At 61.4% G+C, this 55,927-nt stretch carries 57 protein-coding genes and 1 other RNA gene (2 of these 58 cut by a window edge); 23 read left to right on the plus strand and 35 right to left on the minus strand.

The features are described from left to right. Positions 1-255 carry the final stretch of a TetR/AcrR family transcriptional regulator gene (locus HU715_RS24075; RefSeq protein WP_186707570.1) on the plus strand. 381 nt of this gene lie to the left of the window's left edge, so the window shows 255 of its 636 coding nt (coding positions 382-636); its start codon lies beyond the left edge, outside the window; it ends in the stop codon at positions 253-255. 235 nt (positions 256-490) lie between these two features. Here HU715_RS24075 and HU715_RS24080 read toward each other — a convergent pair whose 3' ends face one another. From HU715_RS24080 to HU715_RS24110, 7 genes are all read right to left on the minus strand, one after another. Continuing rightward, positions 491-706, minus strand: coding sequence for a TOBE domain-containing protein (locus tag HU715_RS24080; protein ID WP_003177394.1), 216 nt, complete (start codon positions 704-706; stop codon positions 491-493). A gap of 25 nt (positions 707-731) precedes the next feature. Continuing rightward, positions 732-1,538: an aliphatic sulfonates ABC transporter ATP-binding protein gene (gene ssuB / locus HU715_RS24085; RefSeq protein WP_186707571.1), complete on the minus strand. Its 807-nt coding sequence runs from the start codon at positions 1,536-1,538 to the stop codon at positions 732-734. Next, the gene (ssuC, locus tag HU715_RS24090; protein ID WP_186707572.1) at positions 1,535-2,317 is read right to left on the minus strand and encodes an aliphatic sulfonate ABC transporter permease SsuC; all 783 of its coding nucleotides are present in this window, start codon (positions 2,315-2,317) and stop codon (positions 1,535-1,537) included. The genes ssuB and ssuC overlap by 4 nt, the downstream gene beginning before the upstream one ends. Positions 2,318-2,324: 7 nt before the next feature. Next, positions 2,325-3,473, minus strand: a complete 1,149-nt coding sequence (gene ssuD / locus HU715_RS24095) for an FMNH2-dependent alkanesulfonate monooxygenase (RefSeq protein WP_186707573.1) — start codon at positions 3,471-3,473, stop codon at positions 2,325-2,327. Between the two features lie 24 nt (positions 3,474-3,497). Next, positions 3,498-4,463: a sulfonate ABC transporter substrate-binding protein gene (locus HU715_RS24100; RefSeq protein ID WP_186707574.1), complete on the minus strand. Its 966-nt coding sequence runs from the start codon at positions 4,461-4,463 to the stop codon at positions 3,498-3,500. Between the two features lie 89 nt (positions 4,464-4,552). Then, the gene (gene ssuE / locus HU715_RS24105) at positions 4,553-5,146 is read right to left on the minus strand and encodes an NADPH-dependent FMN reductase (RefSeq protein ID WP_186707575.1); all 594 of its coding nucleotides are present in this window, start codon (positions 5,144-5,146) and stop codon (positions 4,553-4,555) included. 325 nt (positions 5,147-5,471) lie between these two features. After that, on the minus strand, positions 5,472-6,110 hold the full coding sequence (locus tag HU715_RS24110; protein WP_046063206.1) for a peroxiredoxin: 639 nt from the start codon (positions 6,108-6,110) through the stop codon (positions 5,472-5,474). A gap of 334 nt (positions 6,111-6,444) precedes the next feature. Here HU715_RS24110 and mntA point away from each other — a divergent pair, with 334 nt between their 5' ends. Together mntA and hepT are read left to right on the plus strand one after the other, a co-directional pair. Next, positions 6,445-6,840, plus strand: coding sequence for a type VII toxin-antitoxin system MntA family adenylyltransferase antitoxin (mntA, locus tag HU715_RS24115; RefSeq protein WP_122567472.1), 396 nt, complete (start codon positions 6,445-6,447; stop codon positions 6,838-6,840). Next, a complete protein-coding gene (gene hepT / locus HU715_RS24120) occupies positions 6,830-7,258 on the plus strand; it encodes a type VII toxin-antitoxin system HepT family RNase toxin (RefSeq protein WP_186707576.1) in 429 nt (142 codons plus the stop codon). Before mntA ends, hepT begins: the two co-directional genes overlap by 11 nt. 90 nt (positions 7,259-7,348) lie before the next feature. Here the strand turns inward: hepT and HU715_RS24125 are convergent, their stop codons facing one another. The 3 genes from HU715_RS24125 to argE form a co-directional block, all read right to left on the minus strand. After that, positions 7,349-8,671: an OprD family porin gene (locus HU715_RS24125; protein ID WP_186707577.1), complete on the minus strand. Its 1,323-nt coding sequence runs from the start codon at positions 8,669-8,671 to the stop codon at positions 7,349-7,351. Positions 8,672-9,131: 460 nt separating this feature from the next. After that, positions 9,132-10,430, minus strand: a complete 1,299-nt coding sequence (argA, locus tag HU715_RS24130) for an amino-acid N-acetyltransferase (RefSeq protein WP_053126389.1) — start codon at positions 10,428-10,430, stop codon at positions 9,132-9,134. A gap of 137 nt (positions 10,431-10,567) precedes the next feature. Further along, entirely contained in the window at positions 10,568-11,725 is a 1,158-nt protein-coding gene (gene argE / locus HU715_RS24135) for an acetylornithine deacetylase (protein ID WP_186707578.1), read from the minus strand. Positions 11,726-11,872: 147 nt separating this feature from the next. Between argE and HU715_RS24140 the strand changes: the two genes are divergently transcribed. Further along, positions 11,873-13,240 (plus strand): CYTH domain-containing protein, encoded by a 1,368-nt coding sequence (locus tag HU715_RS24140; RefSeq protein ID WP_186707579.1) that lies wholly within the window; start codon positions 11,873-11,875, stop codon positions 13,238-13,240. A gap of 152 nt (positions 13,241-13,392) precedes the next feature. Here the strand turns inward: HU715_RS24140 and HU715_RS24145 are convergent, their stop codons facing one another. Next, a complete protein-coding gene (locus tag HU715_RS24145) occupies positions 13,393-13,863 on the minus strand; it encodes an Lrp/AsnC family transcriptional regulator (protein WP_186707580.1) in 471 nt (156 codons plus the stop codon). 125 nt (positions 13,864-13,988) lie between these two features. Between HU715_RS24145 and HU715_RS24150 the strand changes: the two genes are divergently transcribed. From HU715_RS24150 to HU715_RS24170, 5 genes are all read left to right on the plus strand, one after another. Continuing rightward, entirely contained in the window at positions 13,989-14,327 is a 339-nt protein-coding gene (locus HU715_RS24150) for an ACT-like domain-containing protein (protein ID WP_186707581.1), read from the plus strand. Between the two features lie 145 nt (positions 14,328-14,472). After that, positions 14,473-16,257 carry a type IV pilus assembly ATPase TfpB gene (tfpB, locus tag HU715_RS24155; protein ID WP_186707582.1) on the plus strand — a complete coding sequence of 595 codons (1,785 nt, stop codon included), beginning with the start codon at positions 14,473-14,475 and terminating at the stop codon, positions 16,255-16,257. 198 nt (positions 16,258-16,455) lie between these two features. After that, positions 16,456-17,376, plus strand: coding sequence for an SPFH domain-containing protein (locus HU715_RS24160; RefSeq protein ID WP_186707583.1), 921 nt, complete (start codon positions 16,456-16,458; stop codon positions 17,374-17,376). Positions 17,377-17,385: 9 nt separating this feature from the next. After that, positions 17,386-17,835, plus strand: coding sequence for an NfeD family protein (locus HU715_RS24165; protein ID WP_186707584.1), 450 nt, complete (start codon positions 17,386-17,388; stop codon positions 17,833-17,835). A gap of 65 nt (positions 17,836-17,900) precedes the next feature. Further along, the gene (locus HU715_RS24170; protein WP_186707601.1) at positions 17,901-18,221 is read left to right on the plus strand and encodes a DUF2388 domain-containing protein; all 321 of its coding nucleotides are present in this window, start codon (positions 17,901-17,903) and stop codon (positions 18,219-18,221) included. Positions 18,222-18,401: 180 nt separating this feature from the next. Here the strand turns inward: HU715_RS24170 and gcvH are convergent, their stop codons facing one another. The 8 genes from gcvH to HU715_RS24210 all read right to left on the minus strand — a co-directional run bounded on the left by gcvH (position 18,402) and on the right by HU715_RS24210 (position 27,549). After that, the gene (gene gcvH, locus HU715_RS24175) at positions 18,402-18,785 is read right to left on the minus strand and encodes a glycine cleavage system protein GcvH (RefSeq protein ID WP_186707585.1); all 384 of its coding nucleotides are present in this window, start codon (positions 18,783-18,785) and stop codon (positions 18,402-18,404) included. A 52-nt stretch (positions 18,786-18,837) separates the two neighbouring features. Continuing rightward, on the minus strand, positions 18,838-19,920 hold the full coding sequence (gcvT, locus tag HU715_RS24180; RefSeq protein ID WP_186707586.1) for a glycine cleavage system aminomethyltransferase GcvT: 1,083 nt from the start codon (positions 19,918-19,920) through the stop codon (positions 18,838-18,840). A gap of 156 nt (positions 19,921-20,076) precedes the next feature. Next, entirely contained in the window at positions 20,077-21,693 is a 1,617-nt protein-coding gene (locus HU715_RS24185; protein ID WP_186707587.1) for an ABC transporter permease, read from the minus strand. Positions 21,694-21,920: 227 nt separating this feature from the next. Further along, positions 21,921-22,925, minus strand: a complete 1,005-nt coding sequence (locus HU715_RS24190; protein ID WP_186707588.1) for an extracellular solute-binding protein — start codon at positions 22,923-22,925, stop codon at positions 21,921-21,923. Positions 22,926-23,165: 240 nt separating this feature from the next. Beyond that, a complete protein-coding gene (locus HU715_RS24195) occupies positions 23,166-24,383 on the minus strand; it encodes a 2-octaprenyl-3-methyl-6-methoxy-1,4-benzoquinol hydroxylase (RefSeq protein ID WP_186707602.1) in 1,218 nt (405 codons plus the stop codon). Positions 24,384-24,450: 67 nt separating this feature from the next. Beyond that, entirely contained in the window at positions 24,451-25,638 is a 1,188-nt protein-coding gene (ubiH, locus tag HU715_RS24200; RefSeq protein ID WP_186707589.1) for a 2-octaprenyl-6-methoxyphenyl hydroxylase, read from the minus strand. Beyond that, the gene (pepP, locus tag HU715_RS24205; RefSeq protein WP_186707590.1) at positions 25,635-26,969 is read right to left on the minus strand and encodes a Xaa-Pro aminopeptidase; all 1,335 of its coding nucleotides are present in this window, start codon (positions 26,967-26,969) and stop codon (positions 25,635-25,637) included. Before pepP ends, ubiH begins: the two co-directional genes overlap by 4 nt. Positions 26,970-26,994: 25 nt before the next feature. Next, positions 26,995-27,549, minus strand: coding sequence for a YecA/YgfB family protein (locus HU715_RS24210; RefSeq protein WP_058542287.1), 555 nt, complete (start codon positions 27,547-27,549; stop codon positions 26,995-26,997). Between the two features lie 130 nt (positions 27,550-27,679). On the opposite strand from HU715_RS24210, the gene HU715_RS24215 reads away from it, so the two are divergent. The 4 genes from HU715_RS24215 to HU715_RS24230 all read left to right on the plus strand — a co-directional run bounded on the left by HU715_RS24215 (position 27,680) and on the right by HU715_RS24230 (position 29,133). Beyond that, positions 27,680-27,889, plus strand: a complete 210-nt coding sequence (locus tag HU715_RS24215) for a TIGR02449 family protein (protein ID WP_003177365.1) — start codon at positions 27,680-27,682, stop codon at positions 27,887-27,889. Beyond that, positions 27,886-28,203, plus strand: a complete 318-nt coding sequence (locus HU715_RS24220) for a cell division protein ZapA (protein WP_053126417.1) — start codon at positions 27,886-27,888, stop codon at positions 28,201-28,203. Before HU715_RS24215 ends, HU715_RS24220 begins: the two co-directional genes overlap by 4 nt. Positions 28,204-28,233: 30 nt before the next feature. Beyond that, a non-coding RNA gene (ssrS, locus tag HU715_RS24225) (6S RNA) lies at positions 28,234-28,413 on the plus strand. Between the two features lie 114 nt (positions 28,414-28,527). Continuing rightward, the gene (locus HU715_RS24230; RefSeq protein ID WP_186707591.1) at positions 28,528-29,133 is read left to right on the plus strand and encodes a 5-formyltetrahydrofolate cyclo-ligase; all 606 of its coding nucleotides are present in this window, start codon (positions 28,528-28,530) and stop codon (positions 29,131-29,133) included. Between the two features lie 35 nt (positions 29,134-29,168). Here HU715_RS24230 and HU715_RS24235 read toward each other — a convergent pair whose 3' ends face one another. Further along, entirely contained in the window at positions 29,169-29,315 is a 147-nt protein-coding gene (locus HU715_RS24235; protein WP_162893876.1) for a hypothetical protein, read from the minus strand. Positions 29,316-29,509: 194 nt separating this feature from the next. Between HU715_RS24235 and HU715_RS24240 the strand changes: the two genes are divergently transcribed. After that, positions 29,510-29,962: an EVE domain-containing protein gene (locus tag HU715_RS24240; protein ID WP_186707592.1), complete on the plus strand. Its 453-nt coding sequence runs from the start codon at positions 29,510-29,512 to the stop codon at positions 29,960-29,962. A 142-nt stretch (positions 29,963-30,104) separates the two neighbouring features. Here the strand turns inward: HU715_RS24240 and HU715_RS24245 are convergent, their stop codons facing one another. After that, complete coding sequence (locus HU715_RS24245; RefSeq protein WP_186707593.1) at positions 30,105-30,521, minus strand: flagellar basal body-associated FliL family protein; 417 nt, start codon at positions 30,519-30,521, stop codon at positions 30,105-30,107. A 150-nt stretch (positions 30,522-30,671) separates the two neighbouring features. Between HU715_RS24245 and HU715_RS24250 the strand changes: the two genes are divergently transcribed. Next, positions 30,672-31,649 (plus strand): NADPH:quinone oxidoreductase family protein, encoded by a 978-nt coding sequence (locus tag HU715_RS24250; protein WP_186707594.1) that lies wholly within the window; start codon positions 30,672-30,674, stop codon positions 31,647-31,649. Between the two features lie 49 nt (positions 31,650-31,698). On the opposite strand, the gene HU715_RS24255 is transcribed toward HU715_RS24250, so the two are convergent. Then, positions 31,699-32,304: an energy transducer TonB gene (locus HU715_RS24255; RefSeq protein WP_186707595.1), complete on the minus strand. Its 606-nt coding sequence runs from the start codon at positions 32,302-32,304 to the stop codon at positions 31,699-31,701. A 323-nt stretch (positions 32,305-32,627) separates the two neighbouring features. On the opposite strand from HU715_RS24255, the gene glpT reads away from it, so the two are divergent. Further along, positions 32,628-33,977 carry a glycerol-3-phosphate transporter gene (gene glpT / locus HU715_RS24260; RefSeq protein WP_186707596.1) on the plus strand — a complete coding sequence of 450 codons (1,350 nt, stop codon included), beginning with the start codon at positions 32,628-32,630 and terminating at the stop codon, positions 33,975-33,977. Here the strand turns inward: glpT and HU715_RS24265 are convergent. After that, positions 33,953-34,621, minus strand: a complete 669-nt coding sequence (locus HU715_RS24265; RefSeq protein WP_186707597.1) for a gamma-glutamylcyclotransferase — start codon at positions 34,619-34,621, stop codon at positions 33,953-33,955. The two genes, glpT and HU715_RS24265, sit on opposite strands and share 25 nt — an antisense overlap. A 443-nt stretch (positions 34,622-35,064) precedes the next feature. Between HU715_RS24265 and HU715_RS24270 the strand changes: the two genes are divergently transcribed. Then, a complete protein-coding gene (locus HU715_RS24270; RefSeq protein WP_217884307.1) occupies positions 35,065-36,396 on the plus strand; it encodes an IS110 family RNA-guided transposase in 1,332 nt (443 codons plus the stop codon). A gap of 157 nt (positions 36,397-36,553) precedes the next feature. On the opposite strand, the gene HU715_RS24275 is transcribed toward HU715_RS24270, so the two are convergent. The 5 genes from HU715_RS24275 to HU715_RS24295 form a co-directional block, all read right to left on the minus strand. Further along, positions 36,554-37,522: a CDP-6-deoxy-delta-3,4-glucoseen reductase gene (locus HU715_RS24275; RefSeq protein WP_186706824.1), complete on the minus strand. Its 969-nt coding sequence runs from the start codon at positions 37,520-37,522 to the stop codon at positions 36,554-36,556. After that, positions 37,522-38,988: a 4-hydroxy-3-polyprenylbenzoate decarboxylase gene (ubiD, locus tag HU715_RS24280; protein WP_186706826.1), complete on the minus strand. Its 1,467-nt coding sequence runs from the start codon at positions 38,986-38,988 to the stop codon at positions 37,522-37,524. The genes HU715_RS24275 and ubiD overlap by 1 nt, the downstream gene beginning before the upstream one ends. Before the next feature lie 124 nt (positions 38,989-39,112). After that, positions 39,113-40,372: a transcription termination factor Rho gene (rho, locus tag HU715_RS24285; RefSeq protein WP_003206716.1), complete on the minus strand. Its 1,260-nt coding sequence runs from the start codon at positions 40,370-40,372 to the stop codon at positions 39,113-39,115. Between the two features lie 241 nt (positions 40,373-40,613). After that, a complete protein-coding gene (gene trxA, locus HU715_RS24290; protein WP_003206727.1) occupies positions 40,614-40,943 on the minus strand; it encodes a thioredoxin TrxA in 330 nt (109 codons plus the stop codon). Positions 40,944-41,064: 121 nt separating this feature from the next. Continuing rightward, the gene (locus HU715_RS24295) at positions 41,065-41,772 is read right to left on the minus strand and encodes a FadR/GntR family transcriptional regulator (RefSeq protein WP_186706828.1); all 708 of its coding nucleotides are present in this window, start codon (positions 41,770-41,772) and stop codon (positions 41,065-41,067) included. 254 nt (positions 41,773-42,026) lie between these two features. On the opposite strand from HU715_RS24295, the gene HU715_RS24300 reads away from it, so the two are divergent. The 4 genes from HU715_RS24300 to HU715_RS24315 are packed head-to-tail and all read left to right on the plus strand — an operon-like array spanning position 42,027 to position 44,873. Then, positions 42,027-42,812, plus strand: a complete 786-nt coding sequence (locus HU715_RS24300) for a transporter substrate-binding domain-containing protein (protein WP_135847706.1) — start codon at positions 42,027-42,029, stop codon at positions 42,810-42,812. A gap of 21 nt (positions 42,813-42,833) precedes the next feature. Continuing rightward, the gene (locus HU715_RS24305; protein WP_053126440.1) at positions 42,834-43,502 is read left to right on the plus strand and encodes an amino acid ABC transporter permease; all 669 of its coding nucleotides are present in this window, start codon (positions 42,834-42,836) and stop codon (positions 43,500-43,502) included. After that, a complete protein-coding gene (locus HU715_RS24310; protein WP_186706829.1) occupies positions 43,499-44,149 on the plus strand; it encodes an amino acid ABC transporter permease in 651 nt (216 codons plus the stop codon). The genes HU715_RS24305 and HU715_RS24310 overlap by 4 nt, the downstream gene beginning before the upstream one ends. Further along, entirely contained in the window at positions 44,136-44,873 is a 738-nt protein-coding gene (locus tag HU715_RS24315) for an amino acid ABC transporter ATP-binding protein (protein WP_186706830.1), read from the plus strand. Before HU715_RS24310 ends, HU715_RS24315 begins: the two co-directional genes overlap by 14 nt. A 3-nt stretch (positions 44,874-44,876) precedes the next feature. On the opposite strand, the gene HU715_RS24320 is transcribed toward HU715_RS24315, so the two are convergent. The 4 genes from HU715_RS24320 to HU715_RS24335 all read right to left on the minus strand — a co-directional run bounded on the left by HU715_RS24320 (position 44,877) and on the right by HU715_RS24335 (position 49,524). Next, positions 44,877-45,377, minus strand: coding sequence for a DUF1120 domain-containing protein (locus tag HU715_RS24320; RefSeq protein ID WP_186706831.1), 501 nt, complete (start codon positions 45,375-45,377; stop codon positions 44,877-44,879). Next, positions 45,352-47,871, minus strand: a complete 2,520-nt coding sequence (locus HU715_RS24325; RefSeq protein ID WP_189656230.1) for a fimbria/pilus outer membrane usher protein — start codon at positions 47,869-47,871, stop codon at positions 45,352-45,354. The genes HU715_RS24320 and HU715_RS24325 overlap by 26 nt, the downstream gene beginning before the upstream one ends. A 101-nt stretch (positions 47,872-47,972) precedes the next feature. After that, a complete protein-coding gene (locus tag HU715_RS24330; protein WP_186706909.1) occupies positions 47,973-48,671 on the minus strand; it encodes a fimbria/pilus chaperone family protein in 699 nt (232 codons plus the stop codon). 196 nt (positions 48,672-48,867) lie between these two features. After that, the gene (locus HU715_RS24335) at positions 48,868-49,524 is read right to left on the minus strand and encodes a DUF1120 domain-containing protein (protein WP_186706832.1); all 657 of its coding nucleotides are present in this window, start codon (positions 49,522-49,524) and stop codon (positions 48,868-48,870) included. Positions 49,525-49,902: 378 nt separating this feature from the next. Here HU715_RS24335 and ppx point away from each other — a divergent pair, with 378 nt between their 5' ends. After that, positions 49,903-51,405, plus strand: coding sequence for an exopolyphosphatase (ppx, locus tag HU715_RS24340; RefSeq protein ID WP_186706833.1), 1,503 nt, complete (start codon positions 49,903-49,905; stop codon positions 51,403-51,405). Between the two features lie 179 nt (positions 51,406-51,584). Here the strand turns inward: ppx and ppk1 are convergent, their stop codons facing one another. Further along, positions 51,585-53,801, minus strand: a complete 2,217-nt coding sequence (gene ppk1 / locus HU715_RS24345) for a polyphosphate kinase 1 (protein ID WP_186706834.1) — start codon at positions 53,799-53,801, stop codon at positions 51,585-51,587. A 17-nt stretch (positions 53,802-53,818) separates the two neighbouring features. After that, positions 53,819-54,832: a porphobilinogen synthase gene (gene hemB, locus HU715_RS24350; protein WP_072405986.1), complete on the minus strand. Its 1,014-nt coding sequence runs from the start codon at positions 54,830-54,832 to the stop codon at positions 53,819-53,821. A 204-nt stretch (positions 54,833-55,036) separates the two neighbouring features. On the opposite strand from hemB, the gene HU715_RS24355 reads away from it, so the two are divergent. Next, entirely contained in the window at positions 55,037-55,660 is a 624-nt protein-coding gene (locus HU715_RS24355; RefSeq protein ID WP_186706835.1) for a DedA family protein, read from the plus strand. On the opposite strand, the gene HU715_RS24360 is transcribed toward HU715_RS24355, so the two are convergent. Beyond that, a protein-coding gene (locus tag HU715_RS24360; RefSeq protein WP_186706836.1) for a sterol desaturase family protein crosses the window boundary here: on the minus strand, positions 55,641-55,927 show its final stretch. It continues 961 nt past the right edge of the window; only the last 287 of its 1,248 coding nucleotides appear in the window; its start codon lies beyond the right edge, outside the window; its stop codon occupies positions 55,641-55,643. The two genes, HU715_RS24355 and HU715_RS24360, sit on opposite strands and share 20 nt — an antisense overlap.

Consider the following 55,927-nt stretch of genomic DNA (forward strand, 5'->3'; position numbering starts at 1 on the left):
GCCGACCGCCAGCACGACCTCGAGCTGAGCGATTTGATGCACAAGGTCTTCGCTCACCATTTCGCCCTGCCGCCCCTGCCCGACGACGTCGATGTGTTCGCCCTGGCCATGGAACTGGGCGACCGCGTCTACGCCCGCTCGGTCCAACAACACGGCCAGATCACCCCACGCATGGCCGAAGAAGGCATGCGGGTATTCGATGCGTACCTGGGGCTGTATTTGCCGCCGTATCTGCCCAAGCGCGAAGCATCCTGATCCACGTGGCGAGGGGATTTATCCCCGCTGGGCTGCGCAGCGGCCCCCAAACCAGCTAACTCGATGTGCCAGGAAGATGAGTACACTGCTTTAGGGCTGCTGCGCAGCCCAGCGGGGATAAATCCCCTCGCCACAAAGCCCCCTCCTCACCTCAACAAAGTGCATGCGTGCGCAGCCCAAAAACCCAAAAGCCCCGAAGGGCTCTCGCCGTCCGGGGCCGTGGGTCAAGCATCGTTCACAACTTGGCGATAGACACCTCGGTGGATTTGACGAAGGCAATCACTTCGCTGCCGATCGCCAGTTCCAACTCCTTGACCGAACGGGTGGTGATGACCGACGTGACGATGCCGGAGGCGGTCTGCACGTCGATTTCCGACAGCACGTCGCCTTCGACGATTTCCTTGATGGTGCCTTTGAACTGGTTGCGTACGTTGATGGCTTTGATGGTCATGGTGTCGATTCCTGTCTGGATGAAGTTATTGCGCCCAACGCAATTGCGTAGGCAAGGGTGAAACGGGTTCGGGTTCCGGCGGTTGGCCGGGCAAGGACAGCACACGGTTGAGGACTTCGATTTCCAGGCTCGCCAGGCGATGAGAGCCGCGAACCCGTGGGCGTGGCAGGTCGATGGGCAGGTCGAGGCCGACCTGGCCGTCCTCGATCAGGATCACCCGGTCGGCAATCGCCACCGCTTCGCTGACGTCGTGAGTCACCAGCAACACCGTGAAACCGTGCTGCTGCCAGAGGTTTTCGATCAGTTGCTGCATCTCGATACGGGTCAGGGCGTCCAATGCGCCCAAGGGTTCGTCGAGCAACAACAGCCGTGGCTGATGAATCAGCGCGCGGGCGAGGGCCACCCGTTGTTTCTGGCCGCCGGACAATGCCGCCGGCCACTCCTGGGCACGGTCGGCCAAGCCGACGGCTTCCAGTGCCTGCAAGGCCTGCGGACGCCAGTTGCCGTTGAGCCCGAGGCCAACGTTGTCGATGACTTTTTTCCACGGCAGCAGACGCGCTTCCTGGAACATCAACCGCGTGTCCTGTTGCGCCGCACTCAAGGCCGCCGAGCCCGCCAGCAGTTGGCCATCGGTGGGTTGATCGAGCCCGGCCAGCAACCGCAGCAAGGTACTTTTGCCACAACCGCTGCGACCGACCACGGCCACGAACTGCCCGGCCGGGATATGCAGGTCGATGTCGCGCAATACCTGGCGCGTGCCAAAGGTTTTTTGCAGGTTGCGCACCGCCAGCGGGATGCCACGCAGCAGGCGCGGAGGTTGTTGGGCGGTCATGCGGCACCTCCCTTGTTCACTTGGTACGCCGGATGCCAGCGCAGCCAGACCCGCTCAAGCCCACGGGCGGCCAGGTCGGCCAATTTGCCCAGCACCGCGTACAAGAGAATCGCCAGCACCACCACATCGGTTTGCAGGAACTCACGGGCGTTCATCGCCAAGTAGCCGATGCCGGCGCTGGCCGAAATGGTTTCCGCCACGATCAACGTCAACCACATGAAGCCCAGGGCAAAGCGCACGCCCACCAGGATCGAAGGCAAGGCGCCCGGCAGGATCACCTGGCGAAACAGGCTGAAGCCGGACAAGCCGTAGCTGCGGGACATTTCCACCAGCGCCGGGTCGACGTTGCGGATGCCGTGGTAGGTGTTGAGGTAGATCGGAAACAACGTGCCCAGGGCTACCAGGAAAATTTTCGCCGACTCATCGATACCGAACCACAGGATCACCAGGGGAATCAGCGCCAGGTGCGGGACGTTGCGCACCATCTGCACGGAGCTGTCCAACAGGCGCTCGCCCCATTTCGACAGGCCGGTGATGAAGCCCAGGGCCAGGCCAATGCCGCCGCCGATCAGGAAACCGACCGCCGCCCGCCAACCACTGATCGCCAGGTGCGTCCAGATCTCACCGCTGCGCACCAGGTTGACGCCGGCTTCGATCACGGCCACGGGTGCCGGCAGGATCCGCGTGGACAACCAACCGGCCGACACCGACAGTTGCCAGACCGCCAGCAACAGCAGCGGCACCGCCCAGGGCGCGAGGTTGTGGATGATTTTATTCATGGCCGCCTCAGCTCTGGGACGCGGCTTTGGGCAGGATGTCGTTGGCCACCATTTCACCGAACGGGCTCACATAGCCCTGGCTTTTCGGCAACTCCGGGCGCTCCACATCCAAGTGCGGAAACAACAGTTCCGCCACGCGATAGGACTCTTCCAGGTGGGGATAACCGGAGAAGATAAAGGTGTCGATGCCAAGGTCGGCATACTCCTTGACCCGCGCCGCCACGGTCGGGCCATCGCCCACCAGCGCCGTGCCGGCACCGCCGCGTACCAGGCCGACACCGGCCCAGAGGTTGGGGCTGACTTCCAGCTTGTCGCGACTGCCGCCGTGCAGGGCGGCCATGCGTTGCTGGCCCACCGAATCGAAGCGCGCCAGGGAGGCCTGGGCCCGGGCGATGGTGTCGTCGTCCAGGTGAGAAATCAGCCGGTCGGCCGCTCGCCAGGCTTCGGCGTTGGTTTCCCGCACGATCACATGCAGGCGGATGCCGAAGCGCACGGTACGTCCGAGCTTCGCAGCCTTGGCCCGCACCTGCTCGATTTTTTGCGCGACGGCTGCGGGCGGCTCGCCCCAGGTCAGCACCATTTCCACTTGTTCGGCCGCCAGGTCCTGGGCAGCTTCCGACGAGCCGCCAAAATACAGCGGCGGACGCGGTTGCTGGATCGGCGGATAGAGCAGCTTGGCGCCCTTCACGCTGATGTGCTCACCGTCGTAATCCACGGTCTCGCCTTCCAGCACCCGGCGCCAGATGCGGGTGAATTCCACCGAGGCCTGGTAGCGTTGTTCGTGGTCGAGGAACAGCCCATCGCCGGCCAGTTCATCCGGGTCGCCGCCGGTCACCAGGTTGAACAGCGCCCGCCCGCCGGACAACCGGTCGAGGGTCGCGGCCTGACGCGCCGCCACCGTTGGGGAAATAATCCCGGGGCGCAGGGCCACGAGGAATTTCAGGCGCTGGGTCACGGGAATCAACGAAGCGGCCACCAGCCAGGAGTCCTCGCAGGAACGTCCGGTGGGGATCAGCACGCCGCCGAAACCCAATCGATCCGCCGCCTGGGCGACCTGCTGCAAGTAACCGTGATCGACGGCGCGGGCGCCTTCGGCAGTGCCAAGGTAATGGCCGTCGCCATGGGTAGGCAGGAACCAGAAAATATTGAGGCTCATGGAGTGGTCTCCTAAGGGGTCGAATTACTGCGCGTTCGCAACGGCCGCCGGCGGCGTCCAGATCACGTCCTTGATGCTCAAGGGCTTGGGAATCAGTTTGAGCTGGTAGAAGCTGTCGGCGATTTTCTGCTGCGCCGCCACCACCTCCGGCGTGAGGAACAGCGCCCCGTAGCCTTGGCGTTTCACCGACGTCAGGGTGATGTCCGCCGGCAGGCCGAGCAGCGGCGAGACCTGTTTGGTCACGTCTTCAGGATTGGCCTTGGACCACTCCCCCACTGCCCGCACTTCTTCCACCAGGGCGGTAATGACTTGGGGATTTTTTTGCGCATAGGGCTTGGTGGCGAGGTAGAACTGGTGGTTATCGACGATGCCTTTGCCGTCACGCAGGGTGCGAGCCTGCAACTGTTGTTCGGCGGCCGCCTGGTACGGGTCCCAGATCACCCAGGCGTCTACGCTGCCCCGTTCGAACGCGGCACGGGCATCGGCTGGCGGCAGGAAAACCGTCTGGATATCGGAATACTTGAGACCCGCGTCTTCCAACGCCCGCACCAGCAGGTAGTGGACGTTGGAGCCTTTGTTCAGCACGACCTTCTTGCCCTTGAGGTCTTGCACCGATTGGATGGCCGAGCCTTTCGGCACCAGGATGGCCTCGCTGGTGGGCGCCGGCGGCTCGTAAGCAACGTAAAGCAGGTCGGCGCCCGCGGCCTGGGCAAACACTGGCGGCGTTTCACCGGTCACGCCGAAGTCGATGGAACCGACGTTCAAGCCTTCCAGCAGCTGCGGACCTCCGGGGAATTCGGTCCATTGCACGTCCACGCCTTGGGCGGCGAGGCGCTTCTCCAACGAGCCCTTGGCCTTGAGCAGCACCAAGGTGCCGTATTTCTGATAACCGATCCGCAAGGTCTCGGCTTGAGCTTGGGTGATGACGCCGAGGGACACAGCCGCAGCAAACAGAGCGACCAGCCCGCGACGCAAAATGACAGTGCGCATGGCGCCTCTCCTTTTTGCTGTGGGTTTTGGCTGCACCTGCTGGGCCGTTGGCGGCTGAGTAAGGTGAGTTGAATCAGGGGTGTTCGGGTTCAAATGCTCCAGCGAGCACTCAACAAACGTTCGTTCAATACACTGGGGTCCAACGGCCGGGGCCGACGGGCCATGGCGCTGTAAAACTGTTCCAGCGCCTCGTCCAGGCGCTGCTGCAGGGCCGGCGCCAATTGCGCCTGGGCGCTGCCTTCGCCATAAGCGATCTGACTGTCTTCGGCAAAAATCCCATGGAGCATTTCCTGGGCCTTGAGCGCCGACAACACTGGTTTAAGGGCGTAATCCACCGCCAGCATGTGGGCGATGCTGCCACCGGTAGCCATGGGCAACACCACTTTGTGAGCCAGGGCCCGCTCAGGCAGCAGGTCCAGCACGGTCTTCAGCGCACCGGAAAAAGACGCCTTGTACACCGGCGTGGCGATCACCAGGCCATCAGCGTTTTCGATCTGCTGGAGCAGGTCGACGACCTTCGGGCTGTCGAAACGGGCATGGAGCAGATCTTCGGCCGGGAAATCGCGCACCTGATAGCTCACCACCTCCACACCTTGCTGTTGCAACCAACGTTGCGAGCGTTCCAGCAGCACCCCGGAGCGGGAGCGTTGGCTGGGACTGCCACCGAGTGAGACGACCAACATGCCTACCCTTCCTTAACTGTCACGTGCGATTCGCGGCGGGCGATCTCGCTGCATGGGCAAACCATAACAGGGGATTTATATATCTTTAAATCATATTTATTCATTTGGTTATGCATTTAAGAGATATACAATTCAATTTCCTTGGCGCAATAAAAAAGGCCGTCGAAACGGCCAAAACCTGTTTATGGAAGTATCTAATCCGAGTCCCGCGCAGACCGAAAGTCAGCCTTCGCGAGCAAGCCCGCTCCCACATTGGAATGCGTACTCCTGTGGGAGCGGGCTTGCTCGCGAAGGCGATTGCAGCCATTACAGAAAATCCAAAGCCCTACTTGTTAGGCTGCGGTGTGAGGCGCAGGTAAGGTTTCACGGCACGATAGCCCTTGGGGAAACGCTGCTTGAGTTCTTCTTCATCCTTGAGCGACGGCACGATCACCACTTCATCGCCGTCCTGCCAGTTGGCCGGGGTGGCGACCTTGTAGTTGTCGGTCAGTTGCAGGGAATCGATCACCCGCAGGATCTCGTTGAAATTGCGCCCAGTGCTGGCGGGATAGGTGATGGTCAGGCGAATCTTCTTGTTCGGGTCGATCACGAACAATGAGCGCACGGTCAAGGTGTCGCTGGCGTTGGGGTGGATGAGGTCGTACAGATCAGAGACCTTGCGGTCGGCATCGGCCAGGATCGGAAAGTTGACCACGGCGTTCTGGGTCTCGTTGATGTCCTCGATCCACTTGTGGTGCGAGTCCACCGGGTCCACCGAGAGGGCAATGGCCTTGACCCCACGCTGGGCGAACTCGTCCTTGAGCTTGGCCGTAAGGCCCAATTCGGTGGTGCATACCGGCGTGAAATCCGCCGGGTGGGAAAACAGTACACCCCAACTGTCACCGAGCCATTCGTGGAAGCGAATCTTGCCGGCGCTGGAATCCTGTTCGAAGTCGGGGGCGATGTCGCCGAGTCTGAGGCTCATGGTGCGGCTCCTGGATGAATTGTTGTGAGCCCAAACTTTGCACCGGTTTCGATTGCTTTAAAAAGAATGAATATCCATTTATCTAGATCATTAGTGAATATAAAAAACTGTTCACTGGCGCCATTTCGCATACCGGCACAAGATCGTCAGCGAGGTTCGAGAAGGCCTCGAGTTGCTGAAAAGAGGAGAAATTCGAGGAAGGCTACAGGGGTGGGCCCTACTCGAAAACGCAAAGCCCTGCCCGGCGTATTGCCGGGCGGGGCTTTTTTTGTTTTGTACCCACACTACGGAAATTATTGACGCGATTTCAGGACGAGCGGCTAGGATAGGCAGCATGAACACTCAAGCCTTGCTGACTCATCTGCAAAACCACCTGCCAGGACTGCTGGCGGTTTACCTGTTCGGCAGCCATGCACAGGGCACCGCCGGGCCTGACAGTGATGTCGATTTGGCTGTGCTTTTATCCGGCGAAGTCGATCCTGTGTCGTTATGGCAGCTTTCAGGTGATCTGGCGGATATCGCGGGCAGCCCCGTGGACCTGATCGATCTACGCGGGGCAACGACCGTCATGCAGTACCAGATCGTGACCCGAGGTCAGAGGCTCTGGGCCAGAGATGTACAGGCTGGGTTGTTCGAGTGTTTTATTCTCAGCGAAAAAACCGCTCTCGATGAGGCTCGGGCAGGGTTGCTCAAGGATATTCAGGAAGAAGGCAGCGTGTATGGCCGATGACATACTGATCAATAAAGCAGCGAGTATCGAGCGTTGCGTCGCCAGGGTGCGGGAGGAATATGAGAAAGATCCCGCTACGTTTGCCACCGATTTCACTCGCCAGGATTCGGCAGTCCTGAACATCCAGCGTGCGTGTGAAGCGGCACTGGACATGGGACAGCATTTGATCCGACGTGAACGATTGGGTGTCCCGCAAAGTGCCCGCGATACATTCGAATTGCTTTTTCAAGGCGGCTGGGTGGAAGAAAGGCTGGTTAAAAACCTGAAGAACATGGTGGGTTTCAGGAACATCGCCGTGCATGACTACCAAGCCCTGCAGTTGCCGATCATGGTCGCGATCATTACCCAGCATCTGGGCGATTTCCTGGCGTTCAGCGCGTTCATACTGCGTAAGGACGCGGTGAAATCCAAGGAATAAAGCGATCTCCGGTTCGTTGAACCAAAAACGCAAAAGCCCCGCCCGGCGTATTGCCGGGCGGGGCTTTTTTTCGTCAGGCGAGCGCGTTGCTTACAGCAGCGGGATCGAGTAGCTGACGATCAGGCGGTTTTCATCCTGGTCGCGCTGACCTGGGATGTCGTTGCGCCAGGTAGCGTTTTTCCACATGACGCCAACGTTCTTCAGCGGACCTTCCGGTACGACGTAGCCAACAGTGATGTCACGTTCCCACTCGGTCTTGTCACCGGTGGCGTGGTCGATGTTGTCGCCGCGCAGGTAGATGACACCTGCGGTCAGGCCAGGAACACCGAGCTTGGCGAAGTCGTACGAGTAGCGACCCTGCCAGGTGCGTTCACCGGCACGGGCGAATTTGGCGATTTGCATGTCGGTGGTCAGGTAAGCCGACGAACCGTCACCCTGGTTCAGCCAAGGGAAATCGCTGTCGCCGTTGCTGGCCTGGTAGCCACCGCCAAAGGTGTGACCGGCAACGGTGTACAGGAACAGGCCGCTGTACAGGTTGTTGTCGACTTTGCCCTTGGTGACGCTGCCGCCATAGTAGCCAGTGGTGTAGTAGGTGGAATCATGACCGTTGGCGCCGTCGCTGCGGCTGTTGAAATAACGCAGGTCGGACTTCAGCACGCCAGGGCCGATGGACCAGTTGTGCACCAGGCCCAGGAAGTGTTGCTTGTAGAAATCTTCCAGGTTGCCGTAGTAGTACTGGGCAGTCAGGTCCTTGGTGATTTTATAGTCACCGCCACCGTAGATGAACTTGTTGCTGTCGCGACCGCTGGCGGTACGCCCGTTCGCACCGGCAATGGACAGCTCCTCGTTGTTGCTGGAGTTACGGCCCTTGGCGTGCTCGATCTGGCCGCCGATGAGCGTCAGGTCCTTGATCTCGTTCGAGGTGATCTGGCCACCTTGGAAGGTTTGCGGCAGCAGACGACCATCGTTGGTCACGATGACCGGCAGTTTTGGCTGCAGGGTGCCCAGCTTCAGCTCGGTCTGGGAGATCTTCGCCTTGGCGGTCAGGCCCAGGCTGGAGAAGTTATCCACTGCTTCGCCGTTGGACTTGCTCGGGAAAACCGTGCCGCCATAGCTGTTATTGGACGCGCCGTTGGTACCGCCGCCCGAATCCAGTTTGACCCCCAGCAGGCCGATGGCGTCGATACCGAAGCCGACGGTGCCTTGGGTGTAACCGGAAGTGAAGCGCAGGTCAAAACCCTGGCCCCATTCTTCGTTTTTGTTCGTTGAAGCAGCCGAATCACGGTTATCCGTGTTGATGTAGAAGTTACGCAGACCCAAGGTAGCCTTGCTGTCCTCGATAAAACCGGCGGCGCCTGCCTGCTGCGCCAAAACCCCAACGGCCACAGCCAGGGCCAAGGTGGACTTGTTCATGCTTCGCTCCTCTCGTTTTTTAATTCTTGTGTGTCTTTGGTTCCGGATCGAACGCCCGGAATCCGCGGATGCGCGATTAGCGCCAGACCGTGACTGACAAGTCAATCGTAACCAATTGTGTCTACGACCATGGTCTAACCCCGCTACACGGCCCGCAGGATAATGGATTCTCTATAAATCCAAAAAGAATTGTTCTGCCAGTTTTCAGCTCTTTTCGACATATAGCTGCCATCAAAGCTTCATCAACCGTGGTCCGGCGTATCGGCCAGCTGGCGAATTACTGAATGGCTTTTTTGTCGAGAAGCGCTCAGCGGGAAACCCCGGCGTAGAGGGATCCCTTGATCCTTTGGCGCCGGGGCGGCTTAAGATGGGAGCTTGATGGCTATGCGTCAGGCGATTCATTGTCTGAAATCAAAAAGACGCCCCCTGCGACACTCCCACGCAGGGAGCGCGCCAGGGGTTACAGGGCTTTTTCGAAGATTTTCGAATTACGCTGATAGTTGTAGAGCGAGGCTCGCGCGGCCGGCAGACGGTCGACGCTGCTGGGCTCGAAACCACGTTCGCGGAACCAGTGGGCGGTACGGGTCGTGAGTACGAACAGCGTCTTGAGCCCTTGGGCGCGGGCGCGGGTTTCGATCCGCTCCAGCAGTTCGTCGCCCCGGCCACCGTGGCGGTACTCCGGGTTCACCGCCAGGCAGGCCAGTTCCCCGGCATCCGAATCGGCGATCTGGTACAGCGCCGCGCAGGCGATGATCATGCCTTCGCGCTCGACCACGCTGAACTGTTCGATCTCGCGCTCCAGCACTTCGCGGGAGCGACGCACCAGAATCCCCTGCTCTTCCAGCGGACTGATCAGGTCCAGCAGGCCGCCGACATCTTCAATGGCCGCTTCGCGCACCACTTCGAATTGTTCCTGGGCCACCAACGTACCGCTGCCATCGCGGGTGAACAATTCGGCCAGCAGCGCGCCATCCTCGGCATAACTGACGATGTGGCTGCGCGCAACGCCACCACGACAGGCCTGGGCCGCCGCATCCAGCAGTTCGGCCTGATAGTCGCTGCCCAGGCGTTGCATGTGGCCTGGGACCTGTTGCGGACGTAATTCCCGCACCAGCCGTCCGTCCTCGCCGATAAGCCCCTGTTCGGCACCGAACAGCAGCAGCTTGTCGGCCGCCAGGTCGATGGCCGCCCGGGTGGCGACGTCTTCACAGGCCAGGTTGAAGATTTCTCCGGTGGGCGAATAACCCAACGGCGACAGCAACACGATGGAGCGCTCGTCCAGCAGCCGGTTGATGCCCTTGCGATCGACCCGGCGCACTTCGCCGGTGTGGTGGTAATCCACGCCTTCGAGCACGCCGATCGGCCGGGCGGTGACCAGGTTGCCGCTGGCGACCCGCAGCCGCGAGCCCTGCATGGGCGAGGACGCCATGTCCATGGACAGGCGCGCCTCGATGGCGATGCGCAACTGGCCGACCGCGTCGATCACGCACTCCAGGGTCGCCGCGTCGGTGATGCGCATGCCGTGGTGGTAGTGAGGCGTCAGGCCCCGCGCAGCGAGGCGAGTCTCGATCTGCGGGCGCGAACCATGGACCAGCACCAGGCGCACGCCGAGGCTGTGGAGCAGCACCAGGTCATGGACGATGTTGCCGAAATTAGGGTGTTCCACCCCGTCGCCGGGCAGCATGACGATGAAGGTGCAATCGCGGTGGGCGTTGATGTAGGGCGAAGCGTGACGAAGCCAATTGACGTATTCGGGCATGAACCTGGACCTGTAATAAATAACAGCCAAAAAAAGACGAAACAGAACGCACAACGGGCTGGTGGTTATCGTCGGAACAGGCTTGGCGACACGCGCGCTCTCCTCATGTGATGAATACGGGCCCGCAAGGGCGCAATTTAATCGGCCGTGGCCGACGTCAGGCAGTAATGGACGATCAACTGCCGCAACAGATCCACGGTAGGTTGCAAACGTGACATTTCAAGGTACTCGCCCGGTTGGTGGGCACAGGCGATATCGCCAGGACCGAGCACCAGGGTTTCACAGCCAAGGCGCTGAAGATAAGGCGCTTCGGTGCCGAACGCCACTGCTTCGGCACGATGGCCGGTCAGTCGTTCGGCCACGCGGACCAATTCGGCGTCCTCGGCCTGCTCGAACGGCGGCACTTCGGGGAACAGCGGCGCGTAGTCGATCTTGACTTGATGGCGCTCGGCGATGGGGTTGAGCTTCTGCTGGATCGCCGCCCGCAGCACTTGCGGGTCCATGCCTGGCAAAGGCCGCAGGTCAAATTCCATGGAGCATTGGCCGCAGATCCGGTTGGGGTTGTCGCCGCCGTGGATGCAGCCGAAATTCAGGGTCGGTTGCGGCACGCTGAACTGCGGGTTACGGAATTCACGCTGCCATTGCAGGCGCAGGCCGCGCAATTCGCCCATGGCATCGTGCATGGCCTCCAACGCGCTGTGGCCCAGGCGCGGATCGGACGAATGGCCGCTGCGCCCGAGAATGTCGATGCGCTCCATCATGATGCCTTTGTGCATCCGTATTGGCTTGAGGCCGGTCGGCTCACCGATCACCGCTGCCCGCCCCAAGGGCCGGCCGGCATCGGCCAGGGCCCGGGCGCCGGACATGGAGCTTTCTTCGTCACAGGTGGCGAGGATCAGCAGAGGTTGCTTGAACGGTTGGTCCAGCAGCGGCTTGACCGCTTCGATGGCCAGGGCGAAAAAGCCCTTCATGTCACAACTGCCCAGGCCGACCCAACGGCCATCGACCTCAGTGAGCTTCAACGGATCGGTCTGCCACAAGGCGCCGTCGAACGGCACCGTGTCACTGTGGCCGGCCAGCACCAGGCCGCCGGGACCGCTGCCGAAACTGGCCAGCAGATTGAATTTGCCAGGGCTGACCTGCTGGATATCGCAGGAGAACCCCAGCTCAGTGAGCCAGCCGGCCAACAGCTCGATGACGGCGCTGTTGGACTGGTCGAGCCCAGGCTGGGTACAGCTGACCGAAGGCGTGGCGATCAGGGCAGCGAATTGATCTTTCATGGACGGCAAAGGCATCGCTGGCTCCGGGCATACAGATTGGCGTTCATCATAGAACCATCTGGACCCAGGAATAAACCTAGGGCGAGTCAGTCCTGTACACTGCACGGCCTTGGCAGCCACACCTTCCCCCGGCTGCGCACCCGATCCCTGGATTTTCCGGCCATGCAGAAAGAAACCGAAATCAAACTCCGCGTCAGCCGCGAGACCCTGGCAGCCTTGCGCGAGCATCCGCTGCTGAAAAAACGCAACAAGAGTGGCTGGGAACGCCACGAATTGATGAACCAGTATTTCGACACGCCAGAGCGTGACCTGGCCCGGGCCAAGGTCGCCCTGCGCCTGCGTCGCGACGGCGAAGAGGTGATCCAGACCCTCAAGACCCGCGGCCAGAGCGTCGCCGGCCTGTCCGAGCGCAACGAATACGACTGGCACCTGCCCAAGGCCAAGCTCGACCTGAAGAAGCTCGACGGCGAATGCTGGCCCGAGGCCTTGGCCGAACTGGACAAGAAAACCCTCAAGGCCATCTTCACCACCGATTTCGTTCGCGAACGCGCTGAAATCGCTTGGGGCCGTGGCAAAAGCAAAGTGGTCATCGAAGCCGCCCTGGACCTGGGCCACGTGGTGGTCGGCAAGCAGAAGGAAGAAATCTGCGAACTGGAGCTGGAACTGCGCGAAGGCGAACCCGCCGCCCTGCTGGAACTGGCCGCCGAGCTGGCCATGACCCTGCCCCTGATGCCCTGCGACATCAGCAAGGCCGAGCGTGGCTATCGCCTGCATGACGCGGGCAGCTACGCCTTGAGCCTGCCAGCCCCGCAACTGACTGCCGAAACGCCGCTGGACGATGCCTTCGCCGCGCTGAGCTGGCATTTGCTCGGCAGCAGCCAGCGCCTGGCCGAGCAATACCGGTTCAACGGCCATTGGCGCCTGCTGCAGGACTGGGTGGAAAGCCTAGCCGAACTGCGGGCCCTGCTCAGCAGCCTCGGCCAGGCCGCGCCGCGCCAATCGACCCATGACTTGCGCCTGGCCCTGGACGCGTTGCTGGAAGACTGGCGCCCGCTGGTCCAGGCCGGCCTGGACGACGAAGACGTGCGCAAGGCCGCGCCGGAACAGTTCCTCGAAGAGCTGCAAGACCCGCGTTGGGGCCTGTTTTCCCTCAACACGTCACGCTGGCTGCTGGCCCGCAGCTGGGCCGTCGAGCGCAACACCCGCGGCAATCGCCAGGGCGCGGCGCAACTGGGCAGCTGGTTGCCACGCCTGTTGGGCGAAGAGTCCTCGTCCCTGCAATTGCAACGTTATCAACAGCAACCGGAAGACCTGGCCGAGCAACTGCCGCGCATCGAACGCATCCAGGCCTGGCTGCACCATGCCCGCCATGTGCTGGAGATCCCGGAAATGGATCGGCTCTACGGTGAGCTGAACAAGCTGGCACAACTGGCCAACCAACCGATCACCGACGAAACGCTGGATGCGCGCAAGCAGCAGGCGATTGCGGTGTATCAGAATCGGGCTTGGAAGACCTTGTTGCGCCTGTAACCGAAAGATCTTCTGCGTCTGGAGTACCGCTTTCGCGAGCAAGCCCGCTCCCACACTGGATCTTCAGCGAACACAACATGTGTGTACGGTGGAGGACCATTGTGGGAGCGGGCTTGCTCGCGAAGGGGCCGGCACATTCACCTCAGATCCAACTAGCGCACCACCGGCAAACTCGTCGTCGACTTGATCTCCGACAGCGCCACGATCGAGTTCACCTCCTGGATCCCCGGCACCATCGACAGCTTTTCGAAAAAGAATCGCTCATACGCCTCGATGTCCGCCGTGACGATGCGCAGCAGAAAATCCACCGAACCCATCAGCACGTAGCACTCCAACACTTCGGGAAAGCCGCGGATCGCCTCGGTGAACTCGGTGAAGTTCGAACGGCCATGGGCGTTGAGTTTCACTTCGGCGAAGATCTGCGTGTTGAGGCCGATTTTCTTGCGGTCCAGCAGGGTCACCTGGGCGCGGATGATGCCCTCCTCCTTCATCCGCTGGATCCGCCGCCAGCACGGCGATTGAGACAAACCGACCTGCTCGGCGATCTGCGCGCTGGACAGCGAGGCATCCTCTTGCAGCAGGGCCAGTATCCTGCGGTCATAGCTATCCAGCTCGCTTTGCATAGACAAACCCAAAATGAATGATCTGCAGACTCAAGCGATTCGAAACATCGCCGAAAGCACTCATCTTAGATAAGAAATACCCGGCGACGCATGTAAATATTTCTCCGCCGCCAAGGAGACCGCGCATGCCCCCACTTGAAGCCGTTGCCACCACCCCGACCCGCGCCGATGTCTGGCACGTCGCCAATGCCCATTGCCGCGTGCACTACCAAATGCTGGCAGAGGCCGAGCCGGACCTGCTCTGCCGGGCATTGAACCTGTTTGCCTTGCAGGGCCTGACCCCACAGCAGGTTCGCGTCGAGCGCCTCGACGATCTGCTGTCGCTGGACATCCTCATGGACGGCCTGAGTTGGCACCGTGCCCAGGTCATCGCAGAAAAATTACGTAACCTGATCGGCATGTGCTCGGTGGACCTGCAAGGCGCTGATATTGCGCGAGTTGAGCCGACCCAAGCGGCCGGTTGAGCCCCCCACGGGCAAGAATTGGTAACGCATTGGTCGGGTAGTGGCCCAACGGACCACCGGGTCGGGACTATTCTTTTGCAGACCGAGCGAGGACGCCGAGGCGTCTGTATCGCGGCTTTGCTGCAATTGTCCAATAGGAACCCGCATGTCCACCAAACACGCCACTCAGGACCGCTGGCTGGACCTCAATGATCTGCTGCGCCAACTGGTCACCCAGGGCTTCATCAGCCAGGATTCGGCCGAAACCGCGCTCAACGCCCGCCGACGCCACAGCGCCAACAACCAGCTGCACCCGCTGGAGTTCATTGCCAACCAGCACCTGGACGACCTCAGTCGGCCCGGCAAGCGCCTGGACCTTGAGAACCTGACCCTGTGGTTGTCCCAGCAGGCCGGCCAACCCTACATGCGCATCGACCCGCTGAAAATCAACGTGGCGGCCGTAACGCCCTTGATGTCGTATGCCTTTGCCCAGCGCCACAAGATCCTCGCGGTGGCGGTCGATCGTGACGCCGTCACCGTCGCCAGCGCACAACCCTACGTCAACAGCTGGGAAGCCGACCTGACCCATGTGCTCAAGCTGCCGATCAAGCGGGTGGTCGCCAATCCGGTGGATATCCAGCGCCTGAGCGTGGAGTTCTATCGCCTGGCCAAATCGGTCAGCGGCGCCACCACGGTCGATCAGCAACCGAGCAACCTGAGCAATTTCGAACAGTTGCTCAACCTCGGCGCCAGCGACCAGGAACCGGACGCCAACGACGCCCACATCGTCAATATCGTCGACTGGCTGTTCCAGTACGCCTTCCAACAGCGGGCCAGCGATATCCACATCGAGCCGCGCCGCGAGCAGGGCACGGTGCGGTTTCGCATCGACGGGGTGCTGCACACCGTCTACCAATTCCCGCCGCAGGTCACGATGGCGATCGTCAGTCGTCTCAAGAGCCTGGGGCGGATGAACGTCGCGGAAAAACGCAAACCCCAGGATGGCCGGGTCAAGACCAAGACCCCGGACGGCGGCGAAGTGGAATTGCGCCTGTCGACCTTGCCCACGGCGTTCGGCGAAAAAATGGTCATGCGGATCTTCGACCCGGAAGTGCTGCTCAAGGATTTCGACCAGCTCGGTTTCTCCGCCGACGACCTGCGCCGCTGGCAGGACATGACCCGCCAGCCCAACGGCATCATCCTGGTGACCGGGCCGACCGGTTCCGGCAAGACCACCACCCTCTACACCACACTCAAGAAGCTGGCGACGCCGGAAGTGAACCTCTGCACCATCGAGGACCCGATCGAAATGGTCGAGGCGTCCTTCAACCAGATGCAGGTCCAGCACAACATCGACCTGAGCTTCGCCGCCGGGGTGCGGGCCCTCATGCGACAAGACCCGGACATCATCATGATCGGTGAGATCCGAGACCTGGAAACCGCTGAAATGGCGATCCAGGCAGCGCTCACCGGTCACTTGGTCCTGTCGACGCTGCACACCAACGACGCGCCGAGCGCCATCAGTCGCCTGCTGGAGCTGGGCGTGCCCCATTACTTGATCAAGGCCACCGTCCTCGGGGTCATGGCCCAGCGGTTGGTGCGCACCCTGTGCCCGCAATGCAAGGCGCCGCTGACCCTGAACGAAGACGACTGGCAGACCCTGACCCGGCCCTGGCAGGCACCGCTGCCGAGCAATGCCCAGCAGGCCGTCGGTTGCCTGGAATGCCGCGACACCGGTTACCGCGGCCGCGCCGGCGTCTACGAAATCATGCAACTGACCGACAGCGTCAAGGCCTTGATCCACCCCGACACCGACCTGCTGGCGGTGCGCCGCCAGGCCTTCAAGGAAGGCATGCGCAGCCTGCGGCTGTCAGGGGCACAAAAGGTCGCGGCAGGCTTGACCACGGTCGAGGAAGTGTTGCGGGTTACGCCTCAGAGCGAGCAGAAGTAATAGCGGCAGCACCTGTGGCGAGAGGGTTTTGACCTCACCGTGGGAGCAAGGCTTGCCCGCGATGAAGATGACGCGGTCTCCCTGGGAAGCGAGGCGCCTGCATCGCGAGCAAGCTTTGCTCCCACAGAGTGAGGATAATGGCCGCTTGCCCTACACTCAGGGCTCGCAGGTCCATCTCAATTCGCACAGGGAACCGTCATGCAGATCGGTAGCGTACTTTTACTTTTCATCGGCCTGGTGGTCGTCATTCTCTTCATGGGCTTCAAGGTCGTACCCCAGGGCTACCAATGGACGGTCGAGCGGTTCGGCCGCTACACCAATACGCTCAAGCCCGGCCTGAACATCATCATCCCGGTGATGGATCGCATCGGGCGCAAGATCAACGTCATGGAAAGCGTGCTGGACATCCCGCCCCAGGAAGTCATCACCGCCGACAACGCCACGGTACAGATCGACGCCGTGTGCTTCTTCCAGGTGGTCAATACGGCCCAGGCTGCCTACGAAGTCAACAACCTCGAACACGCCATCCGCAACCTGCTGCAAACCAATATCCGCACCGTGCTGGGGTCCATGGAGCTGGATGCGATGCTGAGCCAGCGCGACGGCATCAACGAAAAACTGCTGCGCACCGTCGATGAAGCCACGGCGCCGTGGGGCATCAAGATCACCCGGATCGAGATCAAGGACATCAGCCCGCCGGCCGACCTGATGGCCGCCATGTCAGGGCAAATGAAAGCCGAACGGATCAAGCGCGCCCAGATCCTCGAAGCCGAGGGCCTGCGCGCGTCGGCGATTCTCACCGCCGAAGGCAAGAAGCAGGCACAGATCCTCGAGGCCGAGGGCAGCCGCCAGGCCGCGTTCCTGGAGTCCGAGGCCCGCGAGCGCCAGGCGCAAGCCGAAGCACTGGCCACCCAGGTCGTGTCCCAGGCCATTGCCGACGGTAACGTCCAGGCCGTGAACTACTTCGTCGCGCAGAAATACATCGATGCGCTGGGCAAACTGGCGTCGGCCAACAACAGCAAGGTGATCCTGATGCCGCTGGAAGCCAGCCAGGTCATCGGTGCGGTCGGTGGCATCGGCGAGATCGTCAAGGCCACCTTCGACAGCAAGAAAGCCTGAGGCGCGCGTATGTGGGAGTTCCTGCAACACATGTCGTACTGGGACTGGCTGGCGCTGGGCGTGATCCTGCTGATCCTCGAAGTCTTCGGCGCCGGTGGCTACTTGCTGTGGATCGGCATGGCCGCCGCGGCAGTCGGCGTACTCACGTTCATCCTGCCGCAGATGCCGTGGGAGCTGCAGTTCCTGTTGTTCGGCCTGTTTGCCATCGCCACGGCGCTGTACTGGTGGCAACGCCAGCGCAGCGCGGTGCGCCAAAGCGATCAGCCGCTCCTGAACCTGCGCGGACAGGAACTGATCGGCAAGGTCTTCCTGGTGCATGAAGCGATCGTCGAGGGCCGCGGCAAGATCAAGGTGGCCGACAGCGTCTGGCTGGCCAAGGGGCCCGAGTCGCCCATTGGTACGCGGGTCAAGGTGGTGGCCCAGGAAGGCGCGGTATTGCAAGTGGAGCGGGCTGACTGACAAGTCATGGAACTGAATCGAGACGCAGGTAATCCAACGTCATAGTTAACCCAGTGGAGTCACCTATCATGCGTCTCAAACTTGCTGTCGCTACCCTAGCCTTGCTGTCTCTTCCTGTTGGCTCGGCAATGGCCGACACGTTTTGGCGTAACGTCATCTCATCCGGTGCGACCACCGGTTCCACCTACCTGACCTTCAAGGATAACAAGCTGATCGTCGCCGCCCAGGACGATGCCGGCAGCTTCGTCGCCAGTGATGGCGGTATCCGCGGCCCTTACCTGGAGGCAGCGATGCAGAAAGTGCGTGCCGACAACCCAGGCCTGCAAGCCACCGACATGGAACTGGCCAACGCGATCCTGGCGAAAAACGCCGTCGCCCAGGAGTGATTCCCGGCCCATGAAAAATGCCGCTCGATTGAGCGGCATTTTTTTGCCCGGTGAATAATCCCGAGACAGCCCCAGTCCCCTGTGGGAGCGGGCTTGCTCGCGAAAGCGGTGTATCAGTCAACACTACTGAACCTGACACACCGCTTTCGCGAGCAAGCCCGCTCCCACATTGGATCCGGGTTATTCGCCGATAGCGGCCTGGTAGCCTGCCGCATCGAGCAACGTGTCCAGCTCAGCCTTGTCGCTTGGCTTGAGCTTGAAGATCCACGCACCGTACGGATCGGAGTTCAGCAACTCCGGCGAACCGCCCAACTCTTCGTTGATCGCGATCACTTCGCCGCCAACCGGGGAGTAGATGTCGGAAGCGGCCTTGACCGACTCAACCACACCGGCCTGGTCACCCGTGGCAAAGACCTTACCGATTTCCGTCAGCTCGACAAACACCACATCGCCCAAGGCTTCCTGCGCATGATCGCTGATGCCCACGGTGACGGTGCCGTCAGCTTCCAGACGGGCCCACTCATGGCTTTCGGCAAACCGCAGGTCGGCAGGGATATCACTCATATTCTGTGTCCTCAAGAGAAAGTGTCAGCGGCCAGCGGCCCGCCGCAAAAGGTTAGATCAGGGTTTTGCCATGGCGGACGAAGGTCGGTTTGACCACCCGTACCGGGTACCACTTACCACGAATTTCCACCTCGGCCCGGTCGGCGGTTGCCATCGGAACACGTGCCAGGGCGATCGACTTGCTAAGCGTAGGAGAAAAACTACCACTGGTGATCTCTCCTTCGCCAACATTGGCGATGCGAACCACCTGATGGGCGCGCAAAACGCCCCGCTCTTCCAGCACCAGCCCGACCAGTTTGTGCTGCACACCGCTGGCAAGCTCGGCCTCCAGCGCACTGCGCCCGATGAACGGACGGCTCGCCGGTTCCCAGGCGATGCTCCAGGCCATGTTCGAGGCCAGGGGCGAAACGTCCTGACCGATGTCCTGGCCGTAGAGGTTCATGCCGGCTTCCAGGCGCAAGGTATCGCGGGCGCCGAGGCCGATGGGCGAAATGCCGGCCCCTACGAGGTCGTTGAAGAAACTCGGGGCCTCCTGCGCAGGCAAGACGATTTCCAGGCCATCTTCGCCGGTGTAGCCGGTCCGGGCGATGAACCATTCGCCGTCGGCGCGACCTTCGAAAGGCTTGAGTTGCTGGATGATTTGCCCACGCGGTTGCGTGACCAGCTCGGCAATTTTTTGCCGAGCGTGGGGGCCCTGGATCGCCAGCATCGCCAGCTCGGCGCGCTCGTGTAGCTGCACGTCGTAGTCACCGAGCTGCGCCTGCATCCAGGCCAGGTCCTGATCGCGGGTCGAGGCGTTGAAGACCAGTCGATAGCCGTCCTCGACACGGTAGATGATCATGTCGTCGACAATGCCGCCGCGCTCATTGAGCATCGCGCTGTACAAGGCACTGCCTGAGCCCTGCAAGCGGTCGACGTCATTGGCCAGCAAGCGCTGCAGCCAGACCTTGGCCTGGGGGCCGGCGACATCGATCACGGTCATGTGGGATACATCGAACACACCGCAGTCGCGACGCACCTGATGGTGCTCTTCGACTTGCGAGCCGTAGTGCAAAGGCATATCCCAACCGCCAAAATCGACCATCTTCGCGCCGAGGGCGAGATGAAGGTCATACAGAGGCGTACGCTGTCCCATGGGTTTCTCCTTCCGGGCTTGGCGAAGGTGCGGACGGACACTGCGTAGCGCGAACGCCTGAAAAAAAGGAGTTTTCTGACGCTCTCAGTTGCCCGGTCCGACAGACGGACCGCACCGAATGCCGCGCATTGTAGCCGCATGAGGTAGGACTGACACCTAGCTGTTTCGATGGGCCGAACGTCGTATCAATCCGATGACCGGCAACAACCCCACCAAGACCAACGTCAGCGCCGGCAACGCGGCCCGGGCCCACTCCCCTTCGCTGGTCATCTCGAAGATCCGCACCGCCAGCGTGTCCCAGCCGAACGGGCGCATCAGCAGCGTCGCGGGCATTTCCTTGAGCACATCGACGAACACCAGCAACGCCGCGCTCAATGTCCCGGGCAACAACAACGGCAGATACACTTTGAAAAACAGTCGTGGCCCACTGACCCCAAGGCTACGTGCCGCTTCGGGCAAGGACGGACGAATTCGCGCCAGGCTGCTCTCCAACGGACCGTAGGCCACGGCCAGGAAGCGCACCAGATACGCCAACAACAGCGCCGACAGGCTGCCCAGCAGCAACGGCTTGCCTGCGCCGCCGAGCCAGGTCGACAGCGGAATGACCAGCTCACGGTCCAGGTAGCTGAACGCGAGCATGATCGACACCGCCAACACCGAACCGGGCAAGGCATACCCCAGGTTCGCCAGGCCGACGCCGGCACGAATCGGGCGGGTCGGCGCCAACCGCCGGGCGAACGCCAGCAGCAAGGCCACGCAGACGGTGACCAACGCGGCCAGGCCGCCCAAGTAGAGGGTGTGGACGATCAGCCCGGCATAACGCTCATCCAAGTCGAAACGGCCGCGTTGCCAGAACCACACCACCAATTGCAGCACCGGGATGACAAACGCGCAGGCAAACACCAGGAAGCACCAGCCACTGGCCGCCACGGCCTTGAAGCCGCGCAACGTGTACAACGCCTTGACCCGGGGCCGCTCGTTGCTGGCTCGGTTGGCGCCGCGGGCCCGGCGTTCGCCGTAGAGCACCAGCATCACCGCCAACAACAGCAGGCTGGCCAGTTGGGCTGCGCTGGATAGGCTGAAGAATCCGTACCAGGTCTTGTAGATGGCGGTGGTGAAGGTGTCGAAGTTGAACACTGACACCGCACCGAAATCCGCCAGGGTTTCCATCAGCGCCAGCGCCACGCCTGCACCGATGGCCGGCCGGGCCATCGGCAGCGCCACGCGCCAGAACGCCTGCCACGGCGATTGCCCCAGCACCCGGGCAGCCTCCATCAGGCCCTTGCCCTGGGCCAGGAAGGCACTGCGTGCCAGCAGATAGACGTAAGGATAAAAGACCAGCACCAGCACCAGGATTACCCCGCCGGTGGAACGAACCCGAGGCAAGCGCAGGCCGCTGCCGAACCACTCTCGCATCAGCGTCTGCACAGGGCCGGCAAAATCCAGCAGACCCACGAAGACAAACGCCAGCACATAGGCCGGAATCGCAAACGGCAGCATCAACGCCCAGTCGAGCCAGCGTCGCCCCGGGAACTCACACAGGCTGGTGAGCCAAGCGAGACTGACCCCCAACAGCGTCACACCGGTTCCCACGCCAAGGATCAACGTGAGGGTGTTGCCTAGCAGGCGTGGCATTTGCGTGTCCCACAGGTGGGACCAGATCTGTTGGTCGATGCTCTGCCACGACAGCAGCAAGACGCTCAAGGGCAACAGGACTAACGCGGCGATGGCGAAGACCAGGGGGTACCAACGGCGTTGGGCGGGGTGGGCCAAGGAAAACTCTCGTTAAATGAGGATGCCCGCGCATTGGCGCGGGCACCTATTTTATAACCAGCCGCAGAAAACCTGTGGCGAGGGGATTTATCCCCGCTGGCTTGCGGAGCAAGCCCAATTGCAGACAACTCAACCCGTCTGCAACGCCGCGTTCTCCGCTTGGGGGCTGCTTCGCAACCCAGCGGGGATAAATCCCCTCGCCACAGGGAATCGTGCCTGACTTCGGGTTAATTCCAGCCAGCGCGATCCATCATGCGAATGGCTTCGGCCTGGCGTTTACCCGCGACTTCCACCGGCAGGGTGTCGGCCTTGAACTTGCCCCAGGCTGCCACTTCCTTGGACGGTTCGACTTTCGGGTTGGCCGGGAATTCCTGGTTCACGTCGGCGAAAATGCTCTGTGCTTCTGGCGTGGTCATCCACTCCACCAGCTTCTTCGCGGCTTCCGGATGCGGTGCATGCTGGGTCAAGCCAATGCCGGAGAGGTTGATGTGCACGCCACGATCAGCCTGGTTCGGCCAGAACAGCTTGACCTTCAGATCCGGCTTCTGCTGGTGCAAGCGGCCATAGTAGTAGGTGTTGACGATGCCGACATCGCATTGGCCAGCGTTGATCGCTTCAAGCAACGCAGTGTCGTCGGAGAACACGTCAGTGGACAGGTTCTTGACCCAGCCCTTGAGAATTTCCTCGGTTTTTTCCGCCCCGTGGGTTTCGATCAGGGTGGCAGTCAGGGACTGGTTGTAGACCTTCTTCGAGGTCCGCAGGCACAGGCGGCCTTCCCACTCTTTGCCAGCCAACGCTTCATAGGTGGTCAATTCGCTGGGTTTAACCCGCTCGGTGGAATAGACGATGGTCCGCGCCCGCAGGCTCAAGCCAGTCCAGGCGTGGGAGGACGCGCGGTATTGAGACGGGATGTTGGCGTCGATCACCGGGGAGGTAAACGGCTGGAGAATGCCCATCTGCTCGGCTTGCCAAAGGTTACCGGCATCGACGGTGAGCAGCAGGTCGGCGGTGGCGTTTGCGCCTTCGGCCTTGATCCGCTGCATCAACGGCGCTTCCTTGTCAGTGATGAACTTCACCGATACGCCGGTTTTCTTGGTGTAGGCGTCGAAGACCGGCTTGATCAGTTCATCGATGCGCGAGGAGTAGACCACCACCTCATCGGCGGCCTGGGCGGCAGTGGTGCCGATCAGGGTCAAGGCGAGGGCGGACAGCAGGCGTTTGGTTGCCAACATGGTAGCGGTCTCTGGATGGTGAGCGAAGCACAAATGATAAGGACTCACATTTGCCATCACAATCGAACAGTAGGCGGACACATTTCCAAATGTTGCAGCCTTGAGCTGTGCAGTGTTTTGCGACAGCCATCGCGGGCAAGCCTTGCTCCCACAACAGCTCCTACATCGGACATCCGGGGGAAGCAAGAGCTTGTGGGAGCAAGGCTTGCCCGCGATAGGGCCATAAGCCCAACCCACCTCTCAAGCCTTGGCCAGATCCGGCAAATCCCCAATCAACCCCAGCGCCTCGCGCACGAACAGCGCCTTGGCCTCAGGCAAGCGGTCTACCAGTTTCAACCCGGTGTTACGCAACCAGCGCACCGGCAGCGGATCGGCCTGGAACAACCGCTCGAAGCCCTCCATCGCGGCCATCAGCGCCAGGTTGTGGGGCATGCGGCGCCGCTCGTAGCGGCTCAACACCTTCATGTCCGCCAAGCGTTCGCCGCGTGCGGCCGCTTGCAACAGCACTTCGGCCAGCACGGCGGCGTCGAGGAAGCCCAGGTTCACCCCCTGCCCAGCCAACGGATGGATGGTGTGGGCCGCGTCGCCGATCAGCGCCAGCCCTTCGGCCACGTAGCGTTTGGCATGGCGCTGGCGCAGCGGCACGCACAGGCGCGGGTCGGCGCTCAGTACCGGACCGAGCTGGCCTTCGAAGGCGCGTTCCAGCTCGTTGCAGAATCGAATGTCATCGAGCGCCATCAAACGCTGCGCTTCTTCGGGGGTGGTGGACCAGACAATCGAGCACCAGTCATGCTGGCCGTCACGCTCAAGGGGCAGGAACGCCAGCGGACCGTTATCGGTGAAGCGCTGCCATGCCGTCATTCGATGCGGCCGGGTGCTGCGTACGCTGGTGACGATGGCGTGGTGCAGGTAATCCCATTCGCGTGTTGCCACGCCGGTCAGGCGGCGCACAGCCGAATTCGCGCCGTCGGCGGCAATGACCAGGGGCGCGCGCAGGGTGCGGCCATCGGCCAGGGTCAGCAACCAATCATCGCCGGAGCGACGCATCTGTTCCAGCCGGGCATTGGCCAGCAGGCCCAGGTCGCAGTCATGCAACCGATCCAGCAGCGCGTCCTGCACCACGCGATTTTCAACGATGTGCCCAAGCGTCTCGGCGTGCAGGCTGGCGGCGGAAAAATGAATCTGCCCGGTGCCGCTGCCGTCCCAGACGTGCATGTCGGTATAAGGGCTGGCACGCCGGGTGGTGATGCCGTCCCAGACGCCCAGGCGGTCGAGGATTCGCTGGCTGGCCGTCGACAAGGCGCTGACCCGGGGCTCGAACGCGGCCTGGGGATCGAAGGGCTTGACGCTCATCGGGCTGCCGTCGAGCAACAGCACTTGCAGGCCACTGCCCTGCAACGCCAGCGCCAGGGCGCTGCCGACCATACCGGCGCCGACAATCAGCAGATCTGCACGCAATTCCATGCTCTATGCCTGTTTTGCTGGCGACGTCAGTCGCCCATGAAAAGAAGTGACCACGCCAGCCTCACGCATCGGGACGCGTCCCCAAGCCCATGGCCTGGCGGGCGAACCAGCGCTTGGCCGGAGGCAACAGGTCGAGGCCCAGCAAGCCGAGGTTACGGCCCAGGGACACCAGCGGCAGGTTGCTGCCGAACAGGCGCGTGACCTGGTCGGAGAAGCCCACGGTCAGGGCCTGGTCCGTGCGCTGGCTCTCGCGATAAGCCTGCAACACGGCAAAATCTCCGGGCTCGCCGTCGCTGTCGAGCAAGGCATCGGCCAGGGCCTGGGCATCGCGCAGGGACAGGTTGAACCCCTGCCCGGCAATTGGATGCAGGCTGTGGGCGGCGTTGCCGAGGATTGCCAGGTGCGGACGGACCTGCTCTTCAGCCTCCACCAACGCCAGCGGGTACAAGTGCCGCACGCCCACCTGTTTCAGCGTCCCCAGGCGATAACCGAACACGCCCTGCAATTCGCTGAGGAAGCCGCGCTCGTCGAGGGCTGCCAGCCGTTGTGCGTCCATGCCCTGGCGGGTCCAGACCAGCGCGCAGCGATTCTCCGGCAGCGGCAACAAGGCCATCGGGCCGTCATCGGTGAAGCGTTCGAAGGCCATGCCATTGTGGGCTTCGCTGGGGGTGATGTTGGCAATCAAGGCGCTTTGGTCATAAGGGCGACTGCGCACGCCGACGCCCAACTGCTCGCGCAGGCTGGAGCGACCACCATCGGCCAGTACCGCAAGATCGCATTCCAGGGTGGTTTCGTCGTCGAGGGTCAGGCGATAACCGCCGACCAATGGCTCCATGCGCGTCACCTGCGCCGGACAGCGCCAACTGACCACTTCCGGGTCCAGGCCTTGCCACAGGCACTGGCCGAGCCAGGCGTTTTCCACCACATAACCCAGCGCTGGCACACCTTCCTCCATGGCCGACAGCCGCGCCGTGGAAAACCGCCCGCGGTCGGACACATGGATCTGCTTGATCGGTTCGGCGCGGCGGGAAATTTCCTGCCAGACACCCAGGCGTTGATAAATCTGCCGGGCACCGTAGGACAATGCCGAGGACCGGGCATCGTAGCTTGGCTGCCAGGCGTCGCCAGGGGCGAAGGGCTCGATCAGCATGATCTTCCAGCCCCGGGCCTTGGCACCAGCCTGCAGGGCCAGGGCCAGGCTCGCGCCGACCAGGCCGCCGCCGATGATGGCCACGTTGATCCGGCTCATGCCGCTTGCGTCCGGGCGGCGGCCATCAGGGCCTCGATGTCGGCGACCGTTTTCGGCACGCCTCGGCTCAGGATTTCACAACCGGTCTTGGTCACTACCACGTCATCCTCGATGCGCACGCCAATGCCGCGCCATTTTTTCGCGACGCTGCGGTTGTTCGGGCTGATATAGATGCCCGGTTCCACCGTCAACGTCATGCCGATTTCCAGGACCCGCCATTCGCCGCCGACCCGGTATTCGCCCACATCATGCACGTCCATGCCTAGCCAATGGCCGGCGCGGTGCATGTAGAACGCCCGGTAGGCCTCGCTGGCAATCAAATCGTCCACCTCACCTTCCAGCAGCCCCAGGCGCACCAACCCTTCGGTAATGACCCGGACCGTCGCTTCGTGGGCCTGGTTCCAGTGTTTGTCCGGTGCGATCTGGGCAAACGCGGCTTCCTGGGCAGCCAGCACCACTTCGTAGATCGCCTTCTGTTCGGGCGAAAACTTGCCGCTGACCGGCCAGGTACGCGTGATATCGCTGGCGTAGCAGTCGATTTCACAGCCGGCGTCGATCAACACCAGGTCGCCGTCCTTGAGCAACGCGTCGTTCTGCTGGTAGTGCAGGATGCAGCTGTTGCGCCCCGCCGCGACGATCGAGCCGTAGGCCGGCATCTTCGCCCCGCCCTTGCGAAACTCATAATCGAGCTCGGCCTCCAGGCTGAACTCATGCAACCCCGGGCGCGCCGCCTGCATCGCCCGGATATGCGCCTGGGCGGAGATCCGCGCCGCTTCGCGCATGACCTTCAGTTCCGCCGCCGATTTATACAGGCGCATGTCGTGCAGCAAGTGATCCAGGGCAACGAATTCGTTCGGCGGCTGGGCGCCGAGGTGGGCCTTGGAGCGAATCACGTTGATCCACTCCATCAGGTGCCGGTCGAATTCAGGGTTGCTGCCCATGGCCGAATACACCCGGTCGCGACCTTCGATCAGGCCCGGCAGGATGTCGTCGATGTCGGTGATGGGAAAAGCGTCGTCGGCACCGTAGTCACGGATCGCCCCTTCCTGGCCGGCGCGCAGGCCGTCCCACAACTCACGTTCGGCGTTGCGCTCGCGACAAAAGAGGATGTATTCGCCATGGGCGCGGCCGGGCATCAGCACCAGCACCGCTTGCGGCTCGGGAAAGCCGCTGAGGTATTGGAAGTCGCTGTCCTGGCGGTAGACATGCTCGACGTCGCGGTTGCGGATCGCAACGGCGGCGGCGGGCAGGATTGCGATGCTGTTGGGTTCCATCTGCGCCATCAAGGCCTTGCGGCGACGGCTGTATTCCGATTTCGGGATATGAATCATGGGCAGACGGGGTTCCCTCTAACAATTAATGCAAGGACGGCTTGGGGGCCGCTGCATCGGTTTTCTTGGTCTCGGTGAACAGCAGCAATGGCGCGACCCGCAGGTACTCCATCACTTCCATGTAGTCGCTTTCGCCGTCGTCGGACTCTTCCAGGGCATCCTGGACCTGGGAAATCGCGGCCAGATCCTGCAGCACTTCCTTCGCTTCTTCGCTCAGCGCGTATTCGCGGCGGGTCAGGCCGAAGCCGGCGAGGAAGCCCTGACACCACTGGCCCAGCGCCGCGGCGCGTTCGGCCAGGGGGGCGTCGTCAGTGGGCAACAGCAGGACGACGGTCATGTCGTCGCTGGTCAACTCGCCCTTGACCATTTCCTGCAGGCCGATCAGCGCGTTACGGACGTTGTCCGCCGGCTCGCCTTCCAACAGCTCGGCGGCGTCGGCCAACCAGCCGTCGGCCTCGAAGCCGGCGCCGGCGCAGCTGCGACCGAGCAACAGGCCATGCAGTTCGGCAGGCGAGACAGGATGACCGCTGGTGCTCAGCAGGGTGGCAAATGCTTGGTACGGGGAATTCTGAATGGGCATGGGCAGCTAGGCGCCAGACGGCGCTATGTCTAGAATGGAGGCCTTGTATCCTACATCGACAGACTCGCCAAGACTATCAGAGGCTGTGCGACCTACATCCCTCCATCAGACACATTCTTCAGTGGACACAATGGAAGACACCGACCTGCAAGCGCTGATGGCCAGACTCGAACTGCTAATTGACCGGGTCGAGCAACTTAAGAGCCAAAACGGACTCCTATTAGCTCAGGAAAAAACCTGGCGCGAGGAACGCGCGCACCTCATTGAAAAAAACGAAATCGCCCGGCGTAAGGTCGAATCGATGATTTCGCGCCTCAAGGCCCTGGAGCAAGACTCATGAGTTCAAGCAATAGCGTTACCGTGCAGATCCTCGACAAAGAATATTCGATCATCTGCCCCCAGGAAGAGCGCAGCAACCTGGTGAGCGCCGCCCGTTACCTGGACGGCAAGATGCGCGAGATCCGCAGCAGCGGCAAAGTCATCGGCGCCGATCGCATCGCCGTGATGGCCGCCTTGAACATCACCCACGACCTGTTGCATCGCCAGGATACGCCGGACGTACAGGTCAGCGGCTCGACCCGTGAACAGGTGCGCGACCTGCTCGATCGGGTGGATCTGGTGCTCGCCACCGATCCAGACGTCGCCAAGGGCTGATTCGCGAAGCTGCCTGGGGTATACTCGCGTCACTCCCTGGGGTGCTTGCCAGTTGGTGATGTCCCTGAGCCGATACGCACAACCACGGGGGTTGCACGTTGGGGCCGGTGTGCATGTCCGCTTGACGGAAAGCCTTAACGCCTCCTGCAACTTCCACCTTGAACTTTCGGGTTCAAGGGCTAAGCCGACAGCGGTTCATCCGGGGAGCCTGACTCCAGACAATGCCAGTTCATATGAACTGGCATTGTCGTTTCTGGCGCAGGCATTTCTGGGCACCCTGTTTTGCGGTTACGCTGTGACATCGCCACTGCGTGAAGCCTTGATATGACCGAACCCGCGCTGCTGCCCCGCCCGCAACTTCGACGCCTGCTGCGCCAGGCCCGTCGCGCTCTGACGCCCGCCCAGCAACGGCAAGCCGCCCGCGGGCTGTACAAACAACTGGCCCAGCACCCGCTGTTTCGCCGTGCAAAGCACATCGCCCTGTACCTGCCCAACGATGGCGAAATCGACCCGCGCCTGCTGCTGCGCGCGGCCCAGCGCCGGGGCAAGGCCACTTACCTGCCGGTACTCAGCCCGTGGCCGCAGACCAAGATGGTATTCCAACGCATCCACCCCGGCGAACAGATGCAGCCCAATCGGTTTCGTATCCCTGAACCACGCAAGAACGTCGCCCGGCAACGCAAGGTCTGGACGCTGGACCTGGTGTTGTTGCCACTGGTGGGATTTGACGATGCGGGAGGTCGATTGGGCATGGGCGGCGGTTTTTACGACCGCAGCCTGGCGTACCTGGCGCGACGCAAGCAGTGGCGCAAGCCAACGCTATTGGGGCTGGCCCATGAATGCCAGAAGGTCGAACGATTGGCGCAGGCAAGCTGGGACGTACCGCTACAGGGAACGGTCAGCGACAGGCGGTGGTATATCGCGGGATAGACGCCACGGTCATCCGCGGCGCCTGGAAAGCGGGTTCAGCGTTTGAGCGATGGCGCGGGTTGGGTGATGTCCACCGGCGCCTCGGTCTTGTTGGCCCACAGGCTTTGGGCGTAACCCGTGGTCACGACACCCAGGCCGAACAGAATGACCAAGATCCACAACAAATCCGGTTTGCGTTTCATCGATTGCCCCCCTCAAGGCATATCACACACGATGACAGCAGCGGTTTTCTTATTGGCCGTGCAGCAGCGTCAAGCTTGGAAGGCCGGCATTTTGCGGCAACCGGCCCCTACACGCAAACTCTGGCGTCAACCGACTGTCGGTTTGTCATAAAATCGCTGAACTATTTTTTCCACACCGCCAAGGAGTAGCAATCATGGCCTATTGGCTGATGAAATCCGAGCCTGACGAATTGTCCATCCAGGGCTTGGAAAAGCTTGGCCAGGCCCGTTGGGACGGGGTTCGCAACTACCAGGCACGCAATTTCCTGCGGGCCATGGCGGTGGGCGACACATTCTTTTTCTACCATTCCAGTTGCCCCGAGCCCGGTATCGCCGGGATCGGCAAAATCATCCAGGCGGCCTACCCCGACCCGACCGCCCTGGACCCGGACAGCCATTATTTCGACTCCAAGGCCAGCCTCGACAAAAACCCCTGGACCGCGATCGACGTGGCCCATGTCGAGACGTTCCGCCACGTCCTGAAGCTCGACTACCTCAAGCAGCAAACCGCCCTGGCGGAAATGCCGCTGGTGCAGAAAGGCTCGCGACTGTCAGTGATGCCGGTGACGGCGGAGCAGTGGGCGGCGGTGGTTGCGCTGAAGCCTTGAGAAATATGGCGGCTGGTCAACCGCCTTCGCGAGCAGGCTCGCTCCCACAGTTGATCCGGGGTGGCCACAGTATTTGCGAACACTCTGGATACCTGTGGGAGCGAACCTGCTCGCGATAGGGCCCGCCCAGCCACCACAAAACTTATTGAATGATCAGGTTGTTGAACAACAAATCATCCACCATCGGCTTGCCAGTCTCGTCGTTCATCACCTGCTGGGTCTGCTTCAACGCTTCCTGACGCAGTTTTTCCTTGGCTTCGAGGTTGTTCATCCCCTCGGTAGTCTGCTGGGCAAACAACGCCACCAATTGGTTACGAATCAGCGGCTCGTTGGCCTTGACCGCCGCGGCGGCGGCATCACCGGTCACGCGCAGGGCCACGTCGGCCTTGTAGACCTTCAGCTTCGCCGTGCCGTCCAAGCCATAGTTGCCCACGAACGGCGGGCTGAGGGTGATATAACTGACTTTCGGTGCCTCGCCCTCTTTCGCTTCCTTGGCCTCTTCGGCCATCGCCGCCACAGGCAGCGACAGGGCCAGCATCAACATGATCCACGCTTTCACAATCGATTCCTCATCCGGTTTGCGGCCCAGCATACCGACCCGCCGTTCAAGCACAAGCTTATGGCCGGCTATCAGGGCGGGGCATGCTCGTTGACCCGTTGTCTCTCACACCTACACTTATCGGCCATCACTCCCAAAGGAATAGCCCTGATGAAAGCCGTGCTGTGCAAAGAATTCGGCCCCGCCGAATCGCTGGTGCTGGAAGACGTCGCCAGCCCCGTCGCCAAGAAGAACGAAGTGCTGCTGGACGTGCACGCCGCCGGGGTGAATTTCCCTGACACGCTGATCATCGAGGGCAAATACCAATTCAAGCCACCCTTCCCGTTTTCCCCCGGCGGCGAAGCGGCGGGCGTGGTCAGCCAGGTGGGTGAGAACGTCAGCCACTTGAAAGTCGGCGACCGGGTGATGGCGCTGACCGGCTGGGGCAGCTTTGCCGAACAGGTGGCGGTCCCCGGCTATAACGTGTTGCCGATTCCCGCGTCCATGGACTTCAACACCGCCGCGGCGTTCAGCATGACCTATGGCACCTCGATGCACGCCCTCAAGCAACGGGCCAACCTGCAACCCGGCGAAACCCTGCTGGTGCTCGGCGCCTCCGGTGGCGTTGGCCTGGCGGCCGTGGAAATCGGCAAGGCCATGGGCGCCCGGGTGATCGCCGCCGCCAGCAGCGCGGAGAAACTCGCCGTGGCCAAGGCCGCCGGTGCCGACGACTTGATCAACTACAGCGAAACCAGCCTGAAGGATGAAATCAAGCGCCTCACCGACGGCCAGGGCGCCGACGTGATCTACGACCCGGTGGGCGGCGACCTGTTCGACCAGGCCATCCGCGCCATCGCCTGGAACGGCCGGTTGCTGGTGGTGGGTTTTGCCAGTGGGCGTATCCCGGAACTCCCCGTGAACCTGGCCCTGCTCAAGGGCGCCGCCGTGGTGGGCGTGTTCTGGGGCTCCTTCGCCCAGCGCCAACCGAAGGACAATGCCGCCAACTTCCAGCAACTGTTCGGCTGGTTCGCCGAAGGCAAGCTCAAGCCGCTGGTGTCCCAGGTGTATCCGCTGAGCAACGCCGCCCAGGCGATCAATGACCTGGGGCAGCGCAAGGCGGTGGGGAAGGTGGTTGTGCAGGTGCGTTGAATGCGTCTAGGCGGTCATGCCCCATGCGCCGGACCGCCATTGACCCGCACTAAAGCAACTCACGAAGCTCCTTCGGCAGCATCCGCACATACCGCGCCGCCGGAAAACTTCCGCAACGCTGCACGATCGAGGGCAGGAGCCTGTTGAACCGAGCGATCAAGGCCAGGCGCTCGGCTTCCGGTAACTGTTTGACGAAAAACACATTGGATAAGTAGAGGCGTGTGTAATGGAACGGGAGCAAGTCCTGCACCCATAGCTGGCCGTTGGCGTGGGCGTTGATGTCCGAGCACTTCCACGTCTTGATCCATTTATTGGCGTCCAGTGGCAAGTCATCCAGGCGGAACTCGAAGGGCGCTACGACATGCGTCTTCGCCGGGTGTTCAAGATCCACCGGCCAAGGCTTGAAGCGCCACTGGCTCACGGCCTCCCGTGCGGCTTCGGCGAAATCCGGATGATCGCTGTGCAAGATCGTGACCTCATCGACACGACCATCGGCATGCACCATGAAGCCGACCCGGGCCATACCCATGATGCCCTGGCGGAACAGGGCCGTCGGGTAATCCGGCCTGGGATTGTGCTCGGGCACCAACAACATTTCCGCTGCCCCGCTCGTACCGGCCAAGCACAGCAACAGCATCACCACGGACCACCTCATGCCCCTAACCCTCAGTTGAAATGCCAGACCTGGCAGAAACGTAAAGGGTAAAGGCCATGGCTCATGGGCCCTATAGCGAGACTTCCCATTTGGGCGAAGGATGTTTCCCACTGCTTTGCCCCGTATTCACCGATGCGGCGCATGAAAGGGCGTCGCGAAGGCATTTCCTACGACGCCCTTCGCTTACGTCTGAACGACATGTTCACTTAAGAACATGATCAATCGAAATTTCTGCTTTTTATGCGACAACGAGCGATGCTATTTTCGGTAACGAAACTGTAACATTCGCATCCGCCGCCATAACAAGAACCTGGAGCACTTGAATGTTTGCTTTCTTTCGACCTGCCGCACACCAGGCAGTCCTGCCTGAAGAAAAAATAGACAGCACTTACCGACGCCTTCGCTGGCAGATCTTCGCAGGGATCTTCATTGGCTACGCCGGGTATTACCTGCTGCGCAAGAACTTCTCCCTGGCCATGCCGTACCTGATCGACGAGGGTTATACCCGTGGCCAGCTGGGCCTGGCCATGTCGGCCATCGCCATTGCTTATGGGCTGTCGAAGTTCCTGATGGGCCTGGTCTCCGACCGTTCCAACCCGCGCTACTTCCTGCCCTTCGGCTTGCTGGTCTCGGCGGGGGTGATGTTCGTGTTCGGTTTCGCGCCCTGGGCAACGTCCAGCGTGACCATCATGTTCATCCTCCTGTTCATCAACGGCTGGGCCCAAGGCATGGGCTGGCCGCCAAGCGGACGGACCATGGTGCACTGGTGGTCGCAGAAGGAACGTGGCGGCGTGGTGTCGGTGTGGAACGTGGCGCACAACGTCGGTGGCGGCCTGATCGGCCCGCTGTTCCTGCTGGGCATGGCCTGGTTCAATGATTGGCACGCGGCATTCTATGTGCCCGCTACCGTAGCGCTCGTCGTTGCGGTGTTTGCCTTCGCGACCATGCGCGACACCCCACAATCGGTGGGCCTGCCTCCGATCGAGAAATACAAGAACGACTACCCGGAAGGCTACGACGCCAGCCACGAGAACGAATTCAGCGCCAAGGAAATCTTCGTCAAGTACGTGCTGCGCAACAAGATGCTCTGGTACATCGCCATGGCCAACGTCTTCGTCTACCTGCTGCGCTACGGCGTGCTGGACTGGGCGCCGACCTACCTCAAGGAAGCCAAGGGCTTCACGGTGGACAAGAGCTCCTGGGCCTATTTCTTCTACGAGTGGGCGGGCATTCCCGGCACGCTGCTGTGTGGCTGGATGTCCGACAAGATCTTCCGTGGCAACCGTGGCCTGACCGGCATGGTATTCATGGCCCTGGTGACCGTGGCAACGCTGGTGTACTGGCTGAACCCGGCCGGCAACCCGACCGTCGACATGATCGCCCTGGTTTCCATCGGATTCCTGATCTACGGCCCGGTGATGCTGATCGGTTTGCAGGCACTGGAGCTGGCGCCGAAGAAAGCCGCCGGTACCGCCGCGGGCTTCACGGGTCTGTTTGGTTACCTGGGTGGATCGGTCGCGGCCAGCGCCGCCATGGGCTACACCGTGGACCACTTTGGCTGGAATGGCGGTTTTGTGCTGTTGGTCGGTGCCTGCCTGCTGGCGATGGCATTCCTCGCGCCAACCCTATGGCACAAGCAAATCGCCAGTCAGAGCCGCGAAGCAGTCGCCTGATCCAGCGTTGACTGGCAGCGCTTGAGCCGCGCCTCCAGGTTCCGGTCTGGCATGGCGTGGCTGCGCAGGGCGTGTACGGTCTGCTCGACGTAATCGCGAGTGGTGCCGTAACGCCCACAGGCGCTTTCGAACACCTGGCTCAGCACATGGTCCGGCAAGTTGCCGGCATAGCTGGGCAGGTGTCGCTCCAACACAAAACCCAAGGCTTGCACCCGGCTGCCATCCTCGAGACGGCAACTGAGCCAGTGCGGGCGATAGGACGGCACCGGCATCTCGCGCTGCCATAGGGCAAACAGCGAGTCCTCGAGATTTTCCTCCGGCAACCTGTAGGCGAAACCGCTGCATGAACCGCCGCGATCCAATCCGAACACCAATCCTGGCAATTCCGGGGTGCCGCGGTGTTCATGGGACCACAGGTATAAACCGCGATGGTAACCATGGACCCGGCCGCGCACCCGCTCCACCGCCGTGCATTCCGGCCGCCAGATCAATGAACCGTACGCGAACAACCAGACCGGACCGCCCTGGTGGAGACTCATGGTCAATTGCATCGAGGCGAGCAATTGTTCACGGGTCAGCTGCGGCCCCAGTTCGAGTCGTGGCGGGTACAAGGCACAGGTAATGGCGGATTCGATAGCGGTCATGGCCGTTAGCGGTTGGCTCCTCGCGGGGGCGGAAGGTAGTCGGGGTGCCGTCATGGTGTTGACGGTCAGGGGAATTCAGGCAAGTTAAATGCCATTACGTACCCTATATACGTTATCGGTATCTAGCCTCAAGGCTAAATATCGAAACGAAATATATGATGTTATATCGATGGATGGACATCCGCTGTTGTGGCGAGGGAGTCCCCGCCGCGTCGCCGACGCTGCGCTGTCGCGCAGCAAACAAGTGCTCGGCTTAAGATTGGGTGCGCGCGGGGAAAGAGGCCGTAGCTATCACTGGTGTGTCCGCACCCGCGAGGGAGAGTGGCCGGCACGGTATCGGCGTGGAGTCGTTGTAGGCACAGCAAGCTGTGACCACGTATGAGAGAGTGAATCCGTTCGCCACCGTGTTCCCCGCGCGCCATTCAATCCTGCGAGGAATTGTCATGGCGCGCAAGAAGCAGCAGAAACGATTTGAAGTGATTCACCCTCATTGTGCCGGTATCGATATCGGCAGCCGCGAGCACTGGGTTGGCGTCAATCCCGATCAAAGCGACAAGCCGGTTCGCTGTTTTCCGGCCTTCACTGAGGATTTGGTGAGCCTGGCCGAATGGTTGGAATCGCTGAAAATCAAGGTCGTGGCGATGGAGGCCACTGGCGTTTACTGGATACCGCTGTTCGAGCTTCTCGATTCAAGGGGCTTTGAGGTGTATCTGGTCAATTCCCGTGCAACTCGTCAGATAAGCGGACGTAAATCCGATGTTCTGGATTGCCAGTGGATCTGGCAACTCATGACCCATGGCTTACTCAGAGGTGCTTTCCGACCCGCTGATGATATTTGCTCGATGCGATCATTGGTTCGCCAGCGGGCCATGAAGGTTCGTGATCAAGCCAAGACCATCAACCGCATGCAAAAAGCCCTGACGCAGATGAACATTCAGTTAGCCAATGTCATCAGCAATATTGCTGGCGTGACAGGGATGAAAATCATCAAGGCCATCATCGATGGCGAGCGTGACCCTCAAGTCTTGGCCAACTTCCGAGACGGCCGTATCAAGGCCGATCACCAAACCATTGCCCGCAGCCTGCACGGTAACTGGCGAGTCGAGCATCTGCATGCTTTGGCTCAGGAGGTGGCTGCTCATGATTTCCTTGAGAAGCAGATTGCCGAATGTGATCGGACCATCACTCAGGCACTTGATCGACTTCCAGTGCTGAACCATGAGCCCACGCAACCCACCAAGCCACTGCGTAGCCCGCATCGCTCGGCAGATGAACAAGCCAGCTTGCACCAGGCACTTGTGAGAATCATGGGCGTGGACCTGACCGCGATTCCCACCATCGGAATCGAATCCGCCTTGGTTCTGGCGAGCGAAGTCGGACCTGATTTGTCGCGTTTTCCGACTGAGCAACATTTCAGCTCCTGGATGGGGGTAGCGCCCTCAACCCGAATATCGGGGGGAAAACCCTTGCCCGGTCATGTCCCCAAGGTATTTAACCGGGCGGCACAAGCGTTGAAGCAGGCGGCCTCTAGCGCCCGCACCGATAAAAGCTTTATCGGTGCCAGTCACCGCGCCCGATTGGCTCGCATGGATACGGCCTGCGCCATTAAGGCTACGGCTCACCAACTGGCCCGCCTGATCTACGCCATGCTGACCAAGGGACAACCTTACGTGGCGCAGGATATGAACGAATACGAGGCCAAAAGCCGTGATCGCCAGCTTAGAGCCTTACAGCGTAAGGCTACAAAGCTGGGTGTTCGATTGGTCGCGGCTTAAAAAAGCTTTGGAGAACAAGGGGATGGATTTTGTTTGATGAGAGCTTGCTCCCGCTGGACTGCGAAGCAGTCCCAAAAGAGGCGGTCGCTGCGCAACCGAGCGGGAGCAAGCTCCCTCGCCACAAAAGCAGACCTAAGCCTGGGAGGATGAATGCGGCTCAGGCGCGCGGCGCATACGCAAACACATCCGCACGCATCTGATGAGCATCCATGCCGGCTTCCACCAGGGCATCGAGCGTGGCATAGATCATGGCTGGCGAACCGCTGGCATAGACGTGCACACCAGAAAGGTCACTGATGTCCTCGCACACCGCTTCATGGAGCATCCCGCAGCGCCCTTCCCAGCCACACAAGTCGCTGACGACTTTATGCAGGAACAGGTTCGGCAGTTTTTTCCATTCGTCCCAATGCTCGATTTCATAGAAATCGTCCGGCCGCCGCACGCCCCAATACAGGTGCACCGGGTGCTTGAAGCCCGCCGCGCGGCAGTGCTCGATCAAGCTGTGCATCTGCGCCATGCCGGTTCCAGCGGCGATCAGCACCAATGGGCCTTCCGGTAGCTCGGACAAATGCGTGTCGCCAAACGGCATTTCGACGCGCACGCTGGGGTTGCGTCGCAGTTGCTCCAGCAGCGCCTGTGCACTGCTTTCGCGCACCAATACGTGCAATTGCAGCTCGCGCCCGGAATGCGGCGCCGAGGCCAGGGAAAAAGCCGATTTCTCGCCGTTTTCCCGCTCGATCATCAGGTACTGCCCGGCGTGATAGCGCGGTGGCTTGCCGGCCGGCGCACGCAGGCGCACTCGCCAGACATCACCGCCTACGTCGGCGCACTCGATGACCTGGCACGCCAGGTTGCGTACCGGCAACTCACCCGGCGACAGCACGCCGTCCCACAGCACCACGCAGTCCTCCAGCGGCTCGGCGATACAGGTGAAGATCTCACCGTGATCGCGCACCTCGCCCGCCTGTTGCACACGGCCTTCCACCAGCAACGCGCCACAGACGTGGCAGTTGCCGTTGCGGCAGCTTTGCGGGCATTCATAGCCCAGGCGCCGCGCGCCATCGAGAATCCGCTCCGCCGGCTGTATCTCCAGCACCGCGCCGGAAGGCTGCAAGGTTACACGCATCAATCTATTCCTAACTGATTCCAGATGGCATCGATCCGTTGGGTAACGGCTTCATCCTTGACGATAACCCGGCCCCACTCACGGGTGGTTTCACCGGGCCATTTATGCGTGGCATCGAGCCCCATCTTCGACCCCAGGCCAGACACCGGCGAGGCGAAGTCGAGGTAGTCGATCGGCGTATTCTCGATCATCACCGTGTCGCGCTTGGGGTCCATGCGCGTGGTGATGGCCCAGATCACGTCGTTCCAGTCCCGTGCATTGATATCGTCGTCGGTGACGATAACGAACTTGGTGTACATGAACTGTCGCAAAAACGACCAGACGCCGAGCATCACCCGCTTGGCGTGCCCCGGATACGACTTCTTCATGGTCACCACGGCCATGCGATACGAACAGCCTTCCGGCGGCAAATAGAAATCGGTGATTTCCGGAAACTGCTTTTGCAGGATAGGCACGAACACTTCGTTCAGCGCCACGCCGAGAATCGCCGGTTCGTCAGGCGGACGACCGGTGTAGGTGCTGTGATAGATCGGCTTGATCCGATGGGTGATGCGCTCGACAGTAAACACAGGGAAGCTGTCGACTTCGTTGTAGTAACCGGTGTGGTCGCCGTACGGTCCTTCGTCGGCCATTTCACCAGGATGGATCACCCCCTCAAGGATGATCTCGGCGGTGGCCGGCACCTGCAGGTCGTTGCCACGGCATTTCACCAGCTCGGTGCGGTTGCCCCGCAGCAGGCCGGCGAAGGCATATTCGGAAAGGCTGTCGGGCACGGGCGTGACAGCGCCGAGGATAGTCGCCGGGTCCGCGCCCAGGGCCACCGACACCGGGAAGGGCTGGCCGGGGTGTTTTTCACACCACTCACGGTAGTCCAGCGCACCACCCCGATGGCTCAGCCAGCGCATGATGACCTTGTTGCGGCCGATCACCTGCTGACGGTAGATGCCCAGGTTCTGGCGGTCCTTGTTCGGGCCTTTGGTAACGGTAAGGCCCCAGGTGATCAGCGGGCCGACGTCGCCCGGCCAGCAGGTCTGTACCGGCAGCATAGCCAAATCGACATCGTCACCCTCGATCACCACTTCCTGGCAGATCGCGTCCTTGACGACTTTCGGCGCCATGGAAATGATCTTGCGGAAAATCGGCAGCTTCGACCAAGCGTCCTTCAGGCCTTTGGGCGGCTCGGGCTCCTTGAGGAACGCCAGCAGCTTGCCGATCTCGCGCAATTCGCTGACCGCTTCGGCACCCATGCCCAGGGCCACGCGCTCCGGTGTGCCGAACAGGTTGCCCAGCACCGGGATGTCATAACCCGTCGGGTTTTCGAACAACAGCGCCGGGCCTTTTGCGCGCAGGGTGCGGTCGCAGACCTCAGTCATTTCCAGGACGGGGGACACCGGCACCTGGATGCGCCTGAGTTCGCCGCGCTGTTCCAGCCCACTGATAAAGTCGCGCAAGTCGCGATACTGCATGCAAAAGCCTCATGGTCGCCGTGGCGTTCGGGGGCCCGAGTTTAACGCCGCCCGTCCAGAATAGTGAATGCACAGATAGCAAAAAGCCGGGTTTCCCCGGCTCTTGCTGGCCTGTCCTGACGATTTACTTGCGTTTCATCGACAGGAAGAACTCATCGTTGGTCTTGGTCGTCTTCAGCTTGTCGACCAGGAACTCGATGGCAGCGACTTCATCCATCGGATGCAGCAGCTTGCGCAGGATCCACATGCGCTGCAACTCGTCATCGGCGGTCAGCAATTCTTCGCGACGGGTACCGGAACGGTTGATGTTGATGGCCGGGAACACACGCTTCTCGGCGATACGACGGTCCAGGGGCAGCTCCATGTTGCCGGTGCCCTTGAATTCCTCGTAGATCACTTCGTCCATCTTCGAACCGGTTTCAACCAGTGCGGTGGCGATGATGGTCAGCGAACCGCCTTCCTCGATGTTCCGCGCGGCGCCGAAGAAACGCTTCGGTTTTTCCAGCGCGTGGGCATCGACACCACCGGTCAGCACCTTGCCGGAGCTCGGGATCACGGTGTTGTAGGCGCGGGCCAGACGGGTGATGGAGTCCAGCAGGATCACCACGTCCTTCTTGTGCTCGACCAGGCGCTTGGCCTTCTCGATCACCATTTCGGCAACCTGCACGTGACGGGTTGGCGGCTCGTCGAACGTCGAGGCGACCACTTCGCCGCGCACGGTGCGCTGCATCTCGGTCACTTCTTCCGGACGTTCGTCGATCAGCAACACGATCAGGTGAACTTCAGGGTTGTTACGGGCGATGTTGGCCGCGATGTTCTGCAGCATGATCGTCTTGCCCGCTTTCGGCGGCGCCACGATCAAGCCACGCTGGCCTTTGCCGATGGGTGCGCACAGGTCGATGACACGACCGGTGAGGTCTTCGGTGGAGCCGTTGCCGGCTTCCATCTTCATGCGCACGGTCGGGAACAGCGGGGTCAGGTTCTCGAAGAGAATCTTGTTCTTCGCGTTTTCCGGACGATCGAAGTTGATCGTGTCGACCTTGAGCAGGGCGAAATAACGCTCGCCTTCCTTCGGAGGGCGGATCTTGCCAACGATGGTGTCACCGGTGCGCAAGTTGAAGCGACGGATCTGGCTCGGCGAGACGTAGATATCGTCTGGGCCGGCGAGATAGGAAGCGTCTGCGGAGCGAAGGAAGCCGAAGCCGTCCTGGAGAATCTCCAGCACGCCATCACCGGAGATTTCCTCGCCGCTTTTCGCGTGCTTCTTGAGCAGGGAGAAAATCACGTCCTGCTTGCGCGAACGGGCCATATTTTCTATGCCCATCTGTTCGGCCAATTCGAGCAGTTCGGTAATCGGCTTTTGCTTGAGTTCAGTCAGATTCATATAGGAATGACGTAATCATTTATGGAGGGGGGAAATTAAGCTTTTGGCTTAATGAGGCCGCGCCGCGGAGAAGGCGACAGGATCGCGTACTTATTCGAAAGGAGAGCGTCGGCGACGGCTTGCAGGGGGCAATGGAGAAACCAGTGCGGGGCCGAATGTACCACCTGGGTTTGCAAGCGTCTAGCCCCGAATAACGAAAAAGCCCCGCGATTTGCGGGGCTTTTCCAGTGGCATTCGGCGCTTAGATGTTAGCGTCGAGGAAAGCAGCCAGTTGCGACTTCGACAGCGCACCGACCTTGGTGGCTTCGACGTTGCCGTTCTTGAACAGCATCAGGGTCGGGATACCACGCACGCCGTGCTTGGCCGGCGTCTCCTGGTTTTCGTCGATGTTCAGCTTGGCAACGGTCAGCTTGCCCTTGTAGGTCTCGGCAATCTCGTCCAGGACCGGAGCGATCATTTTGCAAGGACCGCACCACTCAGCCCAATAGTCGACCAGTACCGCGCCTTCGGCCTTGAGAACGTCAGCTTCGAAGCTAGCGTCGCTAACGTGTTTGATCAGATCGCTGCTCATGGAAATCTCCGGGGTCATCAGCAAAAAAACGTGGCCCATCATAGCGGCCCTTCCCGGGTTCAGGAAGCCGCAGTTGATTGAGTCTCGCTATGGCGCACGATGTATTTGAGTATGGCCCGGTTCAAGAAGCTACGGGAGCGACAAAGGAAATGCCGGTACGCAGCGCAGCGTTACGTACATGTTCCTGCATGGCTTTTTGCGCGGCGCCTGACGCCCGACGGGCCAGGGCGCGCAGGATCTTGCGATGCTCCTGCCAGGTTTCCATCGCCCGCTCCGCCCGGATGAACGGTAGTTTCTGGCTCTCCAGGAAGATGTCGGCGCTGGCGGTGAGGATGCTCAGCATCGCCTGGTTGCCGCTGGCCAGCAGGATTCGCCGATGGAATTCGAAATCCAGCCGCGCGGCGGCGTCGAAATCCCCGACCTTCAATTCCCGGCGCATGGCTTCGACATTGTCTTGCAACCGGTCGAGCTCATCGGCGCTGAGCGTCACCGCCGCCAACCCCGCCGCGAAACCTTCCAGGGCGTAGCGCAACTGGAAGATGTCCACCGGCGAAGCCTGGGCCGCGAACGGCCACCCCGGCGCGGACTCGCTGCGTGGAGCCTCTACCGGTGCCTGCACGAACACGCCCTTGCCCGGCTGCACGCTGATCATGCCCAAGGCACTCAGGGACGACAGCGCTTCGCGCAACGACGCCCGGCTCACCCCCAGTTGTTGCGCCAGGTCTCGTTGCGACGGCAGCGCATCGCCGGGGCCGAAGCCTTCATCGACGATCAGTTTGCGGATGGCTTGCAGCGCCACTTCAGGAACGGCACGAGCGATGGAATTCATGATTTTTCAGACGAACCGGGCCAGTGAGCGGCTAGTTGTAAAGCTATTCGTCGCGCCCGGCAAGTCGTGCCCCAGCAGGGTTCGGCGGCAAATGCCGACGCCCGATAAAGGTGCGAAACGCGGCGCAACTGTTCAGACCAGTAAGACCGCCTCCCACCAGCAAAACCGTGGCTTTGACCGATGAAGAGCCGGCTTGGCATGGCCTGTGCTCTGTCCGAACGCAGAAATCACATCACCGATTGCGGAGATTCGCCATGATTCAGCGTTGCAGCGCCCTGCTCACAGCCCTGTTCGCCAGCCTGATGCTTTGTCAGCTGCCTGCCCACGCCGATGGCCTGGAAGACGTGGTCAAGCGTGGCACCCTCAAGGTCGCCGTGCCCCAGGACTTCCCGCCCTTCGGTTCGGTCGGCCCGGACATGAAGCCGCGCGGCCTGGACATCGACACCGCGAAACTGCTGGCCGACCAGCTCAAGGTCAAGCTTGAACTGACCCCCGTCAACAGCACCAACCGCATCCCGTTCCTGACCACCGGCAAGGTCGACCTGGTGATTTCCAGCCTGGGCAAGAACCCGGAGCGGGAAAAGGTCATCGACTTTTCCAGCGCCTATGCGCCGTTCTACCTGGCCGTGTTCGGCCCGCCTGATGCCGCCATCAATGGCCTGGACGACCTCAAGGGCAAGACCATCAGCGTCACCCGTGGCGCCATCGAAGACATCGAGCTGACCAAAGTCGCCCCCGAAGGCGCCACCATCAAGCGCTTCGAAGACAACAACTCGACCATCGCCGCCTACCTGGCCGGCCAGGTGGACCTGATCGCCAGCGGCAATGTGGTGATGGTCGCCATCAGCGAACGCAACCCCAAGCGTGTTCCGGCGCTGAAGGTAAAACTCAAGGACTCGCCGGTTTACGTGGGCGTGAACAAGAACGAGCCGGCGCTGTTGGACAAGGTCAACCAGATCCTCGCCACCGCCAAGACCGATGGCAGCCTGGAGAAAAACTCCCAGACCTGGCTCAAGCAGCCGCTGCCGGCCGATCTCTGACCGTCGCTTGAGAGGCTGAGCATGGCTTATCAGTTCGATTTTCTACCGGTGGTGCAAAACACCGAGCTGCTGTTGCGCGGTGCGCTGTTCACCCTGGAACTGACGGCCATCGGCACGTTGCTCGGGGTCAGCCTGGGCATCGTCGGGGCCGTGGTGCGGGCGTGGAACATTCGCCCGTTCGCGGCGATCTTCGGCGTGTACGTGGAGTTGATCCGCAACACGCCGTTCCTGGTGCAGCTGTTTTTCATCTTCTTCGGCTTGCCGTCCCTGGGCCTGCAGATTTCCGAATGGCAGGCCGCAGTATTGGCGATGGTGATCAACCTTGGCGCCTACTCCACCGAGATCATCCGTGCCGGCATCCAGGCGATCCCACGGGGGCAACTGGAAGCCGCCGCGGCCCTGGCAATGAGCCGCTTCGAGGCGTTCCGTCATGTGGTGCTGTTGCCGGCACTGGGCAAGGTCTGGCCGGCCTTGAGCAGCCAGATCATCATCGTGATGCTCGGCTCGGCGGTCTGTTCGCAGATCGCCACCGAAGAGTTGAGCTTTGCCGCCAACTTCATCCAGTCGCGCAACTTCCGCGCGTTCGAAACGTACGCGCTGACCACGCTGATCTATTTGTGCATGGCGCTGTTGATCCGCCAGTTCCTCAATTGGGTCGGGCGTCGCTACATTGCCAGGAGCAGCCAATGAGCGATTTCACTTTCTGGGACGTGGTGCGCAACCTGCTCACCGGCCTGCAATGGACCCTGGCGCTGTCGCTGGTGGCGTTTATCGGCGGTGGCGTGATCGGTTTGCTGATCATGGTGCTGCGCATCTCCAAACGCGCCCTGCCCCGCAACATCGCCCGTACCTACATCGAGCTGTTCCAAGGCACACCGCTGTTGATGCAGCTATTCCTGGTGTTCTTCGGCGTGGCCCTGGCCGGGGTGGAGATTTCACCGTGGATGGCGGCGGCGATTGCCCTGACGCTGTTTACCAGCGCCTACCTGGCGGAGATCTGGCGCGGTTGTGTCGACTCGATTCCCGATGGCCAGTGGGAAGCCTCCGCAAGCCTGGCCCTCAACCCGCTCGAACAGTTGCGCTACGTGATCCTGCCCCAGGCCCTGCGCATCGCCGTGGCGCCGACCGTGGGCTTTTCCGTGCAGGTGGTCAAAGGTACGGCTGTCACGTCGATCATCGGCTTTACCGAACTGACCAAGACCGGCGGCATGCTCGCCAACGCCACGTTCGAGCCGTTCATGGTCTATGGCCTGGTCGCCCTCGGTTACTTCCTGCTCTGCTACCCCTTGTCCCTCAGTGCGCGCTACCTGGAAAGGAGACTGCATGCCTCTGCTTAGAATTACCGCCCTGCATAAATACTACGGCGATCATCACGTGCTCAAAGGCATCGACCTGAGTGTCGAGGAAGGCCAGGTGGTGGCGATCATCGGCCGCAGCGGCTCGGGCAAATCCACCTTGCTGCGCACCCTCAATGGCCTGGAGTCGATCAACGATGGCGTGATCGAAGTCGACGGCGAATACCTCGATGCGGCCCGCGCCGACCTGCGCAGCCTGCGGCAGAAAGTCGGGATGGTGTTCCAGCAGTTCAACCTGTTCCCGCACCTGACTGTCGGCGAGAACGTCATGCTCGCGCCGCAAGTTGTGCAAAAAGTGCCCAAGGCCAAGGCGGCCGAGCTGGCGCGGCAGATGCTGGAACGGGTCGGGCTGGGCGAGAAATTCGATGCGTTCCCCGACCGCTTGTCCGGCGGCCAACAGCAACGGGTGGCGATTGCCCGCGCCCTGGCGATGTCGCCGAAAGTGCTGCTGTGCGACGAAATCACTTCGGCCCTGGACCCGGAACTGGTCAACGAAGTGCTCAGCGTGGTGCGACAACTGGCCAAGGAAGGCATGACGCTGATCATGGTCACCCATGAAATGCGGTTTGCCCGGGAAGTCGGCGACAAACTGGTGTTCATGCACCAGGGCAAGGTGCATGAGGTGGGCGATCCCAAGGTGTTGTTCGCCAATCCGCAGACTGCGGAGCTGGCGAATTTTATCGGGACTGTCGAATCGGTGGCGTGATTTTCAGTTGGCGGATACCAGCTCGAAGCGCCCGCGACCCTCGATCGACACCTCCTCGCGAACCCGGGTCGCGTTCGCCGGCAAGTAGGTGTCGACCTCCACTTGCGCGGAAAACATGCGCCCCAGGACAGGCGCACCGCCCTGCCTGGCAACCAATGTCTGGCCAGGCAACAAGCGGCTGGCCTGCTCCAGGGAGCGCGCACGCCCCTGGAACAATTCGACAGCCTGCCCATCGACGCGAGGCTGTCTGAGACTCAGCGTGAAACTGCCCTGCAGCCCAAGGCTGAAGGCTTCGGCGCCGACCCCAGGGGCGTCGAAGCGCAAAGCCATCGCGGTAGGCTGGGGGCAGACCACGCTCAGGTTCAAGGTTCGCTTGCCCAGCGCCAGTTCTGTCCTGCCCGGCTGTTCAACCAGCAGTTCGCCCCGGTGCAGGCGGCCGTAATCGACCCGATCCTGGCTCAGCGACACGCTGCATTGCTCAGCCTTCGCTGGGCTCGTCAGCATCAGCATCGCCATCAAGCAACTCAGGCAGCTCAGGCTCCTCGGCAGTCGCCAAGGCCTCATTTGGCTGAAGGTCAAGGCATACCGCAGAAGCGGTTTCATAAGGGAGATCTTCATCATTGTCTTCCGTCAGATCGAATTGAAGCTGGCAGGTCCTGGAGCTGGACAGCGCTACTTTCAGCGCCTGCTGCCCGCCGATATCGCCAATGAAAATCATGCCGTCACCCGCCACGCTGGTGAGGAAGTCGTCATTGTCGGCCAGTACCGAGACACCGTGCGGGAGTGCCTGCCCGCCCTCATCCCGGGCATGCAGCAACACCCTGCGTACGTTGACCACCGAGAAATCCACGGCATTGAACGAGCCACGACCAGCGCTCAGGATCTTGGTGCCGTTCTGGATATCCACGCGCTTGGGCAATGATCGAGTGTCCACTTCCAGGCGACTGTTGTTGTAGGCGGGCAAACTGGCGATGACCGCCCGCCCCTTGGCGTCCGTCCATACCGGCCCCTGCGGCGTGCTGATCCTGGCCCCCGGAACACCTTCGAGGGAAACGACACCAAACGTTTCCTGGACCCGGTAAGGGGAAAAGGTCACCCCTTGTTCATGGGCCACGATGCCGCCTTTGAGGTAGCCATTGTAATTGGTGTTAAAGCGGTCCTGGCTGGCCGCAAGCCCGACCTGCGCATAGCGCGGCGTGGCGTTGACAGTGCCCCGCGTCAGCGATTGCGGGTGGTTCAGTCCCTGTTCGGCGCCGACCTCGTAATTGAGGTATTCGTTGACGCGCTCGGTGTAGGCAGCCGTCAGGGTGGAGCGGCTTCCCTGATGCCTGAGGGAGGAACGAACACGCCGGTCCTTGCCCAGCGGTACGCTGACTTGCAGGCGTACCGACACGCCGTCATTGGATGAGCTCGAGGCCCCCACGGCCGAGTCCACATAGGCACTCACGCTCGCGTGCTTGAACGACTTGCTCCAGGAGCCATGCCAGTGGGCGTATTTCTGGTCGTCGAACTGCGACGATTGCGAATAACCCACCGAGAAACCACCCAGCGCCGGGTCGAACCAACTGAGTCCGGCCGTGTATTGGTTCTTGAAACGCGACCCCAGGAAATCATCCCGTTCGGATTGCCTGTCGCCGTAGCGGATCTCTGACACTTCGCGGTAACCCGGCGTTTGCCGGGTGGCACTGAGCGTCAGGTCAACGCTGTCGGCCACCGCTGTGCCCAACGAAAGGCTTCTGCGCGCGCCGGATTCACCGCTGGCCTTGTCGTGGGAAACATTGCCGCGCGCGCCCACCGCGAGGTTCGCTACAGGTCGAGTATCGAGCCCAAGTCCCGTCGCTTGATAATCCGACGTCCCCACCAGGCCGGCACTGAGCGCCGAGCTTTTCCCCAGGCCCCAGGTTGCGCTCCCCATCGCCAGCAAAGGTTGCTCCCCCTCGCTCTCGCTTGGCCCACGCACCTGGCCGAGGGAAACGTAATAGCCCGACTGAGCAGGCGCCGTGCCCCGGAAGGACGCCGACGGCACAATAAAACGCTGCTCTGCGCCACTCTCCTCTATCACGCTCACTTCAAGATCGCTGGTGCCGTTGAGCAAGGGCAGATTGCTGAGGGTGAATGGCCCCTCTGGAACCAGCGTGGTGTAGATCAACGCACCGGACTGACGAACCTCCACACGGGACTGGCTCAAAGCCAACCCCTCCACCACTGCACCATTGGCGCCCGCGCTACGCTTTACGCCGTCGGGGAAAAACTGCAGGCCGGAAAACTGGACGCCGCCGAACACCGGGCTGTTACTGGAGAGCTGTCCCACCTGGAACGTGGATTGCCAGGGCAATACGTCGCGCTGGGCATAGGCGTACAGATGCTCGCTGCGTTGCACCCCATTGACCGATGTGTAGAGCTGGCGACTGCGCACAATCCAGTCCCCCAGATTGACGCCGGCTTCGGTGGCCAGGGAAAAATAACGGCTTGAACCGCCTGATCGCGATTGGCTTTCCAGGCCCAGCACATCGTAATTGAGCAGACCTGCCAAGCCGCCTCGGGAAAACATTCCCTCATCCAACTCCGGCGCGCGGAACGCCTCGCTCGAGACCACCAGTTCCACCTCCTCGCGATTGGGGCGTAGATTCACGACGGTATTGGGATATTGGGCAAGAAAGTCATGGCACGCCGGTTCGCTCCATTCTCCCTGGTCGACGGTGGCGGCCGGGACGCGCAAACCAGCTTTTTCCAGAAGAGCCTGGGTGAAACACAACTCGCCCTCGCGATTGAATCGCGCCTCGGACAACCCAAGCTGATTGCCGTTGACCCGCAGATTCACCACCTGCGTGCCCTCATGAAAACGCGGCGCGTAACGAAAATAATCCGACACACCAGGGTCGAGCCCACGGGAAGAGAGAATCGATGCGTCGAACTGCGCGAGTGTCTCGCTGGCCTTGCCAGGCCCTTGGGCGAGCACCGGGCCACCGGTTCCGCACCCGATCAGCGCGGACAACATCAGCTTGTGCGCCCAGCGGTTTTTTTTACCGGTCCATCCGCAAACGAATCGACGGTCGCCGTTGCGCACCCTAGAACATGGCGCGACCTGCGTGACCGTTATCATTGGCTCACGACCGGCGCGTCGAAGTTGCCGATGGCAAACCCATATACTGTCGCGGGCTGGATCGTCACCGAGGTCACCGTGGCGCCGGCCTCCTTGAATGGCGCCGTCAGGGTTTCGCCCGGCAGGATATAGGTGCGAGGCAAGGCAACCGACGTGTTCGGGGGGTTCAGCTGTACCCGGTCAGACAACCGCACCACGTAAGGGCTGTCGTTCTGCACCGCCAGGTTTTCCCCGTCGACTTTCCATTTCAGCAGCTCCCAGGGCGCCGAATGCCGAGCCAGGCCCTTGGGATGAATGATAAGCGGCAAGTTGTGCCGGACGTTGATGCCCACCGTGGCACCGCCGTTGGATGGCTTCTGCGGAATACCCTCGAACGTGACACGCTTGAGCCGCTGGGTCTTGAGCGGCTCCTTGAATACTCCGATCAAACGAATCAACTGCGTTTCGCCCGCATCGACACGCATGATTGGCGGCGTCACGATGACGGACAATTCGCCATCTTCCGGTATGTGTTCAACTTTTGAATGAAGCAGTGTCGGGCCGGCGTCGGTGTTCTTGAGATTGATGGTGGCTTCGCCATTTTCCTCGTAATAAATGACCACCGTGGTTTCTGGCTGCACGCCAGCGGCCATTGCCGCGCCGCAAAATATAAAATTCAGGCACAGAGACACACACAGGAAACACTTAAGTTTCAATAAAAAATTCAAGACACACTCTCCCGCCACGAATAAAAATTCATGGAGCGATATATATATAATTTGAACACTCAAACTCGAAAACAACCGCTGCCTGACACGTGATATTTGTTCGCCACCCATATCAGCCAGCGGTACAGAGCCAATAATAATGCTCAATAAAATACCGACCCCGTAAGCGGGGTCGGCATGGACGTCAGATGTATTTCAGCTCCAGCGTTGCACTGCCATCGATTTGAACATCGTCTCGCACCGCCAGCTCGGTGGTGTTGTTGATCACGGCTTCGATTTCCAGCTCGCCAGAAAGCGTTGTCAGCATGTATGGGCCCGTGTCCCCGGTAGCAGCCCACGAGAGGGTGTACTGTGGAAGACTACGCATGAAATCCTTGGCGCCAAACCAGCTGGCTCCATCATTACCACTAAGAATGGTGCGGGAACTGGTGCCCCCGTCCATCGAGGAGTTACGGATAAACAAAGCGTAGGCGCCAATCTTGTCGCCATTAGCATTCGTACCCAAGCCGAAACTATTCAGTGGCGCGGCAAGCTCAAGGTCTACAATCTCCATAGCCTCATGTTTCCTGCTGGCCGCCCGGTTATCCGAGGCGGTCAAACCAACAAGCGTAGGGCCATCACAGGTAATGTTGAAAGCGGTATTGCGCGCCCCCAGCCTGGTGTAATCAATAGGGCTCAACTCAGTCGGGGTGATCCGTCCGAAATCCACCGCCAACGTAGGAATATTCAGCGAGCAACTGCCAGGAACGATACTGCCCGTTACCTGCAAATCGGCCGCTTGAACATTGGCGCAGGCCAGAGCGAGAACACTGACTGCCGCCAATCCAAATATTTTTTTCATTTCTTGATTCCTCAACTAGCATCAATGGGATGCCGTTCATGCAACGCCCGGGAATTCCTTATCCCAGCAGCCCAACTCAGCAGACAACCTTCTTCCTGAACCTGAAGCAGTCGCAACAACTAACAGCACGGCGAAATTGCCGAACGGAAGTCTCGGTTAAGTTCCCTTAAAAATAAGCCAGAAAGATCACCTATCATTGTAGGAAATGGCTTCGAACTATATAGCAACAGATACCTCTTACAGAACTTTCACACTAAGTTATATCTTTACTGTTCCCCGCAAAAAAAGCCTGCCGGCAACCGAACCTCACGGGCATCCGTTGGCGGCGGCGGTCGATCGTGGCACGATGGCTGGGTTATCGACCGAGATCCTTCAACCATGCCGAATACCCAAGCCAAGAATCTGTCCCTGATCGCTGCCATCGACCTGGGCTCCAACAGCTTCCACATGGTCGTCGCCAAGGCCCAGAACGGAGAAATCCGCATCCTTGAGCGGCTCGGCGAGAAGGTCCAACTGGCCGCCGGCATCGATGAAGAACGCCAACTGAGCGAAGAATCCATCCAGCGCGGGCTCGATTGCCTCAAGCGGTTCGCCCAACTGATCAACGGCATGCCCCTGGGCGCGGTGCGGATCGTCGGCACCAACGCCCTGCGCGAAGCGCGCAACCGTGGCGAGTTCATCCGCCGCGCCGAAGCCATCCTCGGCCATCCGGTGGAAGTCATCTCCGGCCGTGAAGAAGCCCGCCTGATCTACCTGGGCGTTTCCCATACTTTGGCCGACACCCCGGGCAAGCGCCTGGTGGCGGACATCGGTGGGGGCAGTACCGAGTTCATCATCGGCCAGCGCTTCGAGCCGCTGCTGCGCGAAAGCCTGCAGATGGGCTGCGTCAGCTACACCCAGCGTTATTTCCGCGACGGCAAGATCACCCCGGCCCGCTATGCCCAGGCCTATACGGCGGCGCGCCTGGAAATCATGAGCATCGAACACGCCCTGCATCGCCTGACCTGGGACGAAGCCATCGGCTCCTCGGGGACCATCCGCGCCATCGGCCTGGCGCTCAAGGCGGGTGGCCACGGCACTGGCGAAGTCAACGCCGAGGGCCTGGCCTGGCTCAAGCGCAGAGTGTTCAAGCTCGGTGAGGCGGACAAGATCGATTTCGAAGGCATCAAGCCCGACCGTCGGGCGATTTTCCCGGCGGGCCTGGCGATCCTCGAAGCGATTTTCGACGCCCTCGAATTGCAACGCATGGACCACTGCGAGGGCGCCCTGCGCGAAGGCGTGCTTTACGACCTGCTGGGACGGCATCATCACGAAGACGTGCGTGAACGCACCCTGGGCTCGCTCATGGAGCGTTATCACGTCGACCTGGAACAAGCCGTGCGGGTCGAGCGCAAGGCGCTACATGCCTTCGACCAGGTCGCCGACGATTGGGACCTTAACGACGGGGTCTGGCGTGAGTTGCTGGGCTGGGCCGCCAAGGTCCATGAAGTGGGCCTGGACATCGCCCACTATCACTACCACAAGCACGGCGCCTACCTGATCGAGCACTCGGACCTGGCGGGTTTCTCCCGGGAAGACCAGCAGATGCTCGCGCTATTGGTACGCGGCCATCGGCGCAACATTCCCAAGGATAAATTCGCCGAGTTCGGCGACGACGGCATCAAGCTGATTCGCCTGTGCGTGCTGCTGCGTTTTGCGATCCTTTTCCACCACATCCGTGGCACCCAGGAAATGCCGCAAGTGGCCCTGCATGCCGACGGCGATCAGCTGGACGTGATGTTTCCCGACGGCTGGCTGGAAGAGAACCAACTGACCCAGGCCGACTTCGCCCAGGAAGCGGAATGGCTGACGCGGGTCGGGATTGTGTTGAACATCCACTGATTGCTTGCTGGAGTCCCTAGTGGCCCAACTGCAATCCATTGTGGCGAGGGAGCTTGCTCCCGCTGGAGGGCGAAGCCCTCCCAAGAGTTGGGGCTGCTGCGCCCGAAGCGTCGGACCGGCCCAGCGGGAGCAAGCTCCCTCGCCACAAAAGCTAAGCCTGCCCCCCAGACCTTCGAGTTTTAACGAACCGCCAGCACCGGGCTGCTCAAGCGCTCCAACAAGGTCGCCTGGGCGCTGCGCGGGTTCTGGTTGCCGGTCGGCGTGTTGCGGATGTAACGGCCATCCGACTGCAGGCTCCAGCTGTGGGTGTTGTCGGTCAGGTAGCTTTCCAGCTCCTTCTTGACCCGCAGGATCAGCTTCTTGCCTTCCACCGGGAAGCAGGTCTCGACCCGCTTGTCGAGGTTGCGCTCCATCCAGTCGGCGCTGGACAGGAACATCTGCTCCTCACCGCCGTTGAGGAAGTAGAACACCCGCGTGTGTTCCAGGAACCGCCCGATGATCGAGCGCACGTGGATATTGTGGGACACCCCCGGAATGCCCGGCCGCAGGCAGCACATGCCCCGCACCACCAGGTCGATGCGCACGCCCGACTGGCTGGCCTTGTACAACGCACGGATGATCTTCGGATCGGTCAGCGAGTTGAACTTGGCAATGATGTGGGCCGGCTTGCCGTCCAGGGCGAACTGCGTCTCCCGGGCGATCATGTCGAGCATGCCCTTTTTCAGGGTGAACGGCGCATGCAGCAGTTTCTTCATGCGCAGGGTCTTGCCCATGCCGATCAACTGGCTGAACAACTTGCCGACGTCTTCGCACAAGGCATCGTCGGAGGTCAGCAGGCTGTAGTCGGTGTACAGGCGGGCGTTGGCGGCATGGTAGTTGCCGGTGCCCAAGTGGGCGTAACGCACGATCTCGCCGGCTTCACGGCGCAGGATGAGCATCATCTTGGCGTGGGTCTTGAAGCCGACCACGCCGTAGATCACCACCGCGCCGGCCGCTTGCAGGCGGCTGGCCAGTTGCAGGTTGGATTCCTCGTCGAAGCGGGCGCGCAATTCGATCACGGCCGTGACTTCCTTGCCGTTTCGCGCGGCGTCCACCAGGGCATCGACGATTTCCGAGTTGGCGCCGCTGCGATACAGGGTCTGGCGCACCGCCAGGACGTGCGGGTCCTTGGCGGCCTGGCGCAGCAGGTCGACCACCGGCGTGAACGACTCGAACGGGTGCAACAGGAGGATGTCCTGCTTGCTGATCACGCTGAAAATGTTCTCGCTATTTTGCAGCAGTTTCGGGATCTGCGGCGTGAACGGCAGGTATTGCAGTTCCGGGTGGCTGTCCAGGCCGGTGATGCTGAACAGTCGGGTCAGGTTGACCGGGCCGTTGACCTGGTACAGCTCGGTCTCGTGCAGGTTGAACTGCTTGAGCAGGTAGTCGGACAGGTGTTTGGGGCAGGTGTCGGCCACCTCCAGGCGCACCGCATCGCCGTAGCGACGGGAGAACAGCTCGCCGCGCAGGGCGCGAGCGAGGTCTTCGACGTCCTCGGTGTCCACCGACAGGTCGGCGTTACGGGTCAGGCGGAACTGGTAGCAACCCTTCACTTTCATGCCCTGGAACAGGTCATCGGCGTGGGCGTGGATCATCGACGACAGGAACACATAATTGTCCCCGGGGCCGCCGACGTCTTCCGGCACACGGATGATGCGCGGCAACAGGCGCGGCGCCGGGATGATCGCCAGGCCGGAATCGCGACCGAAGGCGTCGATGCCTTCCAGCTCGACGATGAAGTTCAGGCTCTTGTTGACCAGCAGCGGGAACGGGTGCGTCGGATCGAGGCCGATCGGCGTGATGATCGGTGCGATCTCGTCGCGGAAATAGCGGCGCACCCAAGTCTTGATCTTGGTGTTCCAGTTGCGCCGGCGGATGAAGCGCACCTGGTGCTTTTCCAGCTCCGGCAACAGGATGTCGTTGAGGATTGCGTACTGCCGGTCCACATGACCGTGGACCAGTTCGCTGATGCGCGCCAAGGCCTGGTGCGGTTGCAGGCCGTCGGCGCCGGCCTGTTCACGGGCGAAGGTGATCTGCTTCTTCAGGCCGGCCACACGGATTTCGAAAAACTCGTCCAGGTTGCTGGAAAAGATCAGCAGGAACTTCAACCGCTCCAGCAGCGGATAGGACTCGTCCAGGGCCTGCTCCAGCACGCGGATGTTGAACTGCAGTTGCGACAGCTCGCGATGGATGTACAGGCTGCTGTCATCCAGGTTCGGAATGGCAATCGCCGGGGCCGGGGCGGGCTCGACCACAGCCGGGGGAGCGGGCTCCAGCTCCGGCGGTGTCTCGGCGACTTGCTCGACCACGGGTTGAGCGTCTTTTACGGCAACTTCTGTGAGTCCTTCGGTATTCATCGCAAGTTCCTGGGAGGCTATTTCTGCTCTCGTAACAATTGGGCGGCGCGCACGGCAAAGTAAGTCAGGATGCCATCAGCGCCTGCGCGTTTGAAAGCGGTCAAGGACTCCAGGATCACCCCTTCGCCCAACCAACCGTTCTGGATCGCGGCCATGTGCATGGCGTACTCGCCGCTGACCTGATAAACAAAGGTCGGCACTTTGAATTCGTCTTTGACCCGGCAAAGAATGTCGAGGTAGGGCATGCCAGGCTTGACCATGACCATGTCTGCCCCTTCTGACAAGTCAGCCGCCACTTCGTGCAAGGCTTCCTGACTGTTGGCTGGGTCCATCTGATAAGAGGCCTTGTTGGCCTTGCCCAGGTTCAGCGCCGAGCCGACCGCATCGCGGAACGGGCCGTAATAGGCGCTGGCGTACTTGGCCGAGTAGGCCATGATCCGCACATTGACGTGACCGGCGACCTCGAGGGCTTCGCGGATCGCCTGGATGCGCCCGTCCATCATGTCCGACGGCGCTACCACCTGGGCACCGGCCTCGGCATGGGACAACGCCTGCCGGACCAGCGCATCGACGGTAATGTCGTTCTGCACGTAGCCTTCTTCGTCGAGGATACCGTCCTGCCCGTGGGTGGTGAACGGGTCCAGCGCCACGTCGGTGATCACCCCCAGCTCCGGGAAGCGCGCGCGCAGGGCGCGGGTCGCACGTTGGGCAATGCCCTCCGGGTTCCAGGCTTCGGCGGCGTCCAGGGACTTGAGCGCCGGCGGCGTGACCGGGAACAGGGCCAGCGCCGGAATGCCCAGCTCGACCCAGTGGGCGGCTTCTTCGAGCAGCAGGTCGATGGTCAGGCGTTCCACCCCGGGCATCGACGCCACCGCCTCGCGACGGTTCTCACCGTCCAACACGAACACCGGCAGGATCAGGTCATCGGTGGTCAGCACGTTTTCACGCACCAGCCGACGAGAGAACTCATCACGGCGGTTGCGACGCAGACGGGTAGCAGGGAACAGACGATTGGCGGGGGTAAAGCTCACGGCAGACTCCTGAGCCCGCAGACGGGCGAGCGTGACAGTTATAAGCGGCCATTATGACGAACGCATGACAGTTGTGCGAAAGCGCGACCGGTAGTCGCAGTCATTGTCTTCTGTAGGAATTGTTCACGTCGAGACACATTTCGATACTTTCCTGAATGTGTCCGAAGGGTTAGGCTGCGCGTTCATTTCGCCAGCACCCAGACAATGCTCCAACAATTTCTGCATGACTTCGGCTACTTGGCCTTGTTTATCGGCACGTTCTTCGAAGGCGAAACCATCCTCGTGCTCGCAGGCTTCCTGGCGTTCCGTGGCTACATGGACATCAACCTGGTGGTCGTCGTGGCGTTCTGCGGCAGCTACGCGGGCGATCAGCTGTGGTATTTCCTGGGGCGCAAGCACGGCCGCAAGCTCTTGGCGCGCAAGCCGCGCTGGCAGTTGATGGGCGATCGCGCGTTGGAGCACATCCGCCGGCATCCGGACATCTGGGTCCTGAGTTTCCGCTTCGTCTACGGCCTGCGCACGGTGATGCCGGTGGCCATCGGCCTGTCAGGCTACCCGCCGGGCCGCTACCTGCTGCTCAACGGCATCGGCGCGGCAATCTGGGCCACGGCCCTGGCCGCCGCCGCGTACCACTTCGGCGCGGTGCTGGAAGGCATGCTGGGTAGCATCAAGAAATACGAACTGTGGGTGCTCGGCGCGTTGCTGGTGCTGGGCCTGGTCCTGTGGCTGCGCCGGCGCATCAAGAATGCGCGGCTGGCCAAGAAAGTCCTCGAAGCCGAGCGACTCGAACAAGCCAAGTCTGCCGAGCCTACGACGCCAACCGAGTAAACCGGCTGCGGCAGCAGTACAGCCCGATGCCGCTGAGCAGGCTGTAGCTGAGCAGCCCGACCCAGGCCCCATGGCTCATCACAGCGCTGGCCGGCCACAACCCGGCCAAGGGCGCCAGCCATACCAGCGGTAGGTTCGACGCCAGCCGCAACAGCTCCAGCTTCAGCGCCCACGGGCGATTCTCCAGGGCCACGCCCAACACGAACAGACCGAACGCCACCGCGCCCCAACCCAGCACCAGGGCGGCGACCGGCAGGCTGCCTTCAA

The organism is Pseudomonas zanjanensis (assembly GCF_014268745.2).
Lineage (GTDB): Bacteria > Pseudomonadota > Gammaproteobacteria > Pseudomonadales > Pseudomonadaceae > Aquipseudomonas > Aquipseudomonas zanjanensis.

Bases quoted from the DNA above. Each gene is read 5' to 3' on its own strand.
- HU715_RS24080 (WP_003177394.1), bottom strand. From the start codon at position 706: ATGACCATCAAAGCCATCAACGTACGCAACCAGTTCAAAGGCACCATC.
- ssuB (WP_186707571.1), bottom strand. From the start codon at position 1,538: ATGACCGCCCAACAACCTCCGCGCCTGCTGCGTGGCATCCCGCTGGCG.
- ssuC (WP_186707572.1), bottom strand. From the start codon at position 2,317: ATGAATAAAATCATCCACAACCTCGCGCCCTGGGCGGTGCCGCTGCTG.
- ssuD (WP_186707573.1), bottom strand. From the start codon at position 3,473: ATGAGCCTCAATATTTTCTGGTTCCTGCCTACCCATGGCGACGGCCAT.
- HU715_RS24100 (WP_186707574.1), bottom strand. From the start codon at position 4,463: ATGCGCACTGTCATTTTGCGTCGCGGGCTGGTCGCTCTGTTTGCTGCG.
- ssuE (WP_186707575.1), bottom strand. From the start codon at position 5,146: ATGTTGGTCGTCTCACTCGGTGGCAGTCCCAGCCAACGCTCCCGCTCC.
- HU715_RS24110 (WP_046063206.1), bottom strand. From the start codon at position 6,110: ATGAGCCTCAGACTCGGCGACATCGCCCCCGACTTCGAACAGGATTCC.
- mntA (WP_122567472.1), top strand. From the start codon at position 6,445: ATGAACACTCAAGCCTTGCTGACTCATCTGCAAAACCACCTGCCAGGA.
- hepT (WP_186707576.1), top strand. From the start codon at position 6,830: ATGGCCGATGACATACTGATCAATAAAGCAGCGAGTATCGAGCGTTGC.
- HU715_RS24125 (WP_186707577.1), bottom strand. From the start codon at position 8,671: ATGAACAAGTCCACCTTGGCCCTGGCTGTGGCCGTTGGGGTTTTGGCG.
- argA (WP_053126389.1), bottom strand. From the start codon at position 10,430: ATGCCCGAATACGTCAATTGGCTTCGTCACGCTTCGCCCTACATCAAC.
- argE (WP_186707578.1), bottom strand. From the start codon at position 11,725: ATGCCTTTGCCGTCCATGAAAGATCAATTCGCTGCCCTGATCGCCACG.
- HU715_RS24140 (WP_186707579.1), top strand. From the start codon at position 11,873: ATGCAGAAAGAAACCGAAATCAAACTCCGCGTCAGCCGCGAGACCCTG.
- HU715_RS24145 (WP_186707580.1), bottom strand. From the start codon at position 13,863: ATGCAAAGCGAGCTGGATAGCTATGACCGCAGGATACTGGCCCTGCTG.
- HU715_RS24150 (WP_186707581.1), top strand. From the start codon at position 13,989: ATGCCCCCACTTGAAGCCGTTGCCACCACCCCGACCCGCGCCGATGTC.
- tfpB (WP_186707582.1), top strand. From the start codon at position 14,473: ATGTCCACCAAACACGCCACTCAGGACCGCTGGCTGGACCTCAATGAT.
- HU715_RS24160 (WP_186707583.1), top strand. From the start codon at position 16,456: ATGCAGATCGGTAGCGTACTTTTACTTTTCATCGGCCTGGTGGTCGTC.
- HU715_RS24165 (WP_186707584.1), top strand. From the start codon at position 17,386: ATGTGGGAGTTCCTGCAACACATGTCGTACTGGGACTGGCTGGCGCTG.
- gcvH (WP_186707585.1), bottom strand. From the start codon at position 18,785: ATGAGTGATATCCCTGCCGACCTGCGGTTTGCCGAAAGCCATGAGTGG.
- gcvT (WP_186707586.1), bottom strand. From the start codon at position 19,920: ATGGGACAGCGTACGCCTCTGTATGACCTTCATCTCGCCCTCGGCGCG.
- HU715_RS24190 (WP_186707588.1), bottom strand. From the start codon at position 22,925: ATGTTGGCAACCAAACGCCTGCTGTCCGCCCTCGCCTTGACCCTGATC.
- ubiH (WP_186707589.1), bottom strand. From the start codon at position 25,638: ATGAGCCGGATCAACGTGGCCATCATCGGCGGCGGCCTGGTCGGCGCG.
- pepP (WP_186707590.1), bottom strand. From the start codon at position 26,969: ATGATTCATATCCCGAAATCGGAATACAGCCGTCGCCGCAAGGCCTTG.
- HU715_RS24210 (WP_058542287.1), bottom strand. From the start codon at position 27,549: ATGCCCATTCAGAATTCCCCGTACCAAGCATTTGCCACCCTGCTGAGC.
- HU715_RS24215 (WP_003177365.1), top strand. From the start codon at position 27,680: ATGGAAGACACCGACCTGCAAGCGCTGATGGCCAGACTCGAACTGCTA.
- HU715_RS24220 (WP_053126417.1), top strand. From the start codon at position 27,886: ATGAGTTCAAGCAATAGCGTTACCGTGCAGATCCTCGACAAAGAATAT.
- HU715_RS24230 (WP_186707591.1), top strand. From the start codon at position 28,528: ATGACCGAACCCGCGCTGCTGCCCCGCCCGCAACTTCGACGCCTGCTG.
- HU715_RS24235 (WP_162893876.1), bottom strand. From the start codon at position 29,315: ATGAAACGCAAACCGGATTTGTTGTGGATCTTGGTCATTCTGTTCGGC.
- HU715_RS24240 (WP_186707592.1), top strand. From the start codon at position 29,510: ATGGCCTATTGGCTGATGAAATCCGAGCCTGACGAATTGTCCATCCAG.
- HU715_RS24250 (WP_186707594.1), top strand. From the start codon at position 30,672: ATGAAAGCCGTGCTGTGCAAAGAATTCGGCCCCGCCGAATCGCTGGTG.
- HU715_RS24255 (WP_186707595.1), bottom strand. From the start codon at position 32,304: ATGAGGTGGTCCGTGGTGATGCTGTTGCTGTGCTTGGCCGGTACGAGC.
- glpT (WP_186707596.1), top strand. From the start codon at position 32,628: ATGTTTGCTTTCTTTCGACCTGCCGCACACCAGGCAGTCCTGCCTGAA.
- HU715_RS24265 (WP_186707597.1), bottom strand. From the start codon at position 34,621: ATGACCGCTATCGAATCCGCCATTACCTGTGCCTTGTACCCGCCACGA.
- HU715_RS24270 (WP_217884307.1), top strand. From the start codon at position 35,065: ATGGCGCGCAAGAAGCAGCAGAAACGATTTGAAGTGATTCACCCTCAT.
- HU715_RS24275 (WP_186706824.1), bottom strand. From the start codon at position 37,522: ATGCGTGTAACCTTGCAGCCTTCCGGCGCGGTGCTGGAGATACAGCCG.
- ubiD (WP_186706826.1), bottom strand. From the start codon at position 38,988: ATGCAGTATCGCGACTTGCGCGACTTTATCAGTGGGCTGGAACAGCGC.
- rho (WP_003206716.1), bottom strand. From the start codon at position 40,372: ATGAATCTGACTGAACTCAAGCAAAAGCCGATTACCGAACTGCTCGAA.
- trxA (WP_003206727.1), bottom strand. From the start codon at position 40,943: ATGAGCAGCGATCTGATCAAACACGTTAGCGACGCTAGCTTCGAAGCT.
- HU715_RS24295 (WP_186706828.1), bottom strand. From the start codon at position 41,772: ATGAATTCCATCGCTCGTGCCGTTCCTGAAGTGGCGCTGCAAGCCATC.
- HU715_RS24300 (WP_135847706.1), top strand. From the start codon at position 42,027: ATGATTCAGCGTTGCAGCGCCCTGCTCACAGCCCTGTTCGCCAGCCTG.
- HU715_RS24305 (WP_053126440.1), top strand. From the start codon at position 42,834: ATGGCTTATCAGTTCGATTTTCTACCGGTGGTGCAAAACACCGAGCTG.
- HU715_RS24310 (WP_186706829.1), top strand. From the start codon at position 43,499: ATGAGCGATTTCACTTTCTGGGACGTGGTGCGCAACCTGCTCACCGGC.
- HU715_RS24315 (WP_186706830.1), top strand. From the start codon at position 44,136: ATGCCTCTGCTTAGAATTACCGCCCTGCATAAATACTACGGCGATCAT.
- HU715_RS24320 (WP_186706831.1), bottom strand. From the start codon at position 45,377: ATGCTGACGAGCCCAGCGAAGGCTGAGCAATGCAGCGTGTCGCTGAGC.
- HU715_RS24325 (WP_189656230.1), bottom strand. From the start codon at position 47,871: ATGTTGTCCGCGCTGATCGGGTGCGGAACCGGTGGCCCGGTGCTCGCC.
- HU715_RS24335 (WP_186706832.1), bottom strand. From the start codon at position 49,524: ATGAAAAAAATATTTGGATTGGCGGCAGTCAGTGTTCTCGCTCTGGCC.
- ppx (WP_186706833.1), top strand. From the start codon at position 49,903: ATGCCGAATACCCAAGCCAAGAATCTGTCCCTGATCGCTGCCATCGAC.
- ppk1 (WP_186706834.1), bottom strand. From the start codon at position 53,801: ATGAATACCGAAGGACTCACAGAAGTTGCCGTAAAAGACGCTCAACCC.
- HU715_RS24355 (WP_186706835.1), top strand. From the start codon at position 55,037: ATGCTCCAACAATTTCTGCATGACTTCGGCTACTTGGCCTTGTTTATC.